General features: G+C 72.5%; 51 protein-coding genes (2 of these 51 only partly in view). 30 read left to right on the top strand and 21 right to left on the bottom strand.

Annotation, left to right across the window (positions count from 1 at the left end; genetic code table 11):
- Positions 1-11: the final stretch of a ricin-type beta-trefoil lectin domain protein gene (locus tag ACFQS1_RS01220; protein WP_378963968.1), read on the top strand. It extends 2,170 nt beyond the left edge of the window; 11 of the gene's 2,181 nt are visible here — the last part of the coding sequence; its start codon lies off the left edge, out of view; it ends in the stop codon at positions 9-11.
- Positions 12-235: 224 nt separating this feature from the next.
- The gene (locus ACFQS1_RS01215) at positions 236-589 is read left to right on the top strand and encodes a group I truncated hemoglobin (RefSeq protein ID WP_378963967.1); all 354 of its coding nucleotides are present in this window, start codon (positions 236-238) and stop codon (positions 587-589) included.
- A gap of 266 nt (positions 590-855) precedes the next feature.
- Here the strand turns inward: ACFQS1_RS01215 and ACFQS1_RS01210 are convergent, their stop codons facing one another.
- Entirely contained in the window at positions 856-1,635 is a 780-nt protein-coding gene (locus ACFQS1_RS01210) for a TetR/AcrR family transcriptional regulator (protein WP_378963966.1), read from the bottom strand.
- A 48-nt stretch (positions 1,636-1,683) separates the two neighbouring features.
- Here ACFQS1_RS01210 and ACFQS1_RS01205 point away from each other — a divergent pair, with 48 nt between their 5' ends.
- Positions 1,684-3,354, top strand: coding sequence for an FAD-binding dehydrogenase (locus ACFQS1_RS01205; RefSeq protein WP_378963965.1), 1,671 nt, complete (start codon positions 1,684-1,686; stop codon positions 3,352-3,354).
- A gap of 45 nt (positions 3,355-3,399) precedes the next feature.
- Here ACFQS1_RS01205 and ACFQS1_RS01200 read toward each other — a convergent pair whose 3' ends face one another.
- The 8 genes from ACFQS1_RS01200 to ACFQS1_RS01165 form a co-directional block, all read right to left on the bottom strand.
- On the bottom strand, positions 3,400-4,350 hold the full coding sequence (locus tag ACFQS1_RS01200) for a ricin-type beta-trefoil lectin domain protein (protein ID WP_378963964.1): 951 nt from the start codon (positions 4,348-4,350) through the stop codon (positions 3,400-3,402).
- Positions 4,351-4,543: 193 nt separating this feature from the next.
- Positions 4,544-6,970 carry a VIT domain-containing protein gene (locus ACFQS1_RS01195; RefSeq protein ID WP_378963963.1) on the bottom strand — a complete coding sequence of 809 codons (2,427 nt, stop codon included), beginning with the start codon at positions 6,968-6,970 and terminating at the stop codon, positions 4,544-4,546.
- Positions 6,967-7,602, bottom strand: a complete 636-nt coding sequence (locus ACFQS1_RS01190) for a MerR family transcriptional regulator (protein WP_378963962.1) — start codon at positions 7,600-7,602, stop codon at positions 6,967-6,969. The genes ACFQS1_RS01195 and ACFQS1_RS01190 overlap by 4 nt, the downstream gene beginning before the upstream one ends.
- Before the next feature lie 33 nt (positions 7,603-7,635).
- Positions 7,636-9,699, bottom strand: coding sequence for a peptidase M6 immune inhibitor A (locus ACFQS1_RS01185; RefSeq protein ID WP_378963961.1), 2,064 nt, complete (start codon positions 9,697-9,699; stop codon positions 7,636-7,638).
- An 86-nt stretch (positions 9,700-9,785) separates the two neighbouring features.
- Positions 9,786-10,052 carry a hypothetical protein gene (locus ACFQS1_RS01180; RefSeq protein WP_378963960.1) on the bottom strand — a complete coding sequence of 89 codons (267 nt, stop codon included), beginning with the start codon at positions 10,050-10,052 and terminating at the stop codon, positions 9,786-9,788.
- A 99-nt stretch (positions 10,053-10,151) separates the two neighbouring features.
- Positions 10,152-10,886 (bottom strand): ABC transporter permease, encoded by a 735-nt coding sequence (locus ACFQS1_RS01175; protein ID WP_378963959.1) that lies wholly within the window; start codon positions 10,884-10,886, stop codon positions 10,152-10,154.
- Positions 10,883-11,782 carry an ATP-binding cassette domain-containing protein gene (locus tag ACFQS1_RS01170; protein WP_378963958.1) on the bottom strand — a complete coding sequence of 300 codons (900 nt, stop codon included), beginning with the start codon at positions 11,780-11,782 and terminating at the stop codon, positions 10,883-10,885. Before ACFQS1_RS01170 ends, ACFQS1_RS01175 begins: the two co-directional genes overlap by 4 nt.
- A gap of 195 nt (positions 11,783-11,977) precedes the next feature.
- Positions 11,978-13,156 carry a dipeptidase gene (locus tag ACFQS1_RS01165; RefSeq protein WP_378963957.1) on the bottom strand — a complete coding sequence of 393 codons (1,179 nt, stop codon included), beginning with the start codon at positions 13,154-13,156 and terminating at the stop codon, positions 11,978-11,980.
- 143 nt (positions 13,157-13,299) lie between these two features.
- Here ACFQS1_RS01165 and ACFQS1_RS01160 point away from each other — a divergent pair, with 143 nt between their 5' ends.
- On the top strand, positions 13,300-15,843 hold the full coding sequence (locus ACFQS1_RS01160; RefSeq protein ID WP_378963956.1) for a putative bifunctional diguanylate cyclase/phosphodiesterase: 2,544 nt from the start codon (positions 13,300-13,302) through the stop codon (positions 15,841-15,843).
- 431 nt (positions 15,844-16,274) lie between these two features.
- Here the strand turns inward: ACFQS1_RS01160 and ACFQS1_RS01155 are convergent, their stop codons facing one another.
- Positions 16,275-17,540 (bottom strand): benzoate/H(+) symporter BenE family transporter, encoded by a 1,266-nt coding sequence (locus tag ACFQS1_RS01155; protein WP_378963955.1) that lies wholly within the window; start codon positions 17,538-17,540, stop codon positions 16,275-16,277.
- Positions 17,541-17,743: 203 nt separating this feature from the next.
- Between ACFQS1_RS01155 and pgi the strand changes: the two genes are divergently transcribed.
- The 3 genes from pgi (at position 17,744) to ACFQS1_RS01140 (ending at position 21,980) form a co-directional block, all read left to right on the top strand.
- Positions 17,744-19,369: a glucose-6-phosphate isomerase gene (pgi, locus tag ACFQS1_RS01150; RefSeq protein WP_378963954.1), complete on the top strand. Its 1,626-nt coding sequence runs from the start codon at positions 17,744-17,746 to the stop codon at positions 19,367-19,369.
- A 66-nt stretch (positions 19,370-19,435) separates the two neighbouring features.
- Positions 19,436-20,518, top strand: coding sequence for a winged helix DNA-binding domain-containing protein (locus tag ACFQS1_RS01145; RefSeq protein ID WP_378963953.1), 1,083 nt, complete (start codon positions 19,436-19,438; stop codon positions 20,516-20,518).
- A 109-nt stretch (positions 20,519-20,627) separates the two neighbouring features.
- The gene (locus ACFQS1_RS01140; RefSeq protein WP_378963952.1) at positions 20,628-21,980 is read left to right on the top strand and encodes a carbohydrate-binding protein; all 1,353 of its coding nucleotides are present in this window, start codon (positions 20,628-20,630) and stop codon (positions 21,978-21,980) included.
- 39 nt (positions 21,981-22,019) lie between these two features.
- Here ACFQS1_RS01140 and ACFQS1_RS01135 read toward each other — a convergent pair whose 3' ends face one another.
- Complete coding sequence (locus tag ACFQS1_RS01135; RefSeq protein WP_378963951.1) at positions 22,020-22,856, bottom strand: alpha/beta fold hydrolase; 837 nt, start codon at positions 22,854-22,856, stop codon at positions 22,020-22,022.
- Between the two features lie 36 nt (positions 22,857-22,892).
- On the opposite strand from ACFQS1_RS01135, the gene ACFQS1_RS01130 reads away from it, so the two are divergent.
- Positions 22,893-23,435, top strand: a complete 543-nt coding sequence (locus tag ACFQS1_RS01130) for a helix-turn-helix domain-containing protein (protein WP_378963950.1) — start codon at positions 22,893-22,895, stop codon at positions 23,433-23,435.
- A 4-nt stretch (positions 23,436-23,439) separates the two neighbouring features.
- The gene (locus ACFQS1_RS01125; protein WP_378963949.1) at positions 23,440-23,772 is read left to right on the top strand and encodes a hypothetical protein; all 333 of its coding nucleotides are present in this window, start codon (positions 23,440-23,442) and stop codon (positions 23,770-23,772) included.
- A gap of 237 nt (positions 23,773-24,009) precedes the next feature.
- Here ACFQS1_RS01125 and ACFQS1_RS01120 read toward each other — a convergent pair whose 3' ends face one another.
- Positions 24,010-24,972 (bottom strand): FAD-dependent oxidoreductase, encoded by a 963-nt coding sequence (locus ACFQS1_RS01120; protein WP_378963948.1) that lies wholly within the window; start codon positions 24,970-24,972, stop codon positions 24,010-24,012.
- A gap of 196 nt (positions 24,973-25,168) precedes the next feature.
- Between ACFQS1_RS01120 and ACFQS1_RS01115 the strand changes: the two genes are divergently transcribed.
- The gene (locus ACFQS1_RS01115) at positions 25,169-26,314 is read left to right on the top strand and encodes an SCO2521 family protein (RefSeq protein ID WP_378963947.1); all 1,146 of its coding nucleotides are present in this window, start codon (positions 25,169-25,171) and stop codon (positions 26,312-26,314) included.
- On the top strand, positions 26,311-27,276 hold the full coding sequence (locus tag ACFQS1_RS01110) for a DUF6879 family protein (protein ID WP_378963946.1): 966 nt from the start codon (positions 26,311-26,313) through the stop codon (positions 27,274-27,276). The genes ACFQS1_RS01115 and ACFQS1_RS01110 overlap by 4 nt, the downstream gene beginning before the upstream one ends.
- Here ACFQS1_RS01110 and ACFQS1_RS01105 read toward each other — a convergent pair.
- From ACFQS1_RS01105 to ACFQS1_RS01090, 4 genes are read right to left on the bottom strand one after another with little or no spacing between them, the layout of a single operon-like run.
- A complete protein-coding gene (locus tag ACFQS1_RS01105; protein WP_378963945.1) occupies positions 27,261-28,205 on the bottom strand; it encodes an SCO2522 family protein in 945 nt (314 codons plus the stop codon). The genes ACFQS1_RS01110 and ACFQS1_RS01105 overlap by 16 nt on opposite strands.
- A complete protein-coding gene (locus ACFQS1_RS01100; RefSeq protein ID WP_378963944.1) occupies positions 28,202-29,110 on the bottom strand; it encodes an SCO2523 family variant P-loop protein in 909 nt (302 codons plus the stop codon). The genes ACFQS1_RS01105 and ACFQS1_RS01100 overlap by 4 nt, the downstream gene beginning before the upstream one ends.
- Positions 29,110-30,966: an SCO2524 family protein gene (locus ACFQS1_RS01095; protein ID WP_378963943.1), complete on the bottom strand. Its 1,857-nt coding sequence runs from the start codon at positions 30,964-30,966 to the stop codon at positions 29,110-29,112. Before ACFQS1_RS01095 ends, ACFQS1_RS01100 begins: the two co-directional genes overlap by 1 nt.
- Before the next feature lie 34 nt (positions 30,967-31,000).
- Positions 31,001-31,783, bottom strand: a complete 783-nt coding sequence (locus tag ACFQS1_RS01090; protein ID WP_378963942.1) for an SCO2525 family SAM-dependent methyltransferase — start codon at positions 31,781-31,783, stop codon at positions 31,001-31,003.
- 336 nt (positions 31,784-32,119) lie between these two features.
- Between ACFQS1_RS01090 and ACFQS1_RS01085 the strand changes: the two genes are divergently transcribed.
- Positions 32,120-33,217, top strand: coding sequence for an LLM class flavin-dependent oxidoreductase (locus ACFQS1_RS01085; RefSeq protein ID WP_378963941.1), 1,098 nt, complete (start codon positions 32,120-32,122; stop codon positions 33,215-33,217).
- Positions 33,214-33,828, top strand: a complete 615-nt coding sequence (locus ACFQS1_RS01080) for an FMN reductase (protein ID WP_378963940.1) — start codon at positions 33,214-33,216, stop codon at positions 33,826-33,828. Before ACFQS1_RS01085 ends, ACFQS1_RS01080 begins: the two co-directional genes overlap by 4 nt.
- A gap of 9 nt (positions 33,829-33,837) precedes the next feature.
- On the opposite strand, the gene ACFQS1_RS01075 is transcribed toward ACFQS1_RS01080, so the two are convergent.
- The 3 genes from ACFQS1_RS01075 to ACFQS1_RS01065 form a co-directional block, all read right to left on the bottom strand.
- Positions 33,838-34,329, bottom strand: a complete 492-nt coding sequence (locus ACFQS1_RS01075; protein WP_378963939.1) for a GNAT family N-acetyltransferase — start codon at positions 34,327-34,329, stop codon at positions 33,838-33,840.
- A gap of 61 nt (positions 34,330-34,390) precedes the next feature.
- On the bottom strand, positions 34,391-35,770 hold the full coding sequence (locus ACFQS1_RS01070; protein WP_378963938.1) for an MFS transporter: 1,380 nt from the start codon (positions 35,768-35,770) through the stop codon (positions 34,391-34,393).
- A 23-nt stretch (positions 35,771-35,793) separates the two neighbouring features.
- Positions 35,794-36,357, bottom strand: a complete 564-nt coding sequence (locus tag ACFQS1_RS01065; RefSeq protein ID WP_378963937.1) for a histidine phosphatase family protein — start codon at positions 36,355-36,357, stop codon at positions 35,794-35,796.
- A gap of 178 nt (positions 36,358-36,535) precedes the next feature.
- Here ACFQS1_RS01065 and ACFQS1_RS01060 point away from each other — a divergent pair, with 178 nt between their 5' ends.
- The 5 genes from ACFQS1_RS01060 (at position 36,536) to ACFQS1_RS01040 (ending at position 39,897) form a co-directional block, all read left to right on the top strand.
- A complete protein-coding gene (locus ACFQS1_RS01060; protein WP_378963936.1) occupies positions 36,536-36,943 on the top strand; it encodes a hypothetical protein in 408 nt (135 codons plus the stop codon).
- A 130-nt stretch (positions 36,944-37,073) separates the two neighbouring features.
- Positions 37,074-37,265: a hypothetical protein gene (locus ACFQS1_RS01055; RefSeq protein WP_378963935.1), complete on the top strand. Its 192-nt coding sequence runs from the start codon at positions 37,074-37,076 to the stop codon at positions 37,263-37,265.
- A gap of 19 nt (positions 37,266-37,284) precedes the next feature.
- Positions 37,285-37,914 carry an SAM-dependent methyltransferase gene (locus tag ACFQS1_RS01050; protein ID WP_378963934.1) on the top strand — a complete coding sequence of 210 codons (630 nt, stop codon included), beginning with the start codon at positions 37,285-37,287 and terminating at the stop codon, positions 37,912-37,914.
- Positions 37,915-38,023: 109 nt separating this feature from the next.
- The gene (locus tag ACFQS1_RS01045; protein WP_378963933.1) at positions 38,024-38,923 is read left to right on the top strand and encodes a sensor histidine kinase; all 900 of its coding nucleotides are present in this window, start codon (positions 38,024-38,026) and stop codon (positions 38,921-38,923) included.
- Positions 38,920-39,897: a response regulator gene (locus tag ACFQS1_RS01040; RefSeq protein ID WP_378963932.1), complete on the top strand. Its 978-nt coding sequence runs from the start codon at positions 38,920-38,922 to the stop codon at positions 39,895-39,897. The genes ACFQS1_RS01045 and ACFQS1_RS01040 overlap by 4 nt, the downstream gene beginning before the upstream one ends.
- 15 nt (positions 39,898-39,912) lie before the next feature.
- Here the strand turns inward: ACFQS1_RS01040 and ACFQS1_RS01035 are convergent, their stop codons facing one another.
- On the bottom strand, positions 39,913-42,288 hold the full coding sequence (locus ACFQS1_RS01035; RefSeq protein WP_378963931.1) for a beta-glucosidase family protein: 2,376 nt from the start codon (positions 42,286-42,288) through the stop codon (positions 39,913-39,915).
- A 36-nt stretch (positions 42,289-42,324) separates the two neighbouring features.
- Here ACFQS1_RS01035 and ACFQS1_RS01030 point away from each other — a divergent pair, with 36 nt between their 5' ends.
- From ACFQS1_RS01030 to ACFQS1_RS01020, 3 genes are all read left to right on the top strand, one after another.
- A complete protein-coding gene (locus ACFQS1_RS01030; RefSeq protein ID WP_378963930.1) occupies positions 42,325-43,329 on the top strand; it encodes a LacI family DNA-binding transcriptional regulator in 1,005 nt (334 codons plus the stop codon).
- Between the two features lie 126 nt (positions 43,330-43,455).
- Positions 43,456-43,929 carry a hypothetical protein gene (locus ACFQS1_RS01025; protein ID WP_378963929.1) on the top strand — a complete coding sequence of 158 codons (474 nt, stop codon included), beginning with the start codon at positions 43,456-43,458 and terminating at the stop codon, positions 43,927-43,929.
- 444 nt (positions 43,930-44,373) lie between these two features.
- The gene (locus ACFQS1_RS01020) at positions 44,374-46,014 is read left to right on the top strand and encodes a cellulase family glycosylhydrolase (RefSeq protein ID WP_378963928.1); all 1,641 of its coding nucleotides are present in this window, start codon (positions 44,374-44,376) and stop codon (positions 46,012-46,014) included.
- Between the two features lie 71 nt (positions 46,015-46,085).
- Here the strand turns inward: ACFQS1_RS01020 and ACFQS1_RS01015 are convergent, their stop codons facing one another.
- A complete protein-coding gene (locus ACFQS1_RS01015; protein ID WP_378963927.1) occupies positions 46,086-46,628 on the bottom strand; it encodes a hypothetical protein in 543 nt (180 codons plus the stop codon).
- 185 nt (positions 46,629-46,813) lie between these two features.
- On the opposite strand from ACFQS1_RS01015, the gene ACFQS1_RS01010 reads away from it, so the two are divergent.
- From ACFQS1_RS01010 to ACFQS1_RS00970, 9 genes are all read left to right on the top strand, one after another.
- Positions 46,814-48,091 (top strand): HlyD family efflux transporter periplasmic adaptor subunit, encoded by a 1,278-nt coding sequence (locus ACFQS1_RS01010; RefSeq protein ID WP_378963926.1) that lies wholly within the window; start codon positions 46,814-46,816, stop codon positions 48,089-48,091.
- A 69-nt stretch (positions 48,092-48,160) separates the two neighbouring features.
- The gene (locus ACFQS1_RS01005) at positions 48,161-48,916 is read left to right on the top strand and encodes a response regulator transcription factor (RefSeq protein ID WP_378963925.1); all 756 of its coding nucleotides are present in this window, start codon (positions 48,161-48,163) and stop codon (positions 48,914-48,916) included.
- Between the two features lie 4 nt (positions 48,917-48,920).
- Entirely contained in the window at positions 48,921-50,423 is a 1,503-nt protein-coding gene (locus ACFQS1_RS01000; protein ID WP_378963924.1) for a sensor histidine kinase, read from the top strand.
- A 64-nt stretch (positions 50,424-50,487) separates the two neighbouring features.
- The gene (locus ACFQS1_RS00995) at positions 50,488-51,693 is read left to right on the top strand and encodes an efflux RND transporter periplasmic adaptor subunit (protein ID WP_378963923.1); all 1,206 of its coding nucleotides are present in this window, start codon (positions 50,488-50,490) and stop codon (positions 51,691-51,693) included.
- Positions 51,690-52,427, top strand: coding sequence for an ABC transporter ATP-binding protein (locus ACFQS1_RS00990; protein WP_378963922.1), 738 nt, complete (start codon positions 51,690-51,692; stop codon positions 52,425-52,427). Before ACFQS1_RS00995 ends, ACFQS1_RS00990 begins: the two co-directional genes overlap by 4 nt.
- The gene (locus ACFQS1_RS00985; protein ID WP_378963921.1) at positions 52,424-53,629 is read left to right on the top strand and encodes an ABC transporter permease; all 1,206 of its coding nucleotides are present in this window, start codon (positions 52,424-52,426) and stop codon (positions 53,627-53,629) included. The genes ACFQS1_RS00990 and ACFQS1_RS00985 overlap by 4 nt, the downstream gene beginning before the upstream one ends.
- 17 nt (positions 53,630-53,646) lie before the next feature.
- Positions 53,647-54,183: a hypothetical protein gene (locus tag ACFQS1_RS00980; RefSeq protein WP_378963920.1), complete on the top strand. Its 537-nt coding sequence runs from the start codon at positions 53,647-53,649 to the stop codon at positions 54,181-54,183.
- A 50-nt stretch (positions 54,184-54,233) separates the two neighbouring features.
- Entirely contained in the window at positions 54,234-55,268 is a 1,035-nt protein-coding gene (locus ACFQS1_RS00975; RefSeq protein WP_378963919.1) for a LacI family DNA-binding transcriptional regulator, read from the top strand.
- 64 nt (positions 55,269-55,332) lie between these two features.
- On the top strand, positions 55,333-56,547 hold the 5' portion of the coding sequence (locus ACFQS1_RS00970) for a right-handed parallel beta-helix repeat-containing protein (RefSeq protein WP_378963918.1). It continues 750 nt past the right edge of the window; 1,215 of the gene's 1,965 nt are visible here — the first part of the coding sequence; it begins with the start codon at positions 55,333-55,335; its stop codon lies beyond the right edge, outside the window.

Raw genomic sequence — 56,547 nt, 5'->3', positions numbered from 1 at the left:
GCGGCCCCTGACGCGGGCCGGGGTGGCCGCCGCCGGCCGCTGAGGAGAATCGTGGGCTCGTCCGGATCCGTCCGGGCGGGCCCACGCCGGCTCCAGATCCGCGAGGGGACCCTACTGGTGACCTTCGATGCGGGTGGGGGCCGTCGGCGAGGACGCCTGGCGTCGATTCGGACATCCGGACGGGACCGCGCGGGCGGGCCGAATCGGCTAGCTTGTGGCTCGAGAGGGGGCCACAGTGGACAGTTTCTACGCACGAGCCGGTGGCGAGCCCGCCGTGACCGAGGCGGTGAACCGCCTGTACCGCGTCATCCTCGCCGACGACCGGCTGGCGCCGTACTTCGAGCACGTCGACATCGGCCGGCTCAAGACCCACATGGTCGCGCTGCTGAGCCAGGTGCTCGGCGGCCCGGAGGCCTATTCCGGCCGCGACCTGCGCATGGCCCACATGGGCCTGGACATCGGCCGGGAGCACTACGACCTGGTCGGCGCCTACCTGATCGGCGTCCTGGCCGGCCTGGGCGTCGACGACGAGGTCCTCGACGCGGTCCGCGGCGTCCTGGCCGCGTCGGTCGACGACGTCGCCGCCTAGCCCGCCCAGCCCGCGGCCCGCCCAGCCCGCGCGGCCCACGCAGCCCGCCCGCGCAGCCCGCCCGCGCAGCCCGCCCACGCAGCCCGCCCGCGCAGCCCGCCCGCGCAGCCCGCCCACGCAGCCCGCCCACGCAGCCCGCCTACGCAGCCCGCCCAGCCCACGTGGCCCATGCGGTCCGCCAGCCCGACCAGCCCGACCAGCCGGCCGGCTCGCCGCGATGGACGACCTGGCCAGCCAGTGCGCGGGAGGAACGGCCGCACGCCCGCCTAACGCACGAGCAGGGCGGTCAACAACTGGGTGAGCCACTCGCGGGCGGCCGCCACGTCACCGTCCAGCAGCAGCTGGACCGTGACGCCGTCGTAGGCGGCCACCACCGCGTGGGCCGCGGCGGGCAGATCGGCCACCCCGGGCGGCAGCGCCAGCCGGCCCCGCACGGCGCCGAGCCGGGCCTCGATCGCGTGCCGCAGCTCGGCGCGGTGGGCGGCCAGCCGGACAGCCACCTCGGGGTGGCGCGCCGCGTACAGCAGGAAGTCGGTCTTGACCAGGAGCCAGTCGCGGTCGAGCAGGAGCGTCGCGGCGGTGCGGGCTATCACGGCGTGAATAGAGGGCTCGAGCGGCGCGAACCCGTCGGCGGCCGGCGCATCGGCGGTAGGAGCGTCGGCCGGGGCGGCGCCAGCAGCGGAGGCGGCGCCGGCAAGGGGAACGGCGCCAGCGAGGAGGGCGGCGTCAGCAGGGGAAGCGGCGCCAGCAAGAGGGGCGGCGCCAGCAAGAGGGGCGGCGCCAGCAAGGGAGGCGGTGCCAGCAGGGGCGTCGACGGTCAGGGCCTCGGCGACCTGGGCCGCGATGATCGCGGCGCGCTCGTCGTACAGGGCGAAGAAAAGTTCGTCGAGGGTGGCGAAATTCGAGTAGAAAGCGCCGCGGGTGTACCCGGCGGCCGCGCAGACGTCGTCGATGCGCGCCGGGCCGAAACCTTTCGCGGCGAACACCCGGAACGCGGCGTCCAGCAGCCGGGCCCGCGTCTGCGCCCGCCTCTTCGTGACCCGCACCCGGGAACCCTATCCAATACGTTCGCGCATCCGATACATTCCTGAATCGTGAATGCGGACGTCATCGTCGTCGGGGCCGGCCTGGCCGGTCTGGCCGCCACCCATGAGCTCACCGCGGCCGGCAAGCGGGTCGCTCTCGTCGACCAGGAGAGCGCCGCCAACCTCGGCGGGCAGGCGTTCTGGTCGTTCGGCGGGCTGTTCCTGGTCGGCACTCCCGAGCAGCGGCGGCTGGGCGTCCGCGACTCGTTCGAGCTCGCCTGGCAGGACTGGCAGGGCAGCGCCCAGTTCGACCGCCTCGAGGACGAGGACTCGTGGGCCGCCAGGTGGGCCCGGGCGTACGTCGAGTTCGCGGCCGGCGAGAAACGTTCCTGGCTCTCGTCGCTCGGGATGAGCTGGCTGCCGACCGTGGGCTGGGCCGAGCGCGGCTCGCTGCGCGCCGACGGGCACGGCAACTCGGTTCCCCGCTTCCACGTCACCTGGGGCACCGGCACCGGCGTGGTGGCGCCGTTCGTCGCGTCGGTGCGGCGGGCGGCCGAGGCCGGCCTGGTCACGTTCCACCACCGGCACCGGGTGGACGAGCTGGTCGTTTCGGCGGGGGCCGCCACCGGCGTACGCGGAAAGATTCTGGCCCCGGACACGTCGCCGCGGGGTGTCTCCTCGAACCGCGAGGAGACCGCGGATTTCGAGCTGACGGCGCAGGCCGTCGTCGTGACCACGGGCGGCATCGGCGGCGACCACGATCTCGTGCGCCGTCATTGGCCGTCCCGGCTGGGCCAGCCGCCCCGGAGCATGGTCACCGGCGTGCCCGCCTACGTCGACGGCCGCATGCTCGACATCGCCGAGACGGCCGGCGCGCGCCTGGTCAACCGCGACCGGATGTGGCACTACACCGAGGGCATCCGCAACTGGGACCCGATCTGGCCCGGTCACGGCATCCGCATCCTGCCGGCGCCGTCGTCGATGTGGTTCGACGCGCTGGGCCGCCGCCTGCCCGACCCGTGCCTGCCCGGTTACGACACCCTCAGCACGCTGCGTCACCTGCGCACGACGCCGGACATCGCCGAGTTCGACCACTCCTGGTTCATCCTCACCCAGAAGATCATCCGCAAAGAGTTCGCGCTCTCCGGCTCCGAGCAGAACCCGGACATCACCGCCAAGGACCGCCGGGCGTTCGTCCGCGAGCGGATCCTGGGCAAGGGCGCGCCCGGCCCGGTCGAGGCGTTCAAGCGCAACGGCGCCGACTTCGTGGTGGCCGGCGAGCTGGAGGAGCTCGTCGCCGGGATGAACAAGCTGACCGACTCGCCGCTGCTGGACGCGGCCCGCATCCGTGTCCAGATCGAGGCGCGTGACCGCCAGGTCGACAACCCGTACAGCAAGGACTCCCAGATCCAGGGGATCCACAACTCCCGCCGCTACCGGGGCGACCGGCTCGGGCGCACGGTGCCGCCGCACCGCTTCCTCGACCCGGCGGCCGGGCCGCTGATCGCGGTGAAGCTGCACATCCTGACCCGCAAGTCGCTCGGCGGCATCCAGACCAACCTGGAGTCGCAGGCGCTGACGCCCGGCGGCGACGTGTTCCCCGGCCTGTACGCGGCCGGCGAGGTGGCCGGTTTCGGCGGCGGTGGCGTGCACGGGTACAACGCCCTCGAAGGAACTTTCCTCGGCGGCTGCCTCTTCAGCGGCCGGGCCGCGGGCCGCTCGCTGGCGAAATCCCTCTGATCAGACCAGCGACACCGCCCGCCGGCCCGCCCGGTGGCACTCCGATCAGGGCAGCGACCACCGCTGGTTGGCCCGCCCGGTGCAGCTGCCGACTCGCACGGCGATCCCGGCGTTCGTGCCCGACGACGGGTCGGTCAGGCACTTGTCGCCGGCCGTGTTGATCAGCAGCTGACCGGAGGCGCGCCACCTGGCCGTCGTGCGCCCGTCGCACCGGGTGACGCGGACCGAGTCGTCGCCGACGATCAGCGCGCACATGCCCAGGACGCGCAGCGAGCCGTCGGTGCCGAGGGTCCAGCTCTGGGCCGCGGTCCGGTTGCAGTCGAACACCTGCACGTGGTTGAAGTCGACCGTCAGCGCGCCGTTGAGATCGAGGCAGAGACCGTTCTGGCCGCGGATCGTGCCGGTGCGCGGCGCCGACGGTGCCAGGCCGGCGGGCGGCGACGCGGTCCTGCCGGCCGACGCGCTCGTGCTCGGCGCGGCCGCGGAGGACCGCGTCGCCGGGGCGGCCCCGGTCGTGGCGGTCCTGGCGGTTGCGGCGCGGCGGCTCGCCGGTTTGCGGGGCGCGTCCGGCGACGAAGAGGCCGGGGCGGGTGACGCGTCGGGGGAGGGCGGAACCAGCCCCGTCAACGCCGGCACCGGCGCGTCGGGCAGCGCCGCTGAGACCGACGGGCGGCCGGCGGAACGCAGTGCGGCGAATCCGGCGGCGGCCGCGCCCAGCAGCACAGCCACGCAGGCGGCCACCAGCACCAGGATCCGCCGGCGGGCGATCCGCCGGCCGGCGGGGCGGGCCGGACGCCGCGCGGTGGTCAGCGGCAGGAGGGCGGTGGGCTCGTCGGCGCCTTCCAGCGCGCGCTGCGAGCGGACCTCGCGGGTGGTGGCGGACGGCCAGGTCTGCGCCGACTCGCCGGCGCCGGGAGCGCCGGCGTCGCCGAGCAGGTAGGGACGGACGAGCAGCGGATCCCGCTCGTCGTCATGGTCCTGGTCGTCGTCCGTCACGCCCCACCTGCCGCCGCCGAGCCGTCAAGACATCGACCGCCCAACTTACCCCCGGCCGCGGACGGTACACCGGCGCCGGAAGATCCGACTTTCCGCGCGCCGGGGCCGAGACGGAACACACCACCCGGCCGGACGCACGGAGCGTCGGATGGCCGACACCGCCGACGCGTACGCGGCGGGGCCGGCCCTCCGCTCAGCGTTTCCAGAAGGCCTTCCGCGCGGACGGGCCGCCGCCGCCGGAGCCGCTCGGCGTGCTCCCACCGGACTCGGACCCGCCGCCGAAGGCGGTCAGGGCCGCCAGCGCCGCCGCCCATTTCTGGTCGACCGTGCCGTCGCCGGTCAGGAGCGTGACCAGCTCGCGCAGCGGTCCGAACTCGTCGTCCGGCAGCGAACCGAGCAGGACCCCGAGACGGCTGGCCAGGTCGTCGAGCAAGTCGCGCCGCTCGTATCCGGGCAGCCCGGCCGCGTCGCGCAGCCGGCCCGCCTCGACCGCGGCGATCTCGCGCACCTGCTCGAGCGTGGGCGCCGCCCCGCCGGGCGCCATCGCCTTGCCGGCCCGCATCGATCCGGTGACGGCCGCGAAGGTCATCGGCCCGCGGGCCCGCGCGCGGCCACCCGCCTCGGCCCGGGCCGGCGCGAACCCCGGACCGCCGGGCGGCGGCGCGGCCGGCGGGCTGCCCGGCGGCGGCATCGGCGGGACGGCCATCGGCATCGCCACCGAGCTCAGCGTGATCCCGGGGCCGCCCGGGACCGCCCAGCCCGACGGCAGCTCGACCGGCTGGGTGACCCGGCGGGTCTCGCCGCCCTCGTTGACCACCCGGCTGTCCACCGCCACGAACGCGGTGAATCGGCACAGCACCCCGTACCGCAGGGAAGTCGCGACGATCTTGTCCTCGAGGGCGCGGTCGCCGGCGGCGTACGCGTCCTCCAAATCACGCAGCCGAGCCCGCGCCCACTGCGCGGTGATCGCCGGTTCCTCGCGCTCTCGCATCTCCACCGTGGTGCGGAACTCGCGGTCGTCGCGGGTGCGGCCGGTGACGGTGAGGGTGCCCTCGGCCTTGCCGGCGAACCGGCCGGACACCACGAGCGGGACGCCCGGGTAGAGGCCGGGCAGCCGGGCCGGGGTGCGCTCGTCGTCGAGCAGGCGCGGGCCGGTGGCGGTGATCGTCAGGCCGGTGACGACGGGCGCGCCGATCCGGCGGTGGATGTGCTCCATCGCCGCGTCCAGGCGGTCCTCGCTCTCCACCAGCTCGGCCCGGCCGGCGCCGAGCGCGGCGAGCCGGCCCAGGAAGCCGGCGTTGACCGCGCGGTCGATGCCGATCGTGTGGATGCGGGTGCCGGCGGCCGGCCCGGTGATGTCGTGGACGATCTGGTCCTCGTTGCCCACCTGGCCGTCGGTGACCAGCACCAGCACCCGGTCGCGGCCCTCGCTCGCCGGCAGCAGGCGCAGCCCGGCCATGAGCGGCGCGAGCAGCTCGGTGCCGCCGCGGGCGTCGGCGCGGGCGAGGTGCTCGACGGCGCGGAACCGGTTGCGGTCGCTCGCCTCGGCCAGCCCCTCGCCGAGGCCCTCGGGCCGGTCGATCTGGTGGTCGAAGGTGAGCACGGCGAACCGGTCGGCGCCGGTCAGGGTGTCGACGACCCGGGCCGCGGCGCGGCGGGCGGCCACCATCTTCCACCCGCCCATGCTGCCGGAGCGGTCGAGCAGCAGCACCACGTCCTTGGGGCGGGCGGGTGCGCTGTCCGCGGGCGGGAGCACGACGAGCTGGTAGACGCCCTCGGGCTGCCCGGCGTCCGGGGCGGTCGCGTCGGGCACGGCGATCGCGGTCTCGCCGCCTCCGGCGTACCCGATGCGGAGCACGAAGTCGCGGTCGGCCCGCTCGCCGGGCCGGATCCGGACGGTGCCGTCCTGCTCGGTGACGGTGTGCAGGCTGGACCGGACGTCGCCGAAGGTCAGGCCGGCCGGGTCGATGTGGACGGCGACCGACAGGCGCAGCGGATTGGGGAAGCCGGGCAGCAGCACCGGCGGCGAGATGCGGGACGCGTCGGGCACGGCGTCGGTGTCGGGCAGCTGGCCGTCGCCGGCATACGGGCCGGGCAGCGGGTGGCCGGGCACGTACCGCGGCGCGACGACCAGCGGGAAGCGGAACGTCGCCGCGCCGTCCTCGAAGGGCAGCGGGCCGACCAGGCTCAGCTCGATGGTCACCCGCTCGCCGGGCACGATGTTGCCGACCCGCATGGTGAAGACGTCGGGCCGCTCCTCCTCGGCGATCGAGGCGCGCTTTCCGGCCGCGACCGCCTGGTCGTAGGCCTCGCGGGCGGCCCCGCGCTCCTGGAGCTCGGCCTCGACCGTACGGTCGTCGGCGGTCATCTTCATCGCCGTGACGGCGGCCCGGTCGGGCAGCGGGAAGATGTACGTCGCCTCGAGCGCGGTGTCGTGGACGTTGCGGAACTCGGTGACCACCGTGGTGCGCGCGACCAGCCCGCTGATCCGGCTGGTCACGTCGAGCCGGTCGAGTGGCAAGTTTCCGCGGTCGGTGCTCAAGTTGCCGAAGCCGGCGTCGGGCAGGATCTTGATGCGGCCGAGCTCTCCCGGGCTCATCGGCGTGACGGAAAAGGTCATGGCGTTCTCCCATCGATCAGTCCACGGGACTCGAGCAGGCGGAGCAGGGGTGCGGCGGCCTCGGCGATCGCGGCGCGGTCGGTGCCGCTGACGGGCCGGGGCAGCAGCAGGATGGCGCCGCCGCCCAGCGTCACCCCGTGCACCGGCGCGGCGGGGACGCGGGCGGCCCCGGTCTCGGCCGGGATGGCCTCGGTTTCGGCCGGGGTGGCCTCGGTGCCGTCCGGCGCGGCCGCCGGCGTTCCCGTTGCCGGCCGGTCGGCCCAGAAACGCGGGCGCTCCGCCCGGTCGGGGCCGGCGCCGGGCGGATCGCCGGTGGCCAGCAGGTGCGCGGGGATGCGGGAAGCGTCGGCGAGGCCCTCGGGGGTGAGCCGGGCGAAATCGGCCTGGATCTCGGCGAGGCTGCGGCCCTCGGCCTGCCGGCGCTTGATCGCCACCAGCTGCTGCAGGTGGCGCGGACCGTAGAGCGCCGTCCGCCCGCGCATGCCGAGCGGGCGGTCGACCAGGCCGATCGTCGTGTACCACCGGATGGCCCGGCGGTCGGGGACATCGCGGACGCGGCCGTTGGGCGCGCCGGAGTACTCGGCCGCCAGGGCCTCGCGCACCCGCTCGACCAACTCGTCCATCGTCCACATGCGGTCGAGTGTGACACTGTCACCGTGACAGTGTCAACGTCTTAGGCCACCGCCCGGCTGGACGGCGCCGTTGGCCACCAGGCGGTAGGGCGCATATCGCGAAACTTTCTCGGTCGGTTCGTCAAAGGCGACAATCGCGACCACCTTCGGGTACGCCGTCAGCTCGGCGAACCGGTCCACCGGCACGATCCGCGCGCGCCGCCCGTCGATGCCGACCAGGCGCACGTGCCAGGCGTGCACCGGGGTGGGCACGATCGCCGTCGGCGACCGCCAGCCCGCGAGGCTGGTCCCGTCGCTCAGCGTCGCCCGGCCGAGAGTGATCTTCCCGATCCGCCATCCGCCCCGGCTGACGGCGGCGTCGGTGACGTACCGCAAGCCGAGGAGCACCTTCTTCCCGGCGTACGGCCGGAGGTTGTAGCCGGCGGTGACCACGCCGCCGCTCGCGCCGGTCAAGCCCGGGCCCAGCGGGCCCGGCACGGTCCGGTCCCCGGTCACCGTGGTGTAGGTCCGGCCGCCGTCGATGGAGATCATCACGTACGCGAAATCGTAGGAGTCCTCGGCGGCGTAGGACGTCTCGAGTCGCAGCGTCGCGTCGGCGGCCGCCGGGACGGTGACCGGCCGGACCATTTGCGAGTCGAGGTTGTTGCGGTTGCCGGAAAACAGCGTCGCGCCGGCTACCGTCCAGCCGGTCGGCAGCGGAGGCAGCGTCGGCGCGCCCGTGAACGACACCGACCGCAGCGGGGTGGGCAGCGGCACGAAGTCGGCGCCGTTCGGCGCGGCCCCGGGCAGGTCGTAGGCGGTCTTGTTGGCCAGGTTGACGGTTGACCGCAGGCCCGGCGCGGTGACCCGGTCCAGCGCGGCGCCGATCATCTCGCCGCCGCCCTCGCCGACGACCTTGTCGACCAGCGTCATGGTCTGGAAGTCGTGCAGCACGTCGTAGAGGGCGGTCCCGGTGGGCAGCGCCGCCTGCACCCCGGCCAGGCCCTGCCGGAGGCCGTCGCGGTGCAGCATCGTGATCGCGCCGAGCCCGAACCGGTCGCGCAGGTAGAGCATGAACGAGTACGTGATGCCGTAGTCGGCGAGCACCTCGGTCGGGGTGCCCTCGTCCCACAGGTTCAGCGAGTTCTGCGGGCCGCCGCACTCGCGCGGATTGGCGTTGTATTTCGTCTTGACGTTGCCGTACCCCTGGTAGCAGACCAGGTGGGCGTCGTTGCCGGGGTCGTCGACGGTCGCCCGCCCGTCGACGTAGCCGGTCAGCGTCTGCGCGAAGTCGGACAGCCCCTCGTTGACCCAGGACTCCTCGGCCGGATCGGCGTAGTACTCCAGCAGGTGCTGCCACTCGTGCGCGAAGGTCGCCTCGTACAGGCGCGGGTGGGCCGGGCGGCTGGCGCACAGGTCGTCGGCCGGGTCGTCGGCCGGGGCCGCGCCCAGCCGGTGCTTCCAGTCGTACGCGTCGATCGTCATCACATTGCGGTCGAACATCTCGTTGAGCTGGGCCGAGAAGAACCCGGCGACGTAGGTGACCGCTTTCGGGAAAGTGAAGTAGTTGTCGTCGCGGATGTTGTCGACCAGCGTGACCGTCTTGTCCCCGTCGCCGGTGAAGTCGCCCTCCAGGGCCGCGTTCGTGCCGTTGCGGTCGGGCGGGGTGCTGAAGGTGGCGGTCTCCCGCGGGTAGATCGTGTCGTCGAACTCGTGGATCAGCGCGGCGATCCGCGCGTCGCTGACGTCGATGGCGTTCTTGCGGCAGTCCTTCGCCGGGAACGCCAGGTCCTCGGCGACCCACACCTCGATGTGCTTGCCGACGGCGCGCAGCTTGTACTTCTTCGGGTAGTACCGGCCGGCGACGTCGTCGAGGCCCATCCACTCGCGCTCGGTGCCCAGCGCCGGGGTCGCCGCGCCGGCGGCGCGGGATCGGGGCCGTTCGCGGTAGCGGGGATGCGACGGCAGCGGCTTGCCGTCCAAGGTGAAACGCGTACGGGTCAGCGCCCGGGTGTCGGGGGCGCGGGTGGCCGCGGCCGGGACCGATCCTTGGGTGCCCGCGGCGGGCGCCGGTCGCGAGGCGGCCGCGGCCGGGGCCGGCAGGGACGACACGACCATAGCGGTCACCGCAAACGTTGCAAAACGGACTCGATCCATGAAAGTGGACGCTACCCGCCACGCCGCCGGGGCAACGGCAACTCGCGTTATTCGAACAGCGAGTGGTGACCGTCGCCCTCGGCGCGGCGCCGCGCCCGCCGCCGCAGCTGCACCACGACCATGTCGACGACCGCGACCGCGGCCCAGGCGAGCAGCAGCCAGCCGGGCACCGGCCATCCGGCGCGGAACAACCAGATCGCCAGCAGGGTGCACACGACGAACCCGAAAGCGGCCAGGATCAGCCGCAGGTTCAGCGCGCTGTACGGCTTGTCGGCCGTCCCGCGACGGCCCGGCGGCTGGGCTCCGATCGGCATCTGTGGCGGGTACCCCTGTCGTGTCCGTGGCAAACCGCCCGGCGCCACGCCGGCGGCGGCGCCAGGCTACCGTGTGCCCGGCCCGGCGCCGCCCGGCGGTCAGGCGACCTCGCGGCGCAGGATCCGCACCGAGCCGAGGACCAGCGGCAACGCCACCCACACCAGGCAGGACACCGCGAGCCGCGCGTACTCGCCGGAGGTCATCGACGGCTCGGACAGCGGGCCGGACGTGATGCCGAGATCCAGCCAGCCCGAGACCCGCCCGAGCGCCTTGATCGTCTCGCGCAGGATCCCGGAGATCGTCGGCAGCGCGAAGAACGCGACGATGGCCAGCGGCGAGCTCAGCAGCAGCGCGCCGAACGCCATGCCCATCAGCAGGAACAGCACCTCGCTCAGCGCGCCCTGCCAGATTAGCGAGCCCGCGACGTGCCAGCTTCCGTCGCCGCCGCGCGCCATCCCGATCAGGTTGGCCGCGGCGGCGAGCAGCAGGGTCAGCGCCGTGGTCGCCAGCGCGACCAGCACGCCGGCCGCCAGTTTCGCGGCGATCACCCGCAGCCGCGACGGAACCAGGGCGAACGTGGTCAGCGCGGTGCGCTGCGACCACTCCCCGGTCATCGACAGGATGCCGAGGACCGGCAGCAGCACCACCGACGGCGCCAGGCCGAATCCGAGGAAGCCGGCGAAGGTGAGCTCCTCGTCGGGCGCCCAGCCGAGCAGGATGACCGCGGTGCCGGCCACGCCGAGTCCGATGAGGACCAGCAGCCACAGGCCGGCCCGGGTGTCGGCGAGCTTGCGCAGCTCGACCAGCGTGAGGCGGGGCAGCGGGATGCTCATCGGACCGCCTCCCGCACCGACTCGCCGGCCGTCAGCTCGAGGAAGATCTGTTCCAGCCCGCCGGCGCCGGCCGGGCGCAGCTCGACCAGCGCCACGCCGGCGTCGGCCGCGGCCCGCCCGATCGCCTCGGCGCCGGCCCGCACGACGACACCCCCGTCGGTTGCCGGCGTGCCGGCCAGCCCGGCCCGCTCGAGCGCTGCCGCCAGCGCCGCCGGATCGAGGGCGCGGACCAGCGTGCCCGCCGAGGCGAGCAGCTCGTCGCGGCCGCCCCGCGCGACGACCCGGCCGCCGCCGATCACGACGAGATGGTCGGCCACCGCCTCGACCTCGCGCAGCAGGTGGGAGGAGAGCAGCACGGTGCCGCCGCGGTCGGCGAACTCGCGCAGCAGCCCCCGCATCCAGAAGATGCCCTCCGGGTCGAGCCCGTTGGCCGGCTCGTCGAGGATCAGCACCGCCGGGTCGCCGAGCAGGGCGTGGGCCAGGCCGAGGCGCTGGCGCATGCCGAGCGAATACCGCTTCACCCGGCGGCGGGCGGCGGTCGCGTTGAGGCCGACCCGGTCCAGCGCCCGGCCGGCCTCACGCCGGTCGACGCCCATGGTCAGTGCGGCGAGGACGAGCACCTCGCGGCCGGTGCGGCCGCCGTGCTGGGCCGAGGCGTCGAGCAGGACGCCGACCCGCCGGCCCGGGTTGCCGAGCCGGCGGTAGGGGACGCCGTCGACGGTCGCGACGCCCGACGTGGGCGGGGTGAGTCCGCAGATCATGCGCATGGTGGTGGACTTGCCGGCCCCGTTGGGCCCGAGGAAACCGGTCACCGTGCCCGGCTCGCAGGTGAACGACACGTCGTCGACGGCGGGATGACTGCCGTATCTCTTCGTGAGGTGCTCGACCCTGATCATGCCGCTCAGCGTGCCGGGGCGCGGCGGCGCGCCGCGACGGCCGGAGGTCGACGCCGGCCGGGCGAAGGTCGACGGGACCGCCGACTTTGGTCGGCGCGCTTCTGCCGGTGCCGGCGCGCTTGGTGGCGGGCTTCTGTCGGTGCCGGCGCGCTTGGTCGGCGGGCTTCTGTCGGTGTCGGCGCGCTTTGGCCGGTGTCAGCGCGCGGGGGAGGCGGGCCAGAGCGGTTCCTGGGCCAGGCGCTCCGCCTCGCCCAGCACCCGCAGGATGTTGCGGCCGGCCAGCTTGTCGAGGTCGGCGCCGGACCAGCCGCGGGTGGCGAGCTCGGCCAGCAGGCGCGGATAGCCGGCGACGTCGGACAGGCCCTCGGGCAGGTCGGTCGTGCCGTCGAAATCGCCGCCCAGGCCCACGTGGTCGACGCCGGCCACGTCGCGGGCGTGCTCGACGTGGTCCGCCACCTGGGCGACCGTCACGACCGGCCGCGGGTTGGCCGCCACCCAGGCCCGGAAGGCGGGCGCCGCCAGGGGATCGGTGTCCGGGCGAGGCGGGACGGTGGCCGGGTCCTCGGCCGGGCGCGGCGCGCGCGGCCAGCCGGCCGCCGGGTCGGGCAGGCCGAGCCGTTGCCGTTCGGCGTCGGCGGCGCGCTGCCAGGCGCGGAACCCGGCCGAGACGAACGGGGCGACGAAGGTCAGCTGGATGACGCCGCCGTTGTCGCGCAGGCGGGTCAGCACGTCGTCCGGGACGTTGCGGGGATGGTCGTTGACGGCGCGGGACCCGGAGTGGCTGAAGATGACCGGCGCGAAGGCCGTGTCCAGGGCGGCGTGCATGGTGACCGGCGCGACGTGGGAGAGGTCGGCGAGCACGCCGATGCGCTGCATCTCGCGGACCACCGCGCGGCCGTCGTCGTTCAGGCCACCGGCCGCGGGCTCGGCCGCCGCCGAGTCGGCCCACGAGGTGTTGTGGTTGTGGGTGAGCGTCATGTAGCGCACGCCGAGCCGGGCGAACGCGCGCAGCACACCCAGCGACGTGGCGATGCTGTGCCCGCCCTCGATGCCGATCAGCGACGCGATCCGGCCCTCGGCGAGGATGCGCTCGACGTCGCCGGAGGTGTACGCCACGGCGAGGTCGCTGGGGTAGGCGGCCACCATCCGGTAGACGGCGTCGATCTGCTCCATCGTCGCCACGACGGCCTCCGGCTCGGGCAGCGAGGACGGGACGTACACCGACCAGAACTGGCCGCCCACCCCGCCGGCGCGCAGCCGCGGGATGTCGGTCTGCAGCTCGGGGCGGGACTCGTCCAGCCGTTCGACCCGGTAACCGGAGCGGGCGCGCAGCTGCAGGGGCAGGTCGTTGTGCCCGTCGATGATCGGCATCATGAGGACTGGTTACCCCGCCGGGCCGCCGTCGCACAAGGTGGCGGCGGCCCGCGCTGCCCCGCCCGGATCTCTCAGGTCGGCGACCCTCCCGTCCGATGCTGTGACCGGACGGCTTGGTCAGGGACGACGGGGGAGGGGGCCGGATGACTGTTCGGCGTCCGCTTCCCGCGGCGATCCTGCTCGTGCTGGTCCTGGCCGGCGCGCTGGGGTACACGGCCGCCGGTCCGGTGACCGCCGCCGCCACCACCGTGGTCGCGCTCGGCGCTGCCGCGGCCTGCCTGATCCGGGCCGGGCGGCGGCGCGGCCGGATGCGGGTCGCGTGGGCCGGCTTCGGACTCGGCGCGCTCGCCGGCGGCCTGCCCGGCCTCGCGGGCCCCGGCCACTTCGTCATGATCGCGCTCGCCCTGACCATCTTCGGCGTTCCCGCACCGGGCCGGATCGCCCTCGAGCGGATCCGGGGCGTCCTCGACACCCTGGTGATCGGCGCCTCGCTCGTCGCGCTCAGCTACCACACGCTGCGCGAGCAGGCCTACCACGCATCGGCGATCGGCGACGTCGTGCTCGGCACCGTCGCCCTCGCCGGGCTCTCGCGGCTGCGCCGCGGTGTTCCCGACCTGCGGTCCCTCACCCTGGCCAGCGGCGCCCTGCTGACCGTGGCCCTGGCGGGCAGCCTCGGCCACGGCGGCCATGAGCGTGCCGGCGCGGCCGGGTGGCTCGCCGGGTTCGCGCTGCTCGGGCTGGCCGCCGTTCTCGGGCACACCGGATCGGACGAGGAGACCGAGCACGACGAGCGGCGATCGATGACGGTGCTCCTGCCGTACGCGATCGTGGTCCTGGGTCTGATCGCCGGCACCGTGCGGCTCGCCCTGGGCGGGGCGCCCAGCACCGTGGGGAGCTGGACCCGGTCCGTCTGCATCGGCTTGATCGTGGTGCGGCACGTGCTGCTGATGCTGGAGAGCCGCCGGCTCGCCCGGCACCTGGAGGACCGGGTCGCCGAGCGGGCCGCCGACCTGCACGCGCGGGAGGCGCGTTTCCGGGCCCTGGTCGACCAGAGCAGCGACTCGATGGCGATCCTCGAAGCGGATTCGACGGTGCGCTACCAGTCCCCGTCGGTCGAGCGGATCTTCGGTTACCCGGCGTCGTACCTGACCGGGAAAAGTTTCTGCGAGCTCGCCGGCCGGAAGGTGGGCGCCCGGGTCGCGGCGGCGATCGCCGAGGTCCGGACCGCCCCCGGCGCGACCACCACCTTCGAGGTCATGCTTTGGCACGCGGACGGGCAGGCCCGGCTCGCCGAGATGACCATCCGGAACCTGCTGACCGACCCGTACGTGCGCGGCCTGGTCTTCAACACCCGCGACATCAGCGAGGCCCAGGTGCTGCAGGATCGCTTGCGCCAGGAGGCCCACCAGGACCGCCTGACCGGGCTGGCCGGCCGGGCCGGGTTCCGGGACCGGCTGGCCGAGGCGGCCGAGCGCAACCCGGCGTCGCGGCTCGCGATACTTTTTCTCGACCTCGACGGCTTCAAGGAGATCAACGACAGCCTCGGCCACGACGCCGGCGATCACTTGCTGGTCCACGTCGCGGAACGACTGCGAAAGTTGCTGCCCGCGCCGCAGGTGGTCGCGCGGCTCGGCGGCGACGAGTTCGCGGTCATCGTCGAGAGCGGCACCGCGCGCGACGACGCCGAAATGACCGCCATGGAGATCCTCGCCGCGCTCGCCGAGCCGATCCGCGTCGACGACCGCGAGCTGCACGTGAGCGCGTCGATCGGCATCGCGTCGGCCGCCGACGCCGGCGACATCGAGCAGTTGCAGCGCGACGCCGACCTGGCCATGTACCGGGCCAAGGACGCCGGCGGCGACGGTTACCGGACGTACGACCCGAGCATGCACGACGCGTTGACCCGCCGGCTGGGGCTCGCCGCCGACCTGCGGCTGGCCTTCGAGCAGGACGAGCTGGTGCTGCACTACCAGCCCAAGGTCGACCTGCGCACCGGCGAGATCGCCGGCTTCGAGGCGCTGGTGCGCTGGCGGCACCCGGCCCGCGGGATGGTGCCGCCGCTCGACTTCATCGGCGTCGCCGAGGCCACCGGTCTGATCGTGCCGCTGGGCCGGTGGGTGCTCACCGAGGCGTGCCGGCAGGCCGTCGCGTGGGGCCGCCCGCTGCGGATGGCCGTCAACCTCTCGGTGCGCCAGTTCGAGGACGGGGACGTCGCCGGGATGGTCGCGGAGGTGCTCGCCGAGACCGGGATGCCGCCCGGGCAGCTGTGCCTGGAGATGACGGAGAGCGTGCTTCTCACCGACACCGACGAGAATCTTGCGCGGATAGTTTCGCTCAAGGCGCTCGGCGTGGTGCTCGCGATGGACGACTTCGGCACCGGTTATTCGTCGCTGGCCTACCTGCGCCGCTTCCCGATGGACGTCCTCAAGATCGATCGCTCGTTCGTCGACCGCCTCGGCGGCGAGACCGAGGACGAGGCGCTTGTGCGGACCATCGTCCGGCTGGGGCAGCGCTTCGGCATGCACACGGTGGCCGAGGGCATCGAGAACGAGACCCAGCTCGCGATCCTGCGGGAGATGGGATGCGATTTCGCGCAGGGGTATCTGCTCTCGCGCCCGCTGCCGGTGGGTGACGCGACGGAGCTGCTGGAGAGAGGCCTGCCGTTTCCGGTCCCGGTACGGGCCTAGCCTCCTAGGAAGGATGACGCGTGGTGACGCGGGCGGGAAACTCTCGCTCACTTCAACGCCATTACGTGTACGAGGCTGGGCCCGGCCCCGCCGCAGCGCCGCGCAGGCTGCCGGGTCGCGCTCCGCGCGCGGCCACCGGGCTTGTCCCGGCACGCGACAACGGCACCGTGCCGACTTCCAGCGCGGACGGAAAGTTACCCGCGGGCTGTTGCCTCGCGGCGGGGTCAACTTGTTCGCGACGATTTCCAGCGCGGGCCGAAAGGGTTTCTGGTCAACGCGATCGTCAGGCGCATCCAGCGGAGGGCTTGGACGCATGCGGCTGACCGCGCTGACCGCGCTGACCGCGCCGACCGGGGTGACCACGCCGACCGGGTGACCGGGGTCCCCACGCCGACTGAGCCGATCGCGCTAGACCGAGCCGATGGCTGGGATCAGCGAGCCGGCCGTACGCTGTGCCCGCCGGGCGTCGGGTCCGGCGCCTCGGCCTGTGTCTCGGCCGGCGCCGCGGCGGCCTTCCTGTGACGGCTGATGGCGCCGGTTGCCGCCGCCGTCAGCAAGCCGGCGATCAGCCCCCAGAACGCCGAGCCGACGCCCAGCAGCTTCACCCCCGACGCCGTGGCCAGGAACGTGACCACCGCCGCCTCGCGCCAGCGGGTGTCGCTCAGCGCCGAGGTCAGCGACGAGCCGATCGTGCCCAGCAGGCCGATGCCGGCGATGCCGAGGATCAGCGGGGCCGGCAGGGCCATCAGCAGCGAGCCGACCGTGGCGCCGAGCGCGCCGATCGCCAGGTAGAAGACGCCCGCCCAGACGCCGGCCAGGTAGCGGCGGCGCGGGTCGGGGTGGGCCTGCGGGCCGGTGCAGATCGCTGCGGTGATGGCGGCCAGGTTGAGACCGAAGGCGCCGAACGGGGCGAGAACGAAGTTCGCCACGCCCGTCCACGTGATCAGCGGGGAGACCGGGACGTCGTAGCCGTCGTTGCGCAGGACGGCGACGCCGGGGAGATTCTGGGACGCCATCGTGACGACGAACAGCGGGACGGCCACGCCGATCGCGGCCTGCCAGGAGAACGAGGGCACGGTGAGGACAGGTTTCGCGAAAGCGAGGTCGACCGAAGCGAGGTGCATGTCGCCGAGCCCGGACGCGACCGCGATGCCGGCCACGAGGGCGGCCAGGACGGCGTAGCGGGGGAGCAGCCGGCGGCACACCAGGTAGACCGCGAACATGGTGAAGACCAGCGCGAAATCGCCCTGCATGCCGGCGAACAGCGCCGTGCCGAACTGGACCAGCACGCCGGCGAGCAGCGCGGCCGCGAGGGAGACCGGCACGCGGCTCATCACCCGGGCGAACCAGCCGGTCACGCCGCTGAGGGCGATCAGCGCGGCGGAGATCAGGAACGCGCCGGTGGCCGCGCGCAGGCTCATGCCGTCGAGCCCGGTGGCCAGCAGCGCGGCGCCGGGGGTGGACCAGGCGGTGACGATCGGCGCCCGGTAGCGCAGGGACAGGCCGATGCAGGTCAGGCCCATGCCGACGCCGAGGGCGAGCATCCAGGACGCCAGCACGGCGCTGTCGGCGCCGGCGGCCCGGGCGGCGGCGAAGACGATAGCCGCCGAGCTGGTGAGGCCGATCAGCGTCGCCACCAGGCCGGCGGTCACGGCGGAGAGCGGAGCCACCCGGGACAGACGGCGGATCAAGGTCATGCGTGGCCCCCTGGACGGCTCATGAAGCGAAAAGCGATGCTAACGGAAGGTGATGCCCGGCCGGTGGCGGCCCGGGCCCGGGTCGTGGGCCGCGGGGCAGGCCCGGCCGGGCGGTGCGACCTCTCCGACTGCTCCGCCACAGTCGCCTCCGTTTCGTGCCAGGATGGCGACGAGAGTCCGGGTTCAAGGGAGAGACTGGGGCAATGAGCGAACACGTTTCCGACAGCGCCGAGTGGCAGTCCCTGCAGGGCCACGCCGAGAAATTTTCCGCGGTGCACCTTCGCGACCTGTTCGGCAGCGATCCCGGGCGCGGCGAGCGGCTGACCGCCAAGGTCGCCGGCCTGACCGTGGACTACAGCAAGAACCTGGTGACCGACGAGGTTCTTTCGTCGCTGGTGGCGCTGGCCGAGCGGGCCGGCCTGCGGGAGCGGATCGCCGCGATGTTCGCCGGCGAGCACATCAACGTGACCGAGGACCGGGCCGTGCTGCACACCGCGCTGCGGCTGCCGCGCGACGCCACGCTGGTCGTCGACGGGCAGGACATCGTGGCCGAGGTGCACGAGGTGCTCCGCCGGATGGGTTCGTTCAGCGACAAGGTGCGCTCGGGGGAGTGGACCGGGCACACCGGGCAGCGCATCAAGACCGTGGTCAACATCGGCATCGGCGGGTCGGACCTGGGGCCGGTGATGGCGTACGAGGCGTTGAAGGCCTACAAGACGCCCGACATCGAGTGCCGGTTCATCTCGAACATCGACCCGACCGACCTGTACGAGAAGACCCACGACCTCGACCCGGCCACGACGCTGTTCATCATCGTGTCGAAGACTTTCGGCACCCAGGAGACGCTTACCAACGCCACCGAGGCCCGCAACTGGCTGCTCGCCTCGCTCAAGGACGACGCGGCGGTCGCGAAACATTTCGTCGCGGTTTCCACGAACGCGCAGCGGGTCGCCGACTTCGGCATCGACACCGCCAACATGTTCGGCTTCTGGGACTGGGTCGGCGGCCGCTACTCGCTGCCGTCCGCCGTCGGCCTGTCGGTGATGGTGGCGATCGGCAGGGAGCAGTTCGCCGACATGCTCGCCGGCTACCACGCCGTCGACGAGCATTTCCGCACCGAGCCCCTGGAGCGGAACGTGCCGGCCCTGCTCGGCCTCATCAACGTCTGGTACGACACTTTCCTCGGCGCCCAGTCGCACGCGATCCTGCCGTACTCGCAGTACCTGCACCGATTCGCCGCCTACCTGCAGCAGCTCACCATGGAGAGCAACGGCAAGTCGGTGCGGCTGGACGGCAGCCCGGTGACCTTCCAGACCGGCGAGGTGTACTGGGGCGAGCCCGGCACCAACGGCCAGCACGCGTTCTACCAGCTGATTCACCAGGGCACGAAGCTGATCCCGGCCGACTTCATCGGGTTCGCGCGGCCCAACCACGACATCGGCGGCATGCACGACCTGTTCATGTCGAACTTCTTCGCCCAGACCGGCGCGCTGGCGTTCGGCCGCACGCTCGATCAGGTCGAGGCCGAGGGCACCGATCCGGCGGTCGCTCCGCACCGGGTGATGCAGGGCAACCACCCGACCACGACGATCCTCGCCGACAAGCTGACGCCGTCGATCCTCGGGCAGCTGATCGCCCTCTACGAGCACATCACGTTCACCGAGGGCACGATCTGGCAGATCAACTCCTTCGACCAGTGGGGCGTCGAGCTCGGCAAGGTGATGGCCAACCAGCTCGCGCCCAAGCTGACCGGCTCGTCCGCCGCGGCCGACGACGACTCCTCGACGAACAACCTGATCAAGCTGTACCGGGCCGTGCGGGGCCGCTGAGCCTCGGCGGGGATCGGCGAAGCCAGCCGCCGAATTTTTGTCGTACCCGGGGCCTAGGGTCGTGGGATGGATTCACGGACGGCCCTGGGCCTGCGGCTCTCCAGCCTGCTGCTGCGCGGCAACGCGCCGGCGTCGGTCGGCGAGATCGTGTCGTGGTTCGGCGCGATGCAGTCGCAGGATGCCAACAGCATGCTGTGGTCGCTCGGCGCCCGCCTGCCGGGCTGGACGATGAGCGACGTCAACGACGCGCTCGAGAAACGCACGGTCCTGCGCACCTGGCCGATGCGCGGCACGGTTCATCTGGTGCCGGCCGCCGACGCGCATTGGATGCTCGAGCTCATGGGCGTGCGGGCGCTCGCCGGCGCGGAGAAGCGGCGGGCGACCATCGGGCTCGACGCCGCCACCGCCGACCGGGCCGTCGCGCTGCTCGGCGACGCCCTGGCGGGCGGACGCCGGCTGACGCGATCCGAGTGCATGGCGACGCTGGCGTCCGGCGGCATCGAGGTGAGCGGGCAACGGGGTTACCACCTGCTGTGGTACGCGTCGCAGCAAGGCGTCACGGCGATCGCGCCGCACGTGGGCAAGGAGCAGACGTTCGTGCTCCTCGACGAGTGGGCGCCCGCCCCGTCGCGACCGTCGCGTGCGGAGGCCCTCGGCCTGATCGCCCTGCGGTACTTCCGGAGTCACGGCCCGGCGACCCGCAAGGACTTCGCGGGCTGGACCGGCCTGACCATGGCCGACTGCAAGACCGGCATAGCCGTCGCCGGGGACGCGCTGGCCGCGGTCGACGTGGACGGCGTCGAGATGATCGCCTCGGCCGCCGCGCTCGGTTCGGCCTCGCCGTTCCGGGGCTGGCTGGCGCTGCCCGGCTTCGACGAGTACATGCTGGGCTACAAGGACCGGTCGCTGATGGCCTCGCCCGCCGAGCTGGCCGCGATCGTCCCGGGCGGCAACGGCGTCTTCCAGTCGACCCTGGTGCGCGACGGCCGGGTGGTCGCCACCTGGAAACGCGTCCTGGGTTCCAAGGGCGTCACCGTGACCGTCCTGCCACTGACTTCGCTGTCGGAGCGTGACCACCGTGCCATCGAGAAGGCGCTCACCCCGTTCGCCGATTTCCTGGGAGTGCCGCTGACTGTTAAGAACCCTTGATATTTACGAAGGTGAACTTCATGATGTGTTCCATCGGGCCTTCGGCCGGTCCCGGGCGGTGGGCGGGGCGGTCGGGCGGGGTCACCTTCGTCGATGAAAAGGGGCAGCCATGGGCGTCCGTCGCCGGGTGTTGGCGCTGATCGCAGGGGTGGCGGTGACGGCCGGCGCGATGGCCGTGGCCGTCGCCGGGGAGGGCACGTCGTTCGCGGCCGTGGCGTGCTCGGGCACCGTCTGGGCCGAGGGCGTCACGTACACGGCCGGGCAGCAGGTGACCTACGGCGGCCACCTGTATCAGGCGCTCGTCACCCACACCGCGTATCCGGGCGCCGGCTGGAACCCGGCCGCGACGCCGTCGCTGTGGAAGGACCTCGGTGCGTGCACCGGCACCCCGACCACCTCGCCGACCACGAGGCCACCGACCACCCGGCCCACGACTCCACCCACGACGCCGCCGACGACCGGGCCGACCACGCCGCCCACGACCTCGCCCACCACGCAGCCGACCGGCTCGACCTGCGCGGTCAAGTCGCGGCCCGCCGGCAAGGTGCTGCAGGGCTACTGGGAGAACTGGGACGGCGCGTCCAACGGCGTCCACCCGGGACTCGGCTGGATCCCGATCAACGACAGCCGCATGCTCCAGCACGGATACAACGTGATCGCCGCGGCGTTCCCGGTCATCCGCTCCGACGGCACCGTGCTGTGGGAGAACGGCATGGACGCCGGCGTGAAGGTCTCGACCCCGGCCGAGATGTGCGCGGCCAAGGCCGCCGGCGCGACCATCCTCATGTCGATCGGCGGCGCGGCGGCCGGCATCGACCTGTCGTCCAGCGCCGTCGCCGACCGTTTCGTCGCCACGATCGTGCCGATCCTCAAGCGGTACAACTTCGACGGCATCGACATCGACATCGAGACCGGCCTGACCGGCAGCGGCAACATCGGCACGCTCTCCACGTCGCAGGCCAACCTGATCCGCATCATCGACGGCGTGCTCGCCCAGATGCCGGCCAACTTCGGGCTCACCATGGCGCCCGAGACCGCGTACGTGACCGGCGGCAGCGTCACCTACGGCTCGATCTGGGGCTCGTACCTGCCGATCATCAAGAAGTACGTGGACAACGGCCGCCTGTGGTGGCTGAACATGCAGTACTACAACGGCTCGATGTACGGCTGCTCCGGCGACTCGTACGCGGCCGGCACGGTGCAGGGCTTCACCGTGCAGACCCAGTGCCTGAACAACGGCCTGACCATTCAGGGCACCACCATCCGCGTGCCCTACGACAAGCAGGTGCCCGGCCTGCCGGCCCAGTCCGGCGCGGGTGGCGGCTACATGGCGCCGTCGCTGGTGTCGCAGGCCTACCGCAGCGTCAGCGCCATCAAGGGCCTGATGACCTGGTCGATCAACTGGGACGGCTCGAGGTCCTGGACCTTCGGCGACAACGTGAAGGCCCTCGAAGGCCGCTGATCGATGACGGCCGGCCGGCGGCAACCGGCCGGCCGTCACTCAGCCCCGGATCAGTTCCCGGAGGGCGTCGCGCACCGCGTCCGGCTGTTCGATGTGCATGAAGTTGTGCGTCGCGCCGTCGATCACCCGGTGCGTGCCGTCGGTGACCGACGCGGCGATCCCGGCGTGCAGCTCGCGGATGCCGTCGAGCGCCGCGCGGATCAGCTCCGGTGAGCCGAAGCCCTGCCAGGCCGGATTGCCGGCCCCGGCCGAGAGGACGATGACCGGCACGTCCGGCACGGGCCCGCCGTGGCGGAGCTCGTCGTAGACCTCGCTCTCGAGGTTCGCCGCCTCGAGCAGGCCGGTGCGCCAATGCTCCACGTGGTGCCCGGCGAGCTCATCGCGTACGGCTGCGGGCCAGGAATTCAGGATTTTGGCCCACGCGTCGCGAGCGGCGGCGCGCTGCTCGGCCGTCAGGTCGGGCAGCCGTGCCGGGTCGGGCTTCATCCGCTGGTTGAGCGCGGCGGCCTCGGCCGGCAGGTGCGCGAAGAGATCCTCGTGACCGGGGTCGAGGAGCAGCATCCCGGCCACCGACGCGGGGAAAAGTTGCGCGAAACGCCGCGCATACACCGCGCCCATCGAGTGCCCGACCAGGAAATGCTTCCCGTCCCCGGCGACCCGGCGCAGCTCGGTTGCCACGTCCAGAGCGCTGCGGGGCAGGGGAACGGGCGCGCTCCAGCCGGTGCCACCGCGGTCGTAGAGCAGGTGCGTTGCCCCGCTCAGTTTCGTCAGATTCAGGAAATCGAGTCCGACCAGGCCGGCCCCGGGGAGGTAGAGCACGCTCGCTCCGCCGGATCCGAACTGGTAGGTGGCCACCCCGCCGACCATTGTTCTCATGTCTGCGAACATTAGCAGCCGTGCGAACATTGGGGAATGGACCCGGTCGAGCTCCTCCTTCATCCGGTACGGCTGCGCATCGTGCACGCCCTCTCCGGCCGCACGGTGACCACGGCCGGCCTGTGCGCCCGCCTGCCCGACGTCTCGCAGGCGACCGTCTATCGGCATGTGGCCCTGCTCGCCGAGGCCGGCATCATCGAGGTCGCGCAGGAGCAACGGGTGCGTGGTTTCGTGGAACGCAGCTACCGGCTGCGCCGCGACCGGGCCGTCATCGACGCGAAAAAGGCGGCCTCCGCGACCACCGAGGACCATCGCCGGGCGTTCGCCACCGCGATGGCCGTGCTGCTCGCCGAGTTCGGCTCCTACCTGGACGGGGCCCCGGACCCGGCGTCCGACCTGGTCGGCTACCGTCAGCACGCGATCTGGCTGACCCCGGCCGAGCGCGCGAAACTCATCGCCGGCCTGCGCGAGGCGATCCTCCCGGTGCTGGCCAACGAGCCCACCGGCGAGCGCGCGCCGCACCTGCTCAGCCCGATCCTCTTCCCGATGAACGAAGGCCCGGCGAGAGCGGACCGATGAGCCGATGGGCGGCCGCCGCGGCGACATACCTCGGCCGCACAGGCGCGATCCGACTGCTGGCCGGCGCGGCAAGGCGCGCCGCCACCAGGACGCGGTCCGCCAGCTCGCGGCGCTCAAGGCCGAGTACCGCCGGCCCCTCGCGCCGGGCGCCGAGGCGGCGGGCCGCACCCGGCTGACCGAGCGCTACTCCGTGATGGACACCGTCGCCGAGCTTCCGGAACGAAAGTTTCTCGCCCGCAAGGCCGCCCACCTGCGAAAATCGGAGCTGAGCCGGCTGCTGTCGGCCCACCCGGGCATGACGGTGCGCCAGGCCCGGCGAGCCCGGAAGAAACGGTAGGCGCGCACCCGGCGTACGCGGCCACCGAAACGGCCCGACGCGACGCGATGCGCAGGCGTTTCCGCCCGCTCGGCCACCGGAAACCGATCCTCGGCCGCGATGCCGGACAAGCCGAGGCCGGATAAGCCGAGGCCGGACAAGCCGAGGGACGGACAAGCCGAGGGACGGACAAGCCGAGGCCGGACAAGCCGATGCCGGACAAGCCGATGCCGGACAAGAGGTCAGCCGGATGCGAGGTCAGCGGCCGAGCAGGCCGCACACGACGGCGGTGACGTCGTCGGCGCAACCCCAGGAGAGGCTGACGCCGGCGCCGCTGTGCCCGTAGTTGTGCACGATGTGCCGCCCACCGGAGCTTTCCTGCTCGAGGCGGATGACCGGGCGGGCCGGGCGGATCCCGCCGCGGTGGCCCAGCACCTCGGCGTCGCGGATCTCGGGGAAGATGTCGCCGCACCGCTTCAGGATCGCGTCGGCCACCAGCGGGTCCGGCTCGGGATCGGCGACGCCCTCCTCGGCGCTGCCGCCGAGCAGCAGGATGTCGCCCTGTGGGAGCAGGTAGATCATCTCGCCGAGCTCCTCGGTGTGCTCGGCGAAGAACTCGCGGTGCCCGGGGTTGCGGATCACCACCAGCTGCCCGCGGATCGGCTTGACGGTCGGGTCGGGCACCAGCTCGCGGGCGCCCGAGCCGCTGCAGTTGACGACGATCGGCGCCTGCGCGAAACCTTCGGCCAGCGACGTCAGCCGGGCGCCGAACCGCAGCTCGGCGCCGGACGCCCGGACCATCGCCTCGAGCGCGGCCAGGTACGGCGGCATGTCGATGATCGGCGCCGTGTAGTGCCAGCCGTGCACGAAACCTTTCGGCAGCTCGGCCCGGACACATTCGCGAAAGCCGGGCAGGCCGCGGGCCCACCCGGGCGACGTGATCGGGCTGCGGGATGCCTCGATGCCGTCGACGACGCGGACGCCGGGGAAGCTTTCGGCGGCCATCCGCGAGAAGACGGCGTAGCTGGCGGCGGCCCACTCGGGGACGCGCGCGTGCTCGGCGTAGATCGGGTCCCAGATCGCGCCGGCGGCGGCCGAATTCGTGTCGCGGGGCGCTGCCTCGGCGACGAGCCGGACGCGCAGGCCCTGCTCGGCCAGTCGCACGCTCGTGGTCAGCCCGGAGACACCGGCGCCGACGACGAGCACATCGGGTCGGTCCATCTTTCGACGCTAACGGTGATCGATGCTCCGTCGCGGGACAACGCCACGTGAGGAACATGAATGTGCGGACGATGCGGATACGGCGTCCAAGCCTTGAATCACTCCGCCGTTGATGCTATGTACACCGACCGCTCCGGATCGATCACGGACGGTTGCAATCCTCGGGTCTTTGGGGTGCAATCGACAGGCTGGCGTCATGCGGGCGGGGACGCACGATGTGTGTGGACACAGCTGGGGCGCGCAGTACGGTCATCGGCGACTCGCGCTGCTTTCGCTCGGCGCCCAGGGTTCCCGCGCCGCCAACGAATGGGGGGCCTACGTGCTCGTCGTGGGTGAGGTGGACACCGGACTGCTACGCGGACGCGACCCGTCGTCCAGCGACGACGGACGGAGACTGGTCGAGTTGGTCGCGGGCGAGCGGGTTCTGGTGGCCACCCGGCCACGGTCCTATGTGCGCTCGCCCGAGCGCCCGGTGGGCGTCGACTGCGCGCTGGCCGCCGGCCACGCCCGCGGCATCGGCACGGCGTTGCAGCGGGCCGCGATCACCGACAACGAGGTGGTGCAGGGTTCCGCGTACGCGATGATCGTGCCTTCCGGTCACACCGCCCGCCGCCCGTGGTCGCACTATCTGGCGCGGCCCGGCCACATCGAGGCGATCGGCAGGCCGCGCTGGGACGCGCTGGCCCGGGAATTGGCCCACCCCGAGCGCGTGCCGGCCGTCCTCGACCTGGGCGCGGTGGCCCAGCGCGCCACCAACGAGGTGCAGAGCGCCGCGCGCGGCGGCCCCGACGACTCCTTTCGCGCGGCCCGCTCCCGCCTGAGATGGGTGGCCCGCGTCGGCGACGACGAGACTCCGCTGTCCGGCGTCCACTTCGAGGTTCACGACCGCCGCCTGCGCCTGCTGACCTTCACGGTCGGCCGGCCCGGCCGCGGAAACCTCGGCGGTGTGGATGGGGAAAACGCGGCCCGGCCGGATGCCGAAGACGCCCACCGGCCGCATGCCGGCGGTGCGGGCCGGCTGGACGCCGGGCGGATCGCCGCCGCCTGCGAGGACGTCGCGCTGCACGACTGGCTGCTCTCCACGCTCATCGAGAGCGTGCGCAAGTCGGCGATCGGCCGGCTGCCCCGCGGCGACACGCTGCGGCGGCTCGGCCCCGCGATCGACCGGCTGCTGCACCTATGGATGCCGGCCGCCCGCGCCGACGAGCTCACCGAGACGATGTGGGCCGTCCTCGAGCGACGGCCCGGCTTCAGCCGGCAGTGGACCACGCTGGCCACCCGCGTCCGCGACCAGTTCGCGGTGATGCTGGCCGAGTCCCTGTCCGCGGCGAACCGCCCGTGAGCGCCGAGACAGCCGTGGCGGCGACCGGGAACGGCACCAGCGGGGTCATCAAGACGGCGCTGCTCACCGTGGCCAGCGGCGGCATCACCTTCCTGGTCACCAACGGCCTGGATCAGCCGCAGGCGATCTGCATCATCCTGTCCATCCTGATCGGCGGGATCGCGCTGATGGTCCGCTTCCTGGTCGACTTCGAAAAGCGGCTGGCCGGCGTCGAGGAGATCGAGCGGGAGGGCATGGCCGACATGAAGAAGCTGGTCGGGGACGCGTTCTCGGAGATCAGCGAGGCGACCGCGCTGTTCGGCCTGATCGAGGCGTCGGCGCTGCAGACCGACCTGGTCACCCAGCTGGTGCGCAACTCGACCAGCATCTCGCCCGACTCGCCGCCGATCGTCTACAAGTTCGTCCAGGCCAAGATCAAGGAGATGTCGGACTTCCTCAAGCAGCTCGCCGAGGGCGGCACGGTCACCTACTACGGCGAGGACCGCGACTGGCTGCTCGGCCTCACCCGCACGGCCACCACCAGCGTCGACGCGATCAGCCTGGCCGCGGTCGACCACGATCTGTGGCACAGCGAGATCGGCCAGCGCTACCTCGACGCCCAGCGGCGAGCGGCCCGCGACGGCCGGCGGGTGCGCCGGATCTTCGTGCTGGAGTCGCCGGACATGGAGCACGATCCCGAACTGCGCCGCGCCTACGAGGAGCAGCGGGAGATGCTGATCGAGGTGCGCCTGCTCGACCGCCTGGCGGTGCCCACCCCGCTGCAGGTCCAGGTGCGTGATTTGATCCTGTTCGACGACATTCTTGCGTACGAGACCACGCCCACCACCACCGATCCGAGCAAGGCCCAGGTGGCCGAGACCCGGCTGGTGCTCACCGATTCCCGGGTCAAGGAGTGCTCGCAGCTGTTCCGGGAGCTGTGGGACGTCTCCCGCGAGCTGCGCCCCGCTCAGACGAACAGGTAGTCGATCCGCTCGACCGTCTCGTCCGGCAGCGCCACGCCCTCGGCGCCGGCCCGTTCGAGCACCTGCCCGGCGACCAGCGGATCCACGCCCACCTGGCTCAGGATCGTGCGCACCGCGTGCTCGATCGCCAGGAACCGGCGGTCCAGCACGTTGAACGTGCGGTATGCGCGGAACGGCGCGGCCTTCGGGTTGAGCCGTAAGACCGCGGGCATCTCGTCCCACGCCGCGGGCAGCTCCTCGGGCCGGCCCGGCACCGGCTCGGCGACCGGCTCGCCGAGGTGGCGCAGCAGCCCCAGCCGCTGCAACTGCCAGACCGCCGCCAGGAACGGGCACGACCACTTCCGCTCGCCGTTCTCGACGCTCCACAGCTCGACGTCCACGAAGATCGAGTGGTTGCGGATCGCGCTCTCCCGTGGCGGCGCCCACGGCCGGGGCGCGGACATCGCCGCGGCCGCCGCCGACGGCGAGCGCTCGCCGTTGGTCAGCCAGCCCGACACGCTGACCGGCGGCCGGCCGCCGGTGGTGCCCTCGGGCGGCTCGTCCACGATGTGCGCCTGCACCACCGCCGCCAGGTCGAGATCGCCGACCCGGGCGCACCCGGACTCCCGGGCCACGTAGTCGATCTCCAGGTCGGCGGCGCGGGCCGCCGCCACCAGCGCCGGCACCACCTCGCGCGGCGAGGAGAACCTGGTGAAGTAGTCGTCGATCAGGAAGCAGGTGCTGATCCGGGGGCGGGCCACGGCGACCTGCCCGGCGGCCGCGCGAGCCCACGGCGCGACCCGCCGGAAGTGCTCGCGCAGGCGCTGCCCGCCCTGCTCGTAGTCGTCCATGTAGAGGTGGCCGAGCTCGAGCGACAGGTGCGACAGGGCCACCGACCGGGCCGCGGGGACGGCGCTCACCTCGGTGAACACGTCGTCCGCGGTGGTCACAGCCCCTCCCACGCGCTCTCGTCGACGATCTTCTTGGCCAGCTCCTCGAGCGCGTTGACGGTGCGCTCGTTGGCCGTGCGGTAGAGCCAGACGTCGTCGTTGGACAGCAGTTGCTCCTGCCACTGCAGCACCGGGTCGAGCGGCACCTCGCCGAGCAGCTTGGCCTGGCCGACGCCGCTGCGGCTGGCCAGCTCCTGCAGCCGCCGGTTGCACACATCGAGCCAGGCGAGCTGCTCGGGGCGCAGGCCGGCCTGCTCGGGCGCGGACGGGTCGAGCACCGCGGTACGGACGAAGCGGATGTTCTCCACCAGGTCGGCCCGGCGGTGCCCCTTCTGCTCGCCGGTGTCGAGGATGCCCTGCGGGCCCAGCACCAGGTTGCCCGCGGCGATGATGTGCTGCCGCGTCCACCGATGGAAGACGATCCACCGGGCCGGGATCGCGGCCGCGGCGGTGGCCTCGAGGACGATCTCGGTGGCGTACGAGCGGCCGGCGCTCAGGTCGACCAGCACCAGGTCGTACTCCTCGGACAGGCGCAGCAGCAGCTCGGTGCAGCGCTCCACGATCCCCGGACCCGAGCTGAACTCGCCGCGGCCCCGGTCGCCGGGCAGCAGGATCAGCTCGCCCGCGCCGGCCGGCCGGGCCCGCAGCGCCTCGCGCTGCGACGCCGCCCAGACGTTGATCTCCTTGGGCTCGGTCTCGCCGTCGATCAGGTAGCTGTGCAGGCCGCCGCCGGCCACCCCGGCCGGCGCGTCCGGCAGGTCGAAGATCGCCCCGGCGGTGGGCGAGCCGAAGTCGAAGTCGAGGTAGCACGCGTTCTTACCCTGCAGGGCGTGCCGGTAGGCCAGGTTACAGCTGGTCACCGAGCGGCCGGTGCCGCCCTTGTCGGAGGTCGCGAAGATCAGCATCAGGCCGGCCCGCTGTCCGCCCCGCGGGCCGCCGACAGCCGGTCGAGCCGGCCCAGCACCTCCTGGCCGAGCGCGACCGCCACGCCCGGGCGCCGCGGCCGCACCGCCCGGGCGCGGCGCAGCTCCAGCCCGATCTGGTCCAGCTCGACCTTCAGCCCCATGCCGCGGGTGGTGGTGCCGTTGAGCAGCTCCCGGTCGTACAGGTACTCCGCCTCGTTGAGCAGGTCGTCGGCGACCCGGCCGAGCAGGTCGCTCGGCGGCGACGGCTCCTGGATCAACCGGGCCGCCGCGACCAGGCAGTCGACCACCCGCTTGGTGTAGTACCAGGACACCTTGCCCGGGCCGTCGTCGTCCTTGGCGAGGTAGGGGAAGGCGCCGGCCGGCCGGTCCCACAGCCCCCGGTCCTCGCCCTCGGTGATGATGCGGGAGGACAGGTGCTTCCAGATGTCGTCGGACAGCCCGATCATCCGGCTGCGGGCCGGGCCGTCGGTGAGCATCTGGGCCAGGTTGATCGTGCGCCGGTACAGCGTCGGCGAGATGTCGGCGACCGTCCACGCCAGGGTCGGGCCGCCCACGTCCTCGCTGCCCTCCAGTGGGAACTGCATGCCCGGGTAGTGCACCGCGGTCGCGGTCTCCGGCTCGGTCGAGCGGCGGGTGATGCGGCTGCGCGCGGCGAGGTCCTCCATCACGTTGGCCACCCGCCGGCGGTCGGTGTCCGAGGCGCCCGCCGCCTGCATGTTCTGCACCACCATGCCGCCGACCAGCAGGGTGAAGTAGTCGGCCTCGATGCCGTCGGTGGTGCGCCACGGCATGTCCTCGAGGGGCCACTTGCCGCCGCCGAAGGTCGCGACCGTCGCCCAGTACGATTGGGTGAGCTCGTAACGCAACTGCAGCGACTGGGTGAGCCGCAGCTGCTCGGGGTCGAGCAGGCCGAGCAGCCGGGTCCGCGGGGAGGTGAGCTCCTGGATCGCGTCCAGGGCGACCGTGGTGAAGTAGAGGTAGGGCGCGTTCTGCGCCACGCCCGGTTTCTGCGCGCCGATCCGGGCCTGGGTCTCGATCTCGGGCGCCTCCCGCACCACGCCCCAGGACCAGCCGCACTCGAACAGCCGGTTCGGGTTGTCGAGCTCGGAGCCCTCGGCGGCGCCGGAACCGATGGTGACGTCGTCGCGGAGCCGGGCGTTGATCTCGCGCAACGCCTCGCGGAGCTCGTCGACCACCTGCTGGACCGGGCGCCGGCGCTGGTTGACCGTGCGGATCAGCTCGTGGCCGAAGAGGGAGTCGGCCGCGAACACGTTGACCGCGAAGCTGCGCAGCAGCCCGGTCATCGCCGCCGACAACCGCCGGCTCGCCTTTTCCTGCAGCTGATCGACCAGCTCGATCAGCGCGGGGCGGGCCAGCTCCTGCCGGAAGATCTTGACGAAACCGGTGATCGCCAGCATCAGCGTCACCGAGATCGAGAACGAGTCCACCACGTCCAGCTCGAGCTGAGCCTGTTTGATCTCCTCGTCCGGCACGTCGGAGCGGAAATAGCCGCTGCCGGAGAAGATCGGCGTCCCGTCGGGGGCGGTGTAGCGGTCGATGTAGGCGGTGAGCGCGTGGATCAGCCGTACCGGAATCTGCCTGTTGTCGCCCAGGACCCGCAGCTTGTCCAGGACGTCGCCGGCGACCGCGTCGGGACGGTCGAGCCGGAACAGCGGGATCTGGGTGGCCGGCGCCATGATGCAGAGCAATTGCTCCGCGTCGCTGATCGAGTTGCCCCCGTTGCGGCCGTCGCGGATCCACTCACCGTCGCGATAGGAGACCCGGGCTGTTGCCTGCCAGATGTCGAGCAGCTGTTGACGCGGTTGGGTCTGCATAGGTGTGCCGTCACCTTACCCGTCCGTGGGTGTGCTACCTCTTCCATCCCGTCGCGACGATCATCCCGCTGTACCCGTCGCGGAGGTCGTCGCTGTCGACCCTCTCAATCTGGCTTATCCGGGCGACGGATTCAAGGCACGACTTCACGTCCGTGTCATCGATCGAATACGCGGGGAAGAACGTCGAGCCGACGTAATAGCCTTCGGATCGGCACATGAAGGCGGCGGCGAACGGCGAGCCCGGTTTCAGCGAGTCGATGAAGTTCAGCGTGGCGCGCTCGAACTCGTCGTCGCGGGTGGTGATCGACTCGGCCACGAAGAACATCGTGCCGAGGTCGTACGCCCCGGACTGCCCGGACCTGAGGGCGAAGACGTTGCCCTTGGTCACCCAGGCCAGCCCGGCCAGCACGTCCATCGGGTCCTTGATCCGCTGGTACGCCGGGCGGCCGTCCGAGATGGCGGGCCAGAACTCGTCGCGCCAGCTGCTCTGCGGTTTCACCAGCGCGTCGATCAGCCATTGCCGGTTGGTGTGCGAGCGCTCGAACAGCGTCACCCGCGCCGCGAACGGCAGCATGGTGAGGGCGGGGTAGAGATTGGTGCCGGAGCCGACGTCGATGGCGTTGGCGAGCGCGCGGGGCTGGGCGCGGTCGAAGCAGTGCTCGAAGAAGTCGGCGACGATGTCGATGATGCGGGCGTCGTCGTGGCGCAGGTGCTTGTAGTTGTGCCAGAAGTACTCATCGGAATCGAACCGATCCCAGGGCGCATCGTCGTTGGCGGGGCCGGTCGCCAGCGCGGCACGTAAAACGCTGTCGCCCACAGGGACTCCTCCAGCACTCAGGGCGGTACACGACTAGGTCGAGGCTGGCGGAGCGGCCAGGCCGTTGCAGCCCAGAGCTTACCCTAGTCATGGCGCAACCGGTCATCCCCGGGGAACGACGTTGCACACTAAGACATCGTCCCCCCGTTCGCACTCCACCACACGGGGAATTCCCTCATTGATACCCCTGGCGGCAAAGGATCAGCCTGTTCAGGGGATGTCCGGACAATGGTGTGACCCGCGCCGCAGCGCGGATCTTTTAGATTTGAAATACTTCCGTGGCCGGCGGCGTTGAGGCGGCCGTAGGGACAACGCCAAGCAGCTCAGGAGCGGGTCATGCAGTTCGGGATCTTCAGCGTCAGCGACATCACCACCGACCCGACGACCGGGCAGACCCCGTCCGAGGGCGAGCGCATCAAGAACATCGTCACGATCGCCAAGCACGCGCAGGAGGTCGGCCTCGACGTCTTCGCGCTCGGCGAGCACCACAACGAGCCGTTCTTCTCCTCCTCGCCGACCACCACCCTCGCGTACATCGCGGCGCAGACCGACAAGTTGCTGCTCAGCACCGCGACCACGCTGATCACCACCAACGACCCGGTGAAGATCGCCGAGGACTACGCGATGCTGCAGCACCTGAGCGGCGGCCGCGTCGACCTGATGATGGGCCGGGGCAACACCGGGCCGGTCTACCCGTGGTTCGGCAAGGACATCCGCGCGGGCATCCCGCTGGCGATCGAGAACTACGCGCTGCTGCACAAGTTGTGGCGCGAGCATGTCGTGGACTGGCAGGGAAAGTTCCGCACCCCGTTGCAGAGCTTCACGTCGACGCCGCGCCCGCTCGACGGCATCCCGCCGTTCGTCTGGCACGGCTCGATCCGCAGCCCCGAGATCGCCGAGCAGGCCGCCTACTACGGCGACGGCTTCTTCGCCAACCACATCTTCTGGCCGGCGTCGCACACCCAGCGGATGATCGCGCTCTACCGCGAGCGGTTCGCGCACTACGGCCACGGCGACGCCGACCAGGCCATCGTCGGCCTCGGCGGCCAGGTGTTCATGCGCAAGAACTCGCAGGACGCGGTGAACGAGTTCCGGCCGTACTTCGACAACGCGCCGGTCTACGGCCACGGCCCGTCGCTGGAGGACTTCACCCGCGAGACGCCGCTGACCGTCGGCAGCCCGCAGCAGGTCATCGACCGGACGCTGGGTTTCCGCGACTACGTCGGCGACTACCAGCGCCAGCTGTTCCTGATGGACCACGCCGGCCTGCCGCTCAAGACCGTCCTCGAGCAGCTCGACCTGCTCGGCGGCGAGGTCGTGCCGGTGCTGCGCAAGGAGTTCGCGGCGCTGAAGCCGGCGCACGTCCCGGACGCGCCCACCCACCAGTCCCTGCTGGCCGCGAAGAACGCGGAGAACGGAAAGGTTTCCGCATGAACCAGCGAAATCTTGTGGTCGTCTCGGCCGGCCTGAGCCAGCCGTCGTCCACCCGGCTGCTCGCGGACCAGATCTCCGCGGCGGCGGTCACCGCCGCCGCGGCGACGGACATCGCCCTCGACGTCAAGGTCGTCGAGTTGCGCGATCTGGCGCACGACATCGCCAACAACTTGCTCACCGGGTTTCCGCCGCCGGCGCTCAAGGAGGCCATCGACGCGGTCGAGGCCGCGGACGCGCTGATCGCGGTGACGCCGATCTTCGCGGCCAGCTACAGCGGGCTGTTCAAGTCGTTCATCGACGTGATCGACAAGGACGCCCTCGCCGACAAGCCGGTGATCATCGCCGCCACGGCGGGCACCGCGCGGCACTCGCTGGCCCTGGAGCACGCGCTCCGGCCGCTGTTCGCCTACCTGCGCGCGGTGGTCATCCCCACGGCGGTCTTCGCGGCCACCGACGACTGGGGCTCCGGCTCGGCCGAGGGCATGTTGCGCGAGCGCATCGAGCAGGCGAGCGCCGAGCTGGCGCGCGAGCTGGAGCGGCGGGACCCGGTCTCGGTGGCCGACCCGTTCGCCCTCAACATCAACTTCGAGGACCTTCTCAAACCGCTCTGACGTACGGGTTCACAAGGGCTTCTCCAGCACCGCGGTGGGGCGGCCCTTGTCCCGGTCCGGGCGCACATCGATCGCCCGGTAGCCGAGGCGCTCCCAGAACGAGCGCGCGGCCTCGTTGGCGACCAGCACGCCCAGCTCCACCGCGGCCGCCCCGCCGCTGCGGAATCTTTCCTCGACCGCGGCGACAATGTCGCGGCCGTATCCGCGGCGCCCGAGCCGGCCGTCGACCATCAGCAGCCCGATCCACGGACGGCCGCTCACCGGATGCCGCAGCAGCAACTGCACGAAGCCCACCACCCGGCCGGTGCCGTCGCGCGCCACCAGGGTCTCGCAGCCGTCCGCCGCGGCGTCCGCGCGGAGCATCGCCTCGACCGAGTCCCGGGTCATCGTCTCGGGGTCCGCGTCGCCGCTGAGCCGCCAGTAGGCGGGCTGGGAGCGGCAAATTTCGTCAAGTTCGTCGGTTTCCGCGCGGGAAAATACCGCCGTCGTCAGCGAAATCATCGGTCCTCCCCGCCATGCCATCCGGTCCCGGCCGCCACATCATCCCGCTCTGCCGGCCGCGTCATCCGGGCCTGCCCGCCACGACGTTGCCGGCCGTCCGGGGCAGCGTGAACGCCTCCACGGCCGGGATCAGCAGCAGCACCGCGAGCAGCACGAAGGCGAACCGGTAGGCGCCCTCGCCGTCGGTACCCACGCCGGCGCCCAGCCGCACCAGCAGCGCGCCGGCCGCCACGCCCAGCCCGCCGCCCAGCTCCTGCAGCGTGGACATCAGAGTGTTGGCGCTGGTCATCCGAGGGCCGGGGACATCGGCGAACGCCACGGTGTTGTAGGTGGTGAAGCCGATCGAGCGAAAGATTCCGCTCACCATCAGCAAACCCAGCAGCAACACCAAGGGCGTCGCCGGCGTCAGGAACGCCATGGCGACCAGGCAGACCGCCGAGGCGAGCACCGAGCCCAGCATCACCGGCCGCATGCCGAAGCGACGCATCAGCGGGGTGGTGGCCGGCTTGATACCCACGTTGCCGGCGAACAGCGCGATCACCACGAGGCCGGCGTGCGCGGCGGTCCAGCCGAAGCCCAGCTGGAAGAACAGCGGCAGCAGGAACGGGATCGCGGTGATCACGGCGCGGAACACCGAGCCGCCCAGCGCCGTCACCCGGTAGGTGCGCACGGCCAGGATGCGCAGGTCGACCAGCGGGGCCGGGACGCGTCGCAGGTGGACGACCGTGAGGGTCAGGGCGGCGGCCGCCACCACCAGCGCGCTCGTTGCCAGGCTCCAGCGCGGGTGCGAGGACGCCACGCCCTCCAGGCCGAAGACCAGGGCGGCGATCCCGCAGGCTGCCAGCAGGAAACCGCGCAGATCCAGCCGGCCCGGGTCGTCCGCGCGCACGTCGGGCACCAGGCGCCGGGCCGGCAGCAGCGCGATCACGCCGAGCGGCACGTTGACCAGGAAGATCCAGCGCCATGACGCGTACGTGCTGAGCACCCCGCCCAGCGCCGGGGCGATCAGCGGCGCCGCCAGCGCGGGCCAGGTCAGGTATGCGACCGCCCGTACGAGATCGGTCTTCTCGGTCGTGCGGATCACCACCAGGCGGCCCACCGGGACCATCATGGCGCCACCCACACCCTGCAGGACCCGGGTCGCCACCAGCATCGGCAAGGACGTGGCGGCGGCGCAGCCGGCGGAGGCCAGGGTGAAGACGGCGACCGCCGCCGAGAAGACGCGGCGGGCGCCGAACTTGTCGGTGAGCCACCCGCTGATCGGGATCAGGACGGCCAGCGTCAAGACGTACGCGGTGATCGCGACGTTGATCGTGACGGGCGCGACGCCCAGGTCCTCGGCGATGTGCGGGGCGGCGGGGGCGATGACGGTGGCGTCGAGGATCTCCATGAAGAACGCGCCGGCCACCAGCAGGGCCAGCCAGCGCGCGCTTCTCGTCATAGGGAGATCATGATGCCGCTGCCTCAGCAGTTCCAAACGCCGATGGCCTGCTCACCGTGCTCGAAACCCAGCACGGAAAGTGTCGCGGTGCCGAGCACAAGCTTTCCGCCGCCGCTCGCGGGCAGGCCGATCCAGCGCGCGCCGGCGACCCGCAGCGAGTGTCCGTGCGCGATCAGCGCGATGTCGCCGCTGCCGGTGAGCTCGCGGGCGCGGGCCAGCACCCGGTCGATGCGCACGGTGATCTGCTCGGGCGTCTCGCCGCCCGGCGCGCCGTCGGTCCACAGCGACCAGCCCGGGTCGGACTCGTGGATCGTGGCCGAGGTGACGCCCTCGTACTCGCCGTAGTTCCACTCCGCCAGGTCCTCGGTGATCTCGGTGACCGTGAGGCCGGCCAGCTCGGCGGTGCGCAGGGCCCGCTTGCACGGGCTGGAGAACACCGCGGCGAACGTACGGCCGGACAGGCGCTCCCCGGCGGCCCGCGCCTGCCGCTCGCCCTCGGGGGTCAGGTCCAGATCCGTGTACGAGGTGTGGCGGCCCGCGGCGCTCCACTCCGTCTGCCCGTGCCGGATCAGAACGATCTCACCCATGCTCTCTTTGTACCCCGCCACCGCGTCCCGCACGCCGCGATGCGGGCGGTGCGCTCCACCACATCAAGATCGTTGCGCGCACCCCGTTGCGTACCGGAAGCGCATCTGCTTTTGTCGATCTATTCCGGTCGCCGTGCGGTGTCCGGAGCTTCCGTCGGGATCGAGATGGGGGGTCGGCGTGTCGGTAAGGAAGTCGTTCGAGACCGAGGTGGAGCGGGCCTTCCACTTCCTGGTCGCCGAGTACGGCCTGTCCCGGCCGGCCGGCGGCGGTTCCCTGGTCAGCTATTCCGGCGACGGTCTCAGCTACCAGATCGTCCTCGATCCCGCCGCGCGGTCGGTGACGACCAGTGTGGCCAAGGACCTCGGCGAGGTCCGGCTGACCGCCGACCTCCCGGCCCTGGTGGTCGGGGCGGCGCTGGGCGCGCCGGGCAACGTCCGCTGTGGCGCGCGGACCGTGACCGAGCTGCGCGCGACGGTGCTGGCGCAGGCGGCGTACGTGCGGCGGCTCCAGCCGTATCTGACGCCGCTGAACGTGCTGCCGCTGATGCGCGCCGCACACGCCCGCGAGCAAAGACCACAGTCCTAGCTGCACCAACAGATGATCCACTCCTCGACCATCGGCCATCGGGGAGCGACGGGACGGCGGACCTGCGGGACGCGGCCCGCGAGTTAGCTTCGCATGATCATCAGCGGGGCGAGCTCGGGGAGGCGACGCCGTGGGCCTGCGAAAACGGCCATACCGCCGCCGGATCCGGCGACATCCTCCGGCATCGCGCGCGACCGGCCTGCTCGCGGCCACCCGGGCGTGGGAGCGCGAGCAACCGGTGTCCGAGCCGGACCCGTGCGCGGCCGGCGTGCACGCCGAGCTCCGCGCCGCGGCGCGCCTGGCGGACACCACCGACGCGTGAGATCCGGTTGACTGGGCAGATGACGCGGGACTGGGTCCGATGGCACGACGACTACGACGCCCCGGGCTCCTCGCTGAGCCGCCGCCTCGAGGTGGTGCGCGAGCATCTGCGCGACGCCCTGGCCGAAGGGCCCGCGAGCCTGCTCAGCATCTGCGCGGGTGACGGCCGCGACGTGTTGCCGCTGCTCGCGTCGCAGCCCGGCGGCCGTTCGGTGCGCGCCCTGCTGATCGAGCTCGACCCCGGGCTGGCCCACCGCGCCCGCGAGACCGCGGCCGAGCTGGACCTCCCGCTCGTCGAGGTCCGCACCGCCGACGCCGGCGCGATTGCGACCTACGCCGATGTGGAGCCGGTCGACGTGCTCCTGGCCTGCGGCGTCTTCGGCAACATCCCGCCGGCCGACATGCGCCGCACGGTCGCGGCGCTGCCGGCACTGACCAACCCGGGCGCCACCGTGATCTGGACCCGCGGCCGCGGCGACGGCGACGCGGACCCGAGCGCCGAGGTCCGGGCCCGGTTCCTCGCCGAGGGCTTCACCGAGCTGGCCTTCGTCGCCCCCGACGACGCCCGTTTCCGGGTCGGCGTGTGCCGGCGGTCCGGCGAGCGTGCGATCCCGCTGCCGCCCGTCTCCCGCCTCTTCACTTTCGGTTGAGCGCGGCCGGCCGGACGGCGGCGACCATGGACGGAGCGGCAGACCGATCGAGGCCCGTCCTCGCCGGTAAGCTGCAAGCGCTCGGCGGGACGATTACTGGGGGCTGCGCGTGGACGCGACCTTGATTGCGGTCACCATGGTGATGATTGCCGGTCTCGCGGTCGTCGTGGCCGTGCAATACCGGCAGGCGGTCGGCCAGCAGCTGATCCTGCGGCAGGCGACGGACGCGGCGCGCCGGAGCGACCAGCAGCACCGGGAGACGATGGTCGCCCTGATCGAGGCCGTCCGGGCGCTGCAGCCGGCGCCGCCGGAGATCGCGGCGGTGACCGCCACCGAGGCGCCGGGAACGGAGCCGGCGCCGGAGCTGACCGACAGCAACATCGTGCAGGAGCTGACCCACTCCCTGCGGACGCCGCTGCATGCCATCCGCTACGAGACCGAAGCGATCGAGCTGACCCACCTCGACGACGAATCGCTTCGCGACCAGTGCGGCCAGATCGGCAGGTTCGTCGAGACGTGCGATGTGTTCCTCTCGGTCTTCGGGCAGGTGGTCGACGCGGCCCGGCGTACCGAGCGGCTTCGCGACGCCCCGCTGCCCGAGACGATCAGGACGCTGCACGCGGCCGCCGAGGCGGCGCATCAGCGCGGCACGAAGCTGATCCTGCTCGGTGTCCCGGAGCTGGTTGCCGACTACCAGAACACCTACCTGGCCGCGCTGCTGATGCCCCTGATCGAGAACGCGGTCGAGGCGAGCGAGCCGGCGGGCGAGATCACCGTGGAGTATCAGCCCGAGCCGGGGTACGCGACACTGCGCTGCGCGAATGCGGTGCCGCCGGGCACCGAGCTGCCGGCCCCGGGCTTCTCGACGAAGCATCCCGGTCCCGGGCTCGGGCTGAAGGTCGCCGAACGGCTGGCCGACATGCATCGCGGCGGACGGGTCGACATCGCTCTTCAGGACGGCCGGGCGCTGGTCGTGGTGCGCCTGCCCGACACGAGGGGAGAGATATGATCGAGGTGCTGCTGGTCGACGATCACCTGGAGCCGATGAAGGCCCTGGCGCGCACGGTCGGACTCCGCACCAACCTGGAGTACGAGGTGACCGACAGCCTGGACCGCGCCCTGGCCGTCGTGAGGGGCGGCGGCGTCAAGGTCGCCGTGCTCGACCAGCGGCTGCAGCCGACGCTGCCGATGGACGGCACCAAGGTCTTCGCGGAGATCAGGAAGATCGATCACCGGGTCCGCGGGATCATCATCAGCGGGCAGTCGGACAAGGCGGACCTGGTCGAGCTGAACGCCCTCGGGATGGCCTATCTCGACCGCGGGTGCACCGCCGAGGAGCTGGCGCAGGAGATCCTGAACCAGCGCATCACGTACCTCGAGGAGGCCGAACGCGAGTACGAGCGCAACGCCAAGTTCGTCGGCCGCTACGTCCGGCGCCGCCGGTCGCTCTTCTCGTCGCCGGGCCAGGTCGTCGAGCTGCTCGGCATCGAGCCGGGGGATTCCCGGGCCGCGTGCCTGGAGGAGGACTACACCATCGTCTCCGAGATCGAGTCGGGAACGAGTCGCCGGCGGGTGAACACGGTGGTCGTCGAGAACGAGGTGAGCCTCGAGCAGGAGAGCATCGCCCAGCTGGAGTCCCGACTGGGCCTGAGCGGGTCGGTGGTGAAGGAGGTCAGCGCCCACCTGAGCGATTCCCTGAAGGAACGCGACAACAGCCGGCAACTGAACCGCACCGAGCAGGCGGACGAGGAGAGCGTCAGCCTCTCCCAGGCCGATCTCGACAACGGTGTGGTCCACCGGCGGGTCGAGATCGCGCCCCTTTACTACCGTCGCCAGGCAATTCTGCGGATCACCTGCGAATGCTGCTGCGAACGCCGGGTGATGAGCATCAACCTGCGCCAACCGACCGGGACGTACAGCCGGCGCATGGTCGACACCTACCGCGATCAATCCACCAAGACTTACGATCTCGGGGTCCGCTAGAGTCCCGGCGCCGGCTCAGGAGACGACCGCGCGGATGTCGCCCAGGCCCCGCGCCACCAGGAGCTCGCCGTCGGCCAGGCGGGTCCAGGACTCCGACGTGGTGTCCCACTTGCGCCACAGGCGGCCGTCGGTCCGGACGGTCACCCGGGCCGACTCCCCGGGCGCGACCGTCATCGAGGTCCAGCCGACGAGGCGTACGGGCTCGTCGCTCTCGGCCGGGCGCAGGTAGACCTGCACGACCTCGCGGCTGGTCCGGGCGCCGGCGTTGGTGACCGTGGCGCTCACGGCGGGGGCCTCGCCGCCGGCGACCAGGCGGACGTCGGAGTACTCCCACTTGCCGTAGCCGAGGCCGTGGCCCAGCCAGAACGCGGGCTCGGGCGCCCGGCCGGCGAAGTGGCCGCGGTAGCCGATGAAGGTGCCCTCCGTGTAGGGGAGCTTGCCGTCGACAGGGGTCACCGACCAGGCGGGGGCGGCCCCGTCGGCGGCGGGGAAGGTGGTCACCAGGCGGCCGGCCGGCTCGATGTCGCCGAGCAGGGCGGCGGCGACGGCGTGGCCGCCCTCCTGGCCGGGCAGGCCGGCCCACAGCACCGCGTCCACCCGGGACAGCCAGGGCATCAGCACCGGCGTGGCGGCGTTGACCACGACCACCGTGCGCCGCGCGGCGCCGGCCACGGCCTCGACCAGGGCGTCCTGGGCGCCGGGCAGGCCGAGCGTGGACTTGTCGACCGACTCGGTCTCCTGCTCCTCGGTCAGGCCGACCACGACGACCGCCACATCGGCGCCGGCGGCGGCCCGCACGGCATCGTCGATGACGTCCACCGTCGACCTCGGGGTGTGGAAAGCGATAAGTCCGAAAAGGCCCACGGGGGTGGTGAGGGTGACGGTCGCGGTGAAGATATCGCCGGCGGAGACGTCGAAGCGGTCCGTGCGCAGCGGCGGGGTGAGGACCTCCTCGCCGAAGCCGTTGCCGCTGGCCCGCAGCGAGTAGGACAGGGGCGCGGGCTCGGTGACGGTCCAATCGCCGACACCCATCACGCCGAGCTCGACCGAGCCGGAGACGCTGACGCGGCCGGAGAGGCGGGCGGAGGCGACGGTCCCGTCGAAGTCGTCGTCCATGCCCACCATGGTCTTGGCCTGCGGGCAGAAACGGTCCTCCAGCACCTCGCCGGACGCGTCGAGCAGGGTCACGCGGATGCCGTCGGCGCCGGTGGCCGGGTCGGTGAGGAAGCCGTCGCGGGCCGGGACCGGGCGGGTGCGCACGTCGACGCCGTCGACGACGGTGACCTGGGCGCCGAGGGCGGCGGTGAGGCCGGTCGCGACGGAGACCTGGTGCGGCGGGTTGACCTGGGCGGAGCCGCCGCCCATGTCGATGGTCTCGACGGCGTGCCGGCCGATCAGGGCGACGCGCTGGGTGCGGTCCAGGGGCAGGACGTCGCCGGTGTTCCGCAGGACGGTCATGCCGGTGGCGGCGAGGCGGGTCAGCTGCTCACGCCGTACCGGAGAATCGGGCAGCGGAAGCGGCGACGGCCAGGAACGCTCCGCGCCCAGCGCGCCCACCCGCTGCGCCAGCAGCAGAAGCCTCTGCAGATGGTCGTCGATGACCGATTCGTCGACCAGGCCGGCCCGGACGTCGGCGACCAGGGCGTCGCCCCACGGACCCGCCGGACCGGGCATGACCAGGTCGAGGCCGCCGTTGGCGGCGGGGGCGGCCGACTTGGTGGCGAACCAGTCGGACATGACCAGGCCGGAGTATCCCCACGCGTCCTTCACGATCTCGTTGATGACATGGTGCTGCTCGGTGGCGGGCACGCCGTTGACGTCGTTGTAGGCCGCCATGATGGACCAGGCGTCCGACGCCATCTCGAAGGGCAGCAGGTAGAGCTCGCGCAGCGTGGCCTCGTCGACGACGCTGTCGACCGTGTTGCGGTCGGTCTCGGACTCGTTGGCCACCAGGTGCTTGAGGCAGGCGGCGATCCCGTTGTCCTGCAGGCCGCGCACATAGGCCGCGGCGAGCTTGCCGGTGAGCAGCGGATCCTCGGAGTACGCCTCGAAGAGCCGGCCGCCCAGCGCGCTGCGGTGCAGGTTGATGGTCGGGCCCAGCACGACGTGGATCTGCTGGGCCATGGCCTCCTCGGCGAGCAGCACACCGACCTCGTGCAGGACGCCCTCGTCCCATGTGGAGGCGAGCAGCGTCGCGTTGGGGAACAATGACACGACCCGGCCGGCGGTGAACTTCAGCCCGCGCACGCCGGTGGGGCCGTCGGAGAAGCGCAGCTCGCCCAGGCCGATCTCGGGCGCGGGGTGCAGCGTGAACGCGGAGGCGCCGGTGAGCAGCCGCACCTTGGCGGGCAGATCCAGCGACTTGACGAGGGAGGCGAGGTCGGTGGTCATGGCATCATGGTTACACGTGTAAGTAAGCTTGTCACCATGACCGACCGCAACCGCCGCCGCGTCACGAGCGCGGATGTCGCGCGGCTGGCCGGCGTCTCCCGGGCCACGGTCAGCTACGTCCTCAACGAGACACCCGGGCAGACCATCTCGGCCGACACCCGCGGGCGCGTGCTCGACGCCGCCGCCCGCCTGGGCTACGCGCCGAGCGCCGCCGCCCGCACGCTGCGCACCGGCCGCTCCGAGGTGGTGCTGTGCCTGCTGCCGGACTGGCCGATCGGGCCCGAGGTGGGCCGGATGCTCGGCAACCTCTCCACGGCGCTGGCGCGGCAGGGGCTCACCCTGGTGGCGCACCCCGGCAACCGCGAGGACCGGCCGATCACCGAGATCTGGAAGGCGATCACCCCGGCCGCGGTGATCGCGTTCGCCGACTTCTCCGAGGGCGAGATCGAGGCGATGCACGCGGCCGGGGTGGCGCTGGTGGTGGCGCTCTTCGGCCGGGGGCCGCAGCGCGGGCGGCGCGAGCTGGAGATGCCGCAGCAGCGGGTGGGGCGCCGGCAGGCCGCCCATCTCGCGGCGACCGGGCACCGCCGGATCGGCTACGCCTACCCCGACGACGACCGGCTGCTGATCTTCGCCGAGCCACGGCTCGCCGGCGTGCGCGAGGAGCTTCAAGAGCGGCGACTGCCGGGTCCGGCGGTCGAGACGGTCGCGCTTGATCCCGATCAGGCAGCCGATTGCGTACGCCGATGGCACGCGGCCGGCATCACCGGCGTCTGCGCCTACAACGACGAGGTCGCGCTGGCCGTGCTGGCCGGCGTACGGAAACTGGGTCTTGCCGCGCCCGCCGACCTCGCGGTGATCGGCGTCGACGACATCCCGCCGGCGCGGCTGGCCGCGCCCGCGCTGACCACCGTGACCACCGACCAGGTCGCGATGGCGTCCTACCTCTCGGCGACGGTCGTGGCCGCCATCTCCGGAAAGCCCGGTCCCGCCGTGCCGATCTCGGATCTGATCCGGCTGGTGCGCCGGGAGAGCGCCTGAGCGCCCTGAGCGCCCTGGGCGCCGCCTGGATCGACGGCATACATGAAACGCACAGGCAGGGTACATGGGCGGCCAAGGGTGCGGGCGAAAGGTGAAGGGAACCGTTCAGCACAGGGAGGACGCGCCATGCTCGTGCAGCTCAACCGCAACGACGGTGCCCAGGACTTCAGCGTCACCGCGACCGGCCTGCCGCTGAATCCGGCGATGCTCCCGGCGGGCGCCGGCCCACGCCCGGTCGTCGCGGTGCTGGGGCCGCGCGGGCGGGTGACCGGCCTCCGGCAGCATCTGCCGTCCGGGTGGTCGGTGCGCTACGCCGACGACCTCGACGAGGTCAGCCCCGACGAGATGGTGCTGCTGACGGGGCCGGCGGTGCGGGACACCGCAGTGGCGCGGCAGCTGCTGCCGGGGCGCACTCAGCTGGTGGCGCTGGTCGACGAGGCGGCCCCGGCCGAGACCGTGGCGGCGGTGCTGACCGCGGGGGCGGACGCGTGCGTGCGCGGCGGCCCGCCGGCGATCCTGGCCGGGCATCTTGTCGCCTGCCGGCGGCGCCAGATGGCGGGGCGCTGGGCGCGCCTCAACGAGCAGGGCCGGGTCGAGTAGTCCGGAGCCCGCGTAAGACGGCGACCGCGACAGCTCGGCCCGCGGCTTCCGGATCTGGCGCAGATGCCGGCTGCCGGAACGAGGCCGCAGCGATACCGACGTGAAGGTGCCGCGGGCGCCAGGCGTCGCGGGGCCGGCGGACCGGATCGATTGCCGGCCGAGCGCGGCCGGAGTAGAGCACGGCACGCTCATGCCGGGGGAGCGTCGCGACGGCCGGGTCCGCCCACTTCGCCGTCGCCTCGGTGGACGCGTCCGTCGGCCGGCCGCGCACCCCTCACAGGCTTGACGGCGCGGCGGCGGGATCCCGGATCCGTCGCCTCTTGACCGCACGGCCATCGAAGCGCTTCGATGACCGTGCTGGCGCGCCGGGGCGAGATCCCTCGCCGGGCGCGGACTGGAGACACCGCCGGTTCCAGCGCTCGAGACCGTCCGAGAGGAAGATCCATGAGTACGACAGTACGGAGGGCCGGGCTGGCATTCCTCGCCGCCGCCCTGGCCTTCGCCGCAGCCGTGTACGGCGTGACCAGGCCCGCCTCGGCCGACGTCGCGGCCCAGCTGACCGCTCCTCAGCTGGTCGCCGACATGGGCGCCGGCTGGAACCTGGGGAACCAGCTGGAGGCCAACGCCAACGGGATCCCCAGCGAGACGGCGTGGGGCAACCCGGTCGTCACGCAGGCCCTCATCAACCGGGTGAAGGCGTCGGGCTTCAAGACGATCCGCATCCCGGTCTCGTACCTGGGCTACGTCGGAGCCGGCCCCAGCTACACGGTCGACGCGGCCTGGCTGAACCGTATCGCGGAGGTCGTCAACTACGCCTACAACCAGGGCCTGTACGTGCTGATCAACATGCATGGCGACGGGTACAAGACGGTCGCCGGCTCCTGGCTGATCTGCGACGCGTCCGACCAGACCACGATCAAGGACAAGTACCAGAAGGTCTGGCAGCAGGTGGCGACGAAGTTCCAGAGCTACAACGAGCACCTGATCTTCGAGTCCATGAACGAGGAGTTCGACGGGCAGTACGGCAACCCGACGTCGCCGTGCTACGCGAACATCAACGCCTACAACCAGATCTTCGTGGACACCGTCCGCAAGACCGGCGGCACCAACGCCTCGCGGTGGCTGCTCGTCCCGGGCTGGAACACCAACATCGAGTACACCGCGGGCAACTACGGCTTCGTGCTGCCCACCGACCAGTACCGGTCCAGCTCCATCCCCAGCAGCGAGAAGCGGCTCATGATCTCCGTCCACTACTACGACCCGTGGGACTTCACGGGCCAGGAGGACGGCAACATCACCCAGTGGGGATCGGCCGCGACCAACCCGGCGAAGAAGTCGACCTGGGGACAGGAAGACTACATGGACGCGACGCTGAAGAAGATGTACGACGCCTTCGTCACGCGCGGATACCCGGTGTTCGTCGGCGAGTACGGCGCCATCGACAAGACATCGTTCGACTCGGCCAGCAACACGTACCGGACGAACTTCGCGCGCGCCCTGGTGACCACCGCCAAGAAGTACGGCGCCGCCACCGCCTACTGGGACAACGGCTACAACGGCCAGTACGGCTTCGGCCTGTTCAACCGCGGCTCGGCCACGGTGACGCAGCAGGGCATCATCAACGCGATCATCACGGCCGCCGGCGGCAGCCAGCCCACCACGCCGCCCACCACCGCGCCCACCACGCCGCCGACGACCGCGCCCACCACGCCGCCGACCACCGCACCCACCACCCCGCCCACCACGCCGCCGACGACCAGCCCCGGCGGCAGCGGCGCCTGCCGGGTCAGCAACGCGGTCAACGCCTGGAACACCGGGCTGACCAACAACATCACCGTGACCAACACCGGCGCCGCCGCGATCAACGGCTGGTCGCTGACCTTCACCCTGGCCTCCGGGCAGACGATCGTCTCCGGCTGGAACGCCACGTACTCCCCGGCCAGTGGCGCGGTGACCGCCACCAACGTCAGCTACAACGGCTCGCTGCCCGCGGGCGGCTCGGCCACCATCGGCTATCAGGCCACCCACACCGGCAACGCCGCCGCGCCCACCGGATTCAAGCTCAACGGAGCCACCTGCACCTGACCCACCACGACGTGGCCGTGCCGTCGCTGCTGCTACGGGGGACGCGGCGGCGACGGCACGGGGCTTCGCGGCTACGCCGTCGGGCCGGCGCTCGCCTGCGGCTGCCGGAGGACCCGGCAGATGGCCAGGGCCTTCTTCACCGTCGCGTCGTTCGGGTCGAGGTCGCCGCCGGTCGCGGTGACGCCGTGGTCCTGGAGGCAGTTCCGGAAGGCGGTGTCCCGGCCGTTGCCGCCGCGGCTGCCGGCGCCGAAGGACGGGCGCACGGAAGCACAGGCCTCCTGGGCCCTCTGCCAGGTCGCGTCGTCCACATCGGTGGGCTTGCGGAAGGCGCCCGGGAAGCCGCCACCAGGGAAACGGCTGCCGCTGGGCCGCGGCATGCCGGACGGGCGCCCGCCCTGCGGAAAACCCGCGCCGGAGGCCCCGGCGCGCGGACCGCGCGACGGCATGGCGATGGTGACGCCGTTCTTGGCAAGACAATCCCGGTACGCGGTGAACGCGGTGCCGCTCCGACCGCCGCCCGGTGAGTCGGAGCGGTCGCCGCCGCACGCCGCGACCAGCAGGACGGCTGCGGAAGCGACGATCAGCGCCGCCGCGCCGGACCGGACAGTGCGCACGATGCCTTCTCTCCTCGAGGACTCCGTCGTCGACCCACCCAAGCGGGGCAACCTGCGGACAACGTCGGCGGATCCTCGGAGTTCGCTCGGAGCCGCCGTTCCGCCGCGGCGCGCGCGATCGTTCCTAGCCAACTCCGAGGTGGGACCAAGGCGGCGGCGAGCGCGGTTCGGCACACTTGCCCGCCATGGGTGAAGCTCTGGCCGGTCGGCGGCGCTGGATCGGGGTCGCGGCCGCCGTCGTGGCGCCGGCGCTGATCGCGTACGGCGTGACGCACGCGCTGCGTGCGGACGCCACCGAGAAGCCGGCGACGATCGCCACGGTGGCGGTCGACCGGGGTGCGGTGACCACGCAGGTGGCGACAACGGGCACGGTGCAGCCGGCGCAGACGCGCAGCCTGTCGTTCGCGGTCAAGGGCACCGTGCGGAGCATCTCGGTCCGGGCCGGCACCACGGTCGGCCCGGGGCAGGTCCTCGCCAAGGTCGATGACACGGCCGCCGCGGAAGCGGTGTCGGACGCGCGGGACTCGCTGAACGACGCGGAGGATGCGCTGGCCGAGGCGCGCGAGAACGCCGCCCGGACATCCTCGACGACCGATGCTTGCGGCGCGAACGTCGCGGCGGCGTACGCGTCAAGCACGCCCACGGCGACGCCGCCGCCCACCGTGACGGGTTCGCCCAGCGCGACGGCCTCGGCCGGGGCGACGCCCAGCCGGACGGCGGCACCGGCGGCGAGCGTCACCCGGATCGCGCCCGCCACTCCCACCGGAGCCGGCTCGACCGGAAGAACGCCGGATGGCACGACCGGCGCCGGCTCATGCGGTACCGGCCGCGCCGCCGGCCAACCGGAGGGCGGGCAGAGCGGCGACGCGATCCTCACCGCGCAACAGCGGGTCACCCGGGCCACCCGCACCCTGGCCGACGCCGAGGATGCCCTCGCCGGCACCACGATCACGGCGCCGATCGCCGGGCGGATCCTCGGCGTCGGCGGCCAGGTGGGCGGCCAGGTGGGCGCCGGCTCGACCTTCATCACGCTGGCCGACGTGTACGACATGCAGATCAGCGCCGCCTTCCCGGAGGCGGACGCCGACCGGCTCGCGGCCGGGCAGGCGGGCGCGGTGACCCTCGCCGACCGGCCGGGCACCGAGTTCGAGGCGACCGTCGCGCAGGTCGACCCGACCGGCACCAGCGACGGCACGATGGTCCGCTACGGGGTGCTGCTGTCGTTCGTCGACGCCCCGCCGGGCCTGCTCGTGGGGCAGAGCGCCGGCGTGAAGGTGACGACCGGTTCGAAGCCGGACGTGCTGCGGGTGCCGAGTACGGCGGTGCACGACCTGCATGACGGCACCGGCACGGTGCTCAAGGACGGCGCCCGGGCGCCGGTGGGGGTGGGCCTGCGCGGCGACCAGTACACCGAGATCACGTCGGGCGTCGCGGCCGGCGACCGGGTGGCGCGATCCTGGTGACGGCGGCGGCACAGCGGGCTCTCGCGGAATTCATAGGGTTTTCAAAGGTGGCGTTGGTATCCCTTTCGGGTGCTGTCTGATTCCCGTACCTCCGTAGCGCTCGGCGAGCCGCCGGCGCGGGCCGCAAGGGTCCTGGTCGTCGACGACGAGCCGAACATCTCCGCCCTGCTCAGCGCCACCCTGCGGCTGGTCGCCTTCGAGGTGCGGGTGGTCGACTCGGGGCACCGGGCCCTGGTCGCGGTCGAGGAGTTCGCGCCCGACCTGGTCGTGCTCGACGTGATGCTCCCCGACCTCGACGGCTTCGAGGTGGCCACCCGGCTGCGCGCGACCGGCTGCCGGGTGCCGGTGCTGTTCCTGACCGCCCGCGACACCGTTGCCGACCGGATCTCGGGCCTGTCGGCCGGCGCGGACGACTACGTGACCAAGCCGTTCAGCCTCGAGGAGGTCGTGCTGCGGATCCGGGCGATCCTGCGCCGCAGCCGCCCGGAGCTCGAGGCGGCGCCGGCGGACACGGGCGTGCTGCGCTACGCCGACCTCGAGCTGGACGACGACGCGCACGAGGTGCGGCGGGCCGGTCGGTCGGTCGACCTGTCGCCGACCGAGTTCAACCTGCTGCGCTACCTGCTGATCAACGCGGGCCGGGTGGTGAGCAAGGCACAGATCCTCGACCGGGTCTGGAAATACGACTTCGGCGGCGACGGGCGCATCGTCGAGTCGTACGTCTACTACCTCCGCCGCAAGATCGACAAGACCGGCCCGCCGCTGATCCACACCGTCCGCGGCGTCGGCTACGCGCTCCGGCTGCCGCGCGGCGGCGAGGAGTGAACCGTTGAGGCCGCGGCGGTGGGGCCACTGGACGCTGCGGGCCCGCCTGGTGCTCGTGGTCGGCGCCCTCGCCGCGGTCGCGCTGGTCGTGGTCGACGTCGCCGGGCTGGTCCTGATCCGGGGCTACCTGATCGGCCGCATCGACAACCAGCTGCGCGGGATGAGCCGCCCGTTCGCCGAGGAGCGACCGGCCGGCGTGACCTGGGTTCCCCGCGGCCGCTTCGGCCGGCTCGGCCCCGAGCAGGTCATGTACCTCTACGACGCCCGGGGCGCCCTGGACACCGGCCGCAGCTCGCCCGCCGGCGCGTCCCGCCCGGCGGCGGAGCCGGCCGCCGAGGTCCGCGCCCGGGCGGCCGCATCCAGGCCGTACACGGTCCCGGCCGCCGACGGGAGCGCCGACTGGCGGGTGATCGCCGTGACCGATCCGGCCAGCGGGGTGGTCGCGGTCGTCGGGCAGTCGCTCTCCGAGGTGCGGCAGACCACCGACCAGCTCCTGCTCATCGACGCCGGCGTCTCGGTGCTGGTGCTGGGGCTGCTCACCGCGGGAGCGTGGTTCGTGGTGCGGCTCGGGCTGCGCCCGCTGACCGAGATGGAGAAGCTGGCCACCGACATCTCGGCCGGCAACCTCTCGGGCCGGGTCGCCGACACCGACCCGCACACCGAGCCGGGCAAGCTCGGGGTGGCGCTCAATTCGATGCTCGCCCGCATCGAGGCCGAGGTCGGCGCGCGTACGGCCAGCGAGCGCCGGCTGCGGCAGTTCGTCGCCGACGCCTCGCACGAGCTGCGCACCCCGCTCACCTCGATCCGCGGCTTCGCCGAGCTCTACCGGCGCGGCGGCGCCCGGCCCGGCCCCGAGCTGGACGAGACGATGAGCCGCATCGAGGGCGAGGCCGGCCGGATGGGCGTGCTCGTCGAGGATCTGCTCATGCTGGCCCGCCTCGACCAGCAGCGCCCGCCCGCGCTGCGCCCGGTCGACCTGCTCGAGATCGCCGCCGACACCATCCGCGACGCGCACGCCCGGGTCCCGGGCCGGCCGGTCCGGCTGGCCGGGCTCGCGGACGACGACGACACGTTCGAGCCGGCCACCGTGCTCGGCGACGAGCACGGCCTGCGCCAGGTCGCGACCAACCTGGTCGCCAACGCCCTGCAGCACACGCCGGGCCGGGCCCGGGTCACGGTCCGGGTCGGGCGGCTGCCCGCGCGGCCGCCGGCGGCCGCCACCGTGCTGTCCGGGCCGGCCACGGTACGCCCCGGCCTGTCCCTGGCGGTCTTCGAGGTCACCGACGACGGGCCCGGCGTGCCGCCGTCGCACGCGCCCCGGGTCTTCGAGCGGCTCTACCGCGCCGACTCCAGCCGCACCCGCGGCAACGGCGGCGGATCGGGGCTCGGGCTGTCCATCGTCGCGGCGATCGTCCATGGTCACGGCGGGTGGGTCGAGCTGGACGCGCCCCGCGGCGGCGGCGCGACGTTCCGGGTGCTGCTGCCCACCTCCGGTGACGCGCCGTGAGATTCCGAGCTGGCTCCGAGGTTGCGGCGAAGATCCTCCCAGGCCGCCCCGGCACAGTGTCCGCATGCCTGCGCGCCGCAACCCGCGACGGCCCGCGGCGGCGGTCAACGCCGCCCTCGCCGTCGCCCTCGCCGCCGGGGGCCTCTGGGCCTACCGGATCCTGACCGGATCGGACACGCCCGAGGCGGCCGGCGCGTCGGCGCGCACGGTCGTGGTCCAGCGGGGCACGGTCACCAAGACCGTGACCGCGGACGGGACGGTCGGGAGTGCCCGCACGGCGGGCGCGAGCTTCGTGACCGGCGGCACGGTCACCGCGATCGACGTGCACGTCGGCTCGGTCGTCAAGAAGGGCCAGGTGCTCGCGAAGGTCGACCCGGCCGCGGCGCAGCGCGGCCTCGACGCCGCCGAGGCCGATCTGGACGCCGCGAACGACTCCCTCGACCGGGCCGAGGACGCCGGCGCCGGCACCTCGACGGCCGGGAACGCGGTCGAGCAGGCCCGGCTGGCGGTCGAGGAGGCCCGGGCCGCCGTGGACGGCTGCGTGCTGACCGCGCCGATGGCCGGCACGGTGACCGCGGTCAACGGCACGATCGGCAGCTCGTCGTCGGGCACCTCGTCGGGCACGTCCTCGGGCATCTCGCCGGGCGGAAGCGGCCAGGGCGGCGGCGATACCGGCTTCGTCCAGATCGAGGATCTGACCAGGCTGCAGATCAGCGCCGCGTTCGCCGAGGCCGACGCGACCAAGCTCAAGGACAAGCAGGCCGCCGAGGTGACCTGGAACGCGCTGTCCGGCGCCACCGCGACGGCCCGGGTCGTCGCGATCGACCCGTCGGCGACCACCGTCAACAACGTCGTCACCTACGGGGTGACGCTCAGCCTCGACAAGGTGCCGGCCGGCGCCAGGGCCGGCCAGACCGTCTCGGTCGCGGTCACCACCGGCAGCGCCGAGAACGTCACCTACGTCAACTCCGCGGCACTCACGACCGTCGGCAGCCGGCACATGGTCACCGTGGTCGCCGACGGCCGGACCGAGATCCGGCCGGTCGAGATCGGCCTGGAGGGCGACGCGGTCACCCAGATCACCGCGGGCGTCGAGGCCGGCGAGAGGGTCCAGGTCAAGACCATTTCGGGTACGAGCGGCGGCGGCACCGGCTTCCCGGGCCGCGGCGCGGGTTTCCCCGGCGGCGGGAACTTCGGCGGGGGCGGGAACTTCGGCCGCGTGAACTCCGGGGGCGGCGCCCGCACCGGCGGCGGGACCGGTGGCCGGTGAGCCGCCCGGTCCTCGAGGTCCGCGACCTCCGGAAGACGTACGGCCAGGGCGAGGCCACCGTGCACGCGCTGGCCGGGGTGTCGCTCACCGTGCACCGCGGCGACTACGTGGCCGTCATGGGCTCGTCCGGCTCCGGCAAGTCGACGCTGATGAACATCCTCGGCGCGCTCGACGTGCCGACCCACGGCACATACCTGCTGGACGGCGTGGACGTCGGCGAGCTGGCCGACCGGCAGCTGGCGCTCGCCCGCAACCGGCTCATCGGCTTCGTCTTCCAGGCGTTCAACCTCATCCCGCGGATGTCGGCGGTGGCCAACGTGGAGCTGCCCCTGGCGTACGCCGGGATCAAGCCCGGCGAACGACGGCGCCGCGCCCTCGCGGCGCTCGACGTGGTCGGCCTCGCCGACCGCGCCCGGCATGAGCCCAGCCGGCTCTCCGGCGGCCAGCAGCAGCGCGTGGCCGTCGCCCGCGCGCTGGTCACCGAGCCGGCCCTGCTGCTCGCCGACGAGCCCACCGGAAACCTGGACAGCCGCTCCACCGCGGACGTGCTGGCCGTCTTCGACCGGCTCAACGCGACCGGCCGGACCATCGTGATCATCACGCACGAGGACGAGGTGGCCGCCCGGGCCAAGCGGCTGGTCCGGCTGGTCGACGGCCGGGTCGTGCAGGACACCCGGCAGTCGGCGATCCACCGGCCGCCCGCGGGGGCCTTCGCCGGACGGCACGCCGGATGAGCGTCCCGGAGGTGGTGCGGTTCGCGCTGCGCGGCCTGTCGGCCAACAAGCTGCGCTCGGCGCTGACGATGCTCGGCATCCTGATCGGCGTGGCCGCGGTGATCCTGCTCGTCGCGGTCGGCAACGGCTCGGCCAAGGCGATCAGCGACCGGATCGAGGCGCTGGGCACCAACACCGTCACGGTGCTGAGCACCGGGCGCGGCGGGTCCGGCGCCACATCGCTGACCACCGGGATGGCCGCGGCGCTCGCCGACCCGGCGCTGGCGCCCGACGTGCGGTCCGTGTCGCCGGTGGTCAGCTCGTCCGTGACGATCACGTACGGCCGCAGTGACCACGAGGTCGGCTCGTTCGTCGGCACCACGCCCGGCTGGTTCGCCGCGTCCAACACCCCGATCGGCGCCGGCTCCGGCTTCACCGCCGACGACGAGGCGCAGGGCCGGCGGGTGGTGGTGCTCGGCCGGACCGTGGTCGACGAGCTGTTCGCCGGCGCCGACCCGATCGGCAAGCAGGTCACCGCCGGCGGCGCGCTGTTCACCGTGGTCGGGGTGCTCGGCCCGAAGAGCTCCACCGGCTTCCAGGACGCCAACGACACCGCGGTGGCGCCGCTCAGCGCCGTGCGCCAGGTGCTGACCGGGTACGGCGCGCTGACCTCGATCCTGGTCGAGGCCAAGGACGCCGGCCGGGTCGACGCGGTGGAGTCCGAGGTGGCCACCATCCTCGACCAGCGGATGAGCGGCGCGGCGCGGGCGAGCTCCGCGACCACGCCGTACCGGATCCAGAACGCGTCGCAGCTGCTCGAGACGCAGACCGAGACGGCCGGCACGTTCACCACGCTGCTCGGCGCGGTCGCCGCGATCAGCCTGCTGGTCGGCGGCATCGGCATCACCAACATCATGCTGGTCACGGTCACCGAACGCACCCGGGAGATCGGCATCCGCAAGGCGCTCGGCGCGCCGCGCCGGGTGATCCTGACCCAGTTCCTCGTCGAGGCCACCCTGTTGAGCGTGATCGGCGGCGTGCTGGGCGTCGCGGCCGCGCTGATCGGCAGCAGCTTCGAGATCGCCGGGGTCCGGCCGGTGATCGTGCCCAGCTCCGTCGGGCTCGCCCTGGGCGTGTCCATCGCGATCGGACTGTTCTTCGGCGGCCTGCCCGCGAGCCGCGCCGCCCGGCTGCGTCCCATCGACGCGCTGCGCTACGAGTGAGGACCCGGTGACCCCCCATGAACGACGACACCACCGTGCTCGGCCCCGTGGCTGCCTCCGGCGCGGACGACTTCCGGGACGACGGGCTGGCCGCGGAGCTGGCGAGGGCCGCGCCCCGGAAGTGGTGGAACAAGGCCACCGTCGTGCTCGGCGCGGCGGTGCTGCTGGTCGGCGGCTTCGCCGGCGGGCTGCAAGCGCAGAAGCAGTGGGGCGCCGGCTCGACCGGCGGCACCGGCAACCGGACCGCGCCGGCATTCCCGGGTACGGGGGCGGGCCGCTTCGGCGGGCGTACCGCCGCTCCCGCCGCGAGCGCCTCCTCCGCCGCCACCGCCGCGACCACCGGCACCGTCAAGCTCGTCGACGGCAACACCATCTACGTGCAGACGCCCGGCGGCGATATCGTGACCGTCCGCACCGACGCCCGGACCAGGATCTCGACCGCCCGGGCCGGCAAGGTCTCCGACGTGACGGCCGGCCAGTCGGTCGCGGTGCAGGGCGCCGCCGGCTCGGACGGCACGGTCACGGCGACCTCGGTGACCGCCCAGGCCGGGTAGAAATCTCGCCCTTCCCGTGGGCCTGCGGGCCGGGCGCGATACTGGCTGACATGGGACCTGATCAGCCGGCGCAGCGCGCGACCCTGGCCGCCGTCGCCCGCGAGGCCGGGGTGTCGGTCCCGACCGTCTCCAAGGTCGTCAACGGGCGCACCGATGTCGCCGCCGAGACGCGGGCCCGGATCGAGGCGCTGCTGGCCGAGCACGGGTACGTCGCCCGCGGCCCCGGCGGCGCCCAGCCCGCGACGCGCACCGTCGCGCTGGTCTTCGACGCCATGCACACCTCGAACAACGTCGAGATGCTGCGCGGCGTGCTGGAGGCCGCGTCCCCCGAGGGCGTCGACGTGGTGGTCGACATCGTCCCCGACGACCCGCTCGGCGCGACCTGGGCGCGGCGGCTGGCGGCCGCCCGCCGCGCGGGCATGATCCTGGTGACCTCCAGCATCAACTCCCAGCAGTGGCGGCACTTCGCCGAGCAGCGCATCCCGATCGTCACGATCGACCCGGTCAACCTGCCCGGCCCCGACGTGCCCAGCGTCGGCGCGACCAACTTCAACGGCGGCCTGGTCGCCACCGGGCACCTGCTGGAGCTCGGACATCGGCGGATCGGCTTCATCGAGGGGCCGCCGAAGGCGATGATGAGCCTGGCCCGGCTGCACGGGCACCACGCGGCGCTGTCGCAGGCCGGCTTGGCCAGCGACCCGGCGCTGATCGAGCCGGGCGGGTTCAGCTTCGACGGGGGTTTCGCGGCCGCGACCCGCCTGCTGAGCGCGGCAGCCCGGCCGACCGCGGTGTTCGCCTCGAACGACTTCCAGGCGTTCGGCGCGATCGAGGCGGCCCGCCGGCTCGGGCTGCGGGTGCCCGAGGACCTCAGCATCATCGGGTTCGACGACGTGCCGAGCGCGCAGTGGTCGGCGCCGCCGCTGACGACCGTGCGCCAGCCCTTCGCCGAGATGGGCCGGGTGGCGATGCGGCGGTTGCTGCGGCTGGTGGCGGGGGAGGAGCTGACCTCGCCGCGGGTGGAGCTCACCACCGAGCTGGTGATCCGGAAGTCGACCGCCGAGCTTCCGAAAAGTTTCGAAGCTTGACGCGGAAGTTTTCGCAACATTACGTTGACGTTATCGCGGCAACCCCAGGAAGGCTCGAAATACCATGACCTCCGTGTTTCACGTGGCCACCACCGGTTCCGACACCGCCGACGGCTCCGCCCAGCGGCCGTTCCGGACCATCAACCGGGCCGCAACTCTCGCCCAGCCGGGCGACACCGTCGTCGTGCACGCCGGCGAGTACCGGGAGTGGGTCAAGCCGCGGCGCGGCGGGCTCAGCGACATCCGCCGCATCACCTACCAGGCCGCGCCGGGCGAGCACGTCGTGATCAAGGGTTCGGAGCGGATCACCGGGTGGGCGCTCGAGAACGGCAGCGTCTGGCGCGCGGAGGTGCCGAACACGCTGTTCGGCGCGTTCAACCCGTTCGCCGAGGAGATCACCGGGGACTGGATCGTCTACCGCGACGGCGAGCCGCGCAAGCACCTCGGCGACGTCTACCTCGACGGGCTGAGCTTCTACGAGGTCGGCTCGCGCGCCGCCGTGGAGCGACCGGAGATCCGCACCGAGGTCCGCGACGACTGGACCGCGGTCACCGTGCCGGTCGCCAACCCGGCCCAGACCGGCCACGTCTGGTACGCCGAGGTGACCGACGACAAGACGGTCATCTGGGCCAACTTCCAGGGCGCCGACCCGAACGCGTCGCTGACCGAGATCAACGTACGCCGGTCGGTCTTCTTCCCCGAGGAGCACCACCTCGACTGGATCACCGTGCGCGGCTTCGAGCTGTGCCAGGCCGCCTCGCCGTGGACGCCGCCCACCGCCGACCAGCCCGGCCTGATCGGGCCGAACTGGGCCAAGGGCTGGATCATCGAGGACAACGACATCCACGACGCGAAGTGCTCGGCGATCTCGATCGGCAAGGAGATCTCCACCGGGCACAACTTCGCATCCGTACGCGGTGACAAGCCCGGCTACCAATACCAGCTCGAATCCGTCTTCGCGGCGCGGGAGATCGGCTGGGACTCCGAGCACATCGGCTCGCACGTCATCCGCCGCAACACCATCCACGACTGCGGCCAGAACGGCATCGTCGGCCACCTCGGCTGCGTGTTCTCGACCATCGAGGACAACCACATCTACAACATCGCGACGAAGTACGAGTACTACGGGTACGAGATCGGCGGCATCAAGCTGCACGCGGCGATCGACGTGGCGATCCGGCACAACCGCATCCACGACTGCACGCTCGGCACCTGGCTGGACTGGCAGACCCAGGGCACCCGGATCACCCGCAACGTCTACTACGGCAACAGCCGCGAC

This window comes from Paractinoplanes rhizophilus (assembly GCF_042664765.1).
Taxonomy (GTDB): Bacteria; Actinomycetota; Actinomycetes; order Mycobacteriales; family Micromonosporaceae; genus Actinoplanes; species Actinoplanes rhizophilus.
This window is presented reverse-complemented; position numbering and strand designations above follow the sequence as displayed.

Bases quoted from the DNA above. Each gene is read 5' to 3' on its own strand.
- ACFQS1_RS01195 (WP_378963963.1), bottom strand. From the start codon at position 6,970: ATGACCTTTTCCGTCACGCCGATGAGCCCGGGAGAGCTCGGCCGCATC.
- ACFQS1_RS01190 (WP_378963962.1), bottom strand. From the start codon at position 7,602: ATGTGGACGATGGACGAGTTGGTCGAGCGGGTGCGCGAGGCCCTGGCG.
- ACFQS1_RS01185 (WP_378963961.1), bottom strand. From the start codon at position 9,699: ATGGTCGTGTCGTCCCTGCCGGCCCCGGCCGCGGCCGCCTCGCGACCG.
- ACFQS1_RS01180 (WP_378963960.1), bottom strand. From the start codon at position 10,052: ATGCCGATCGGAGCCCAGCCGCCGGGCCGTCGCGGGACGGCCGACAAG.
- ACFQS1_RS01175 (WP_378963959.1), bottom strand. From the start codon at position 10,886: ATGAGCATCCCGCTGCCCCGCCTCACGCTGGTCGAGCTGCGCAAGCTC.
- ACFQS1_RS01170 (WP_378963958.1), bottom strand. From the start codon at position 11,782: ATGATCAGGGTCGAGCACCTCACGAAGAGATACGGCAGTCATCCCGCC.
- ACFQS1_RS01165 (WP_378963957.1), bottom strand. From the start codon at position 13,156: ATGATGCCGATCATCGACGGGCACAACGACCTGCCCCTGCAGCTGCGC.
- ACFQS1_RS01160 (WP_378963956.1), top strand. From the start codon at position 13,300: ATGACTGTTCGGCGTCCGCTTCCCGCGGCGATCCTGCTCGTGCTGGTC.
- ACFQS1_RS01155 (WP_378963955.1), bottom strand. From the start codon at position 17,540: ATGACCTTGATCCGCCGTCTGTCCCGGGTGGCTCCGCTCTCCGCCGTG.
- pgi (WP_378963954.1), top strand. From the start codon at position 17,744: ATGAGCGAACACGTTTCCGACAGCGCCGAGTGGCAGTCCCTGCAGGGC.
- ACFQS1_RS01145 (WP_378963953.1), top strand. From the start codon at position 19,436: ATGGATTCACGGACGGCCCTGGGCCTGCGGCTCTCCAGCCTGCTGCTG.
- ACFQS1_RS01140 (WP_378963952.1), top strand. From the start codon at position 20,628: ATGGGCGTCCGTCGCCGGGTGTTGGCGCTGATCGCAGGGGTGGCGGTG.
- ACFQS1_RS01135 (WP_378963951.1), bottom strand. From the start codon at position 22,856: ATGAGAACAATGGTCGGCGGGGTGGCCACCTACCAGTTCGGATCCGGC.
- ACFQS1_RS01130 (WP_378963950.1), top strand. From the start codon at position 22,893: ATGGACCCGGTCGAGCTCCTCCTTCATCCGGTACGGCTGCGCATCGTG.
- ACFQS1_RS01125 (WP_378963949.1), top strand. From the start codon at position 23,440: ATGGGCGGCCGCCGCGGCGACATACCTCGGCCGCACAGGCGCGATCCG.
- ACFQS1_RS01120 (WP_378963948.1), bottom strand. From the start codon at position 24,972: ATGGACCGACCCGATGTGCTCGTCGTCGGCGCCGGTGTCTCCGGGCTG.
- ACFQS1_RS01115 (WP_378963947.1), top strand. From the start codon at position 25,169: ATGCGGGCGGGGACGCACGATGTGTGTGGACACAGCTGGGGCGCGCAG.
- ACFQS1_RS01100 (WP_378963944.1), bottom strand. From the start codon at position 29,110: ATGCTGATCTTCGCGACCTCCGACAAGGGCGGCACCGGCCGCTCGGTG.
- ACFQS1_RS01095 (WP_378963943.1), bottom strand. From the start codon at position 30,966: ATGCAGACCCAACCGCGTCAACAGCTGCTCGACATCTGGCAGGCAACA.
- ACFQS1_RS01085 (WP_378963941.1), top strand. From the start codon at position 32,120: ATGCAGTTCGGGATCTTCAGCGTCAGCGACATCACCACCGACCCGACG.
- ACFQS1_RS01080 (WP_378963940.1), top strand. From the start codon at position 33,214: ATGAACCAGCGAAATCTTGTGGTCGTCTCGGCCGGCCTGAGCCAGCCG.
- ACFQS1_RS01075 (WP_378963939.1), bottom strand. From the start codon at position 34,329: ATGATTTCGCTGACGACGGCGGTATTTTCCCGCGCGGAAACCGACGAA.
- ACFQS1_RS01070 (WP_378963938.1), bottom strand. From the start codon at position 35,770: ATGACGAGAAGCGCGCGCTGGCTGGCCCTGCTGGTGGCCGGCGCGTTC.
- ACFQS1_RS01065 (WP_378963937.1), bottom strand. From the start codon at position 36,357: ATGGGTGAGATCGTTCTGATCCGGCACGGGCAGACGGAGTGGAGCGCC.
- ACFQS1_RS01050 (WP_378963934.1), top strand. From the start codon at position 37,285: ATGACGCGGGACTGGGTCCGATGGCACGACGACTACGACGCCCCGGGC.
- ACFQS1_RS01040 (WP_378963932.1), top strand. From the start codon at position 38,920: ATGATCGAGGTGCTGCTGGTCGACGATCACCTGGAGCCGATGAAGGCC.
- ACFQS1_RS01035 (WP_378963931.1), bottom strand. From the start codon at position 42,288: ATGACCACCGACCTCGCCTCCCTCGTCAAGTCGCTGGATCTGCCCGCC.
- ACFQS1_RS01030 (WP_378963930.1), top strand. From the start codon at position 42,325: ATGACCGACCGCAACCGCCGCCGCGTCACGAGCGCGGATGTCGCGCGG.
- ACFQS1_RS01025 (WP_378963929.1), top strand. From the start codon at position 43,456: ATGCTCGTGCAGCTCAACCGCAACGACGGTGCCCAGGACTTCAGCGTC.
- ACFQS1_RS01020 (WP_378963928.1), top strand. From the start codon at position 44,374: ATGAGTACGACAGTACGGAGGGCCGGGCTGGCATTCCTCGCCGCCGCC.
- ACFQS1_RS01010 (WP_378963926.1), top strand. From the start codon at position 46,814: ATGGGTGAAGCTCTGGCCGGTCGGCGGCGCTGGATCGGGGTCGCGGCC.
- ACFQS1_RS00995 (WP_378963923.1), top strand. From the start codon at position 50,488: ATGCCTGCGCGCCGCAACCCGCGACGGCCCGCGGCGGCGGTCAACGCC.
- ACFQS1_RS00985 (WP_378963921.1), top strand. From the start codon at position 52,424: ATGAGCGTCCCGGAGGTGGTGCGGTTCGCGCTGCGCGGCCTGTCGGCC.
- ACFQS1_RS00980 (WP_378963920.1), top strand. From the start codon at position 53,647: ATGAACGACGACACCACCGTGCTCGGCCCCGTGGCTGCCTCCGGCGCG.
- ACFQS1_RS00975 (WP_378963919.1), top strand. From the start codon at position 54,234: ATGGGACCTGATCAGCCGGCGCAGCGCGCGACCCTGGCCGCCGTCGCC.